Below are 54989 nucleotides of genomic sequence, written 5' to 3' on the forward strand. Positions count from 1 at the left end.
CAGGCGTTCCTCGCTGACCGGCTTGACCAGGTAGTCCACTGCGGCGCGCTCGAACGCATCGAGCGCAAATTCGTCATAGGCCGTGACGAACACCAGCCGTGTATCGGTTTCCACGCCCTGCGCTACTTCCAGCCCCGACAGTCCGGGCATCTTGATATCGAGGAAGGCAACGCTCGGCGACAAGCGTGCGATGGCGTCGGCGGCTTCGATGCCGTTGGTCACCTCGGCAACGATCTGCAGCTCCGGCCACAGGCGCTGCAGCTTGCCTCGCAGGTACGCACGCAGGTGCTCTTCATCGTCGGCAATCAGGGCGGTGGGCGTCATCAGCGTCTCCGGTTCAGGATGCAGGCGGCAGCGGAAGATCGATCAGTACGGCGGTGCCGGGCGAGCGCTCTTCTATCCTGACGTGGGCGTCGCCGTCATACAGCACGGCCAGTCGTTCGCGCAGGTTCGAAAGCCCGACACCGGCGCCGGCCGAGGGCCGAAACCCCATGCCATCGTCCTCGACCGTCGCCAGCATGCGCGCGCCGCGCCGCTCCAGCCGCACCAGCAAGCGCCCGCCTTCGATCTTCGGCTCCAGGCCATGCTTGATCGCATTCTCGACCACCGGCTGCAGCAGCATCGGCGCCAGCGGCATCGCTTCCAGTTCCGGGTCGACATCGACCGAGTAATGCAGCCGCTCACCCATGCGGATGCGGATCAGCGCCAGATAATCGCGCAGCAGCTTCGCCTCCTGCGCCACCGTGCCTTGCGTAGCGCGGCTGGCCGCAAGCGACGCACGCAGATAGGCGATGAAATGCTCCAGCATCATCGTGGCTTTCTGCGGCGCCGGCTCGATCAGGCTGACCACGTTGGCCAGCGTGTTGAACAGGAAGTGTGGTTCGATCTGGGCCTGCAGCAGCTTCATGCGGGCCTCGACCAGCTGCTTCTCAGTCGACAGCGTGCGCACCTGTTCCTGCGCCATGTACTCGGCAATCTTGCGCTCTTCCCAGCGCCGCCCGAGCAGGCCAACGCGGCTCCACGTCATGATGCCGTGCACCGCAAGGCCGATGCCCCAGCCCATCAGCGGGCCACCCGCCCAGGGGCGATGCGATGACCCCGTCAGGTGGAAGCCGATCAGCATGGCGTTCACCACTACGTACACCAAGGCGTGCAAATAGAAGAAACGCAACGCGCGCACGCGGTGGCGGGCTTCTTCGTAGGCACGTTGCTCGGGGGCGGAGCGCCAGAGGCGGGAGTTGGGGAAAGGCACGGGTGGGCGGGGAGCCAGGATGCAGCGAGATTACCACCGCGTACCCAGGCGCAGATATGGCCTTGGCGGGAACCGCCGGAACGACGGCGCGAATTGCCGAAATCGGCCGCGAACCACGCCACGCTGAGCGGCCGCTACCAAAGCAAACGGGCCACGCATCGTTGCGTGGCCCGTTCTTTATATGGTGCCGGCTGCAGGACTCGAACCCGCCACCTGATGATTACAAATCAACTGCTCTACCTGATGAGCTAAGCCGGCATGTCTGGTGCAGACCGCGATTCTACTGCATTGCGGTCGGCTTTGGGATGGCTTACTTCACCACTTTCAGTGCAGGCTTCTTGCTGCCGATGCGGGGCACCGGGGGCGGCGTGTCGTCGTCGCCGGGGCCGGTGTCGCTGGTGGTCGCCGGGGTTTCGGCTTCCACCGGGGCGAGTTTGGGCGGCGGGTTGTTTTCGCGCTCGGTGGCGGCCTGCGTTTCCGGCAGGCTGCGTTCGACCGGGAAGGCCATGCCCTGCCCGTTCTCGCGGGCGTAGATGGCCAGCACGTTCTCGACCGGCACATCGATCTTGCGCGAGACACCGCCGAAGCGTGCGCTGAAGGTGATCCACTCGTTGCCCATGTCAAGGCCGCTGGTGGCGTCGAAGCTGACGTTGAGCACGATCTCGTTGTTCTTGACGAACTCGCGCGGCACGTTGGTGTTGGCGTCGACGAAGACGGCGATGTACGGCGTGAAGCCGTTGTCCGTGCACCATTCGTAGATGGCGCGGATCAGGTAGGGCTTGGTGGAGGTTTCAGGCATTGTGCTTCCAATGGCGCCGCGGATGGCCCGAGGGCGGATGCCGTCGGGCCGGTGCCGCTTAGCGGCGCATCACCTTTTCGGACGGGGTGAGCGCTTCGATGTACGCGGGACGGCTGAAAATGCGTTCAGCATACTTCAGCAGCGGCGCGGCGTTCTTCGACAGCTCGATGCCGTAGTGGTCCAGGCGCCACAGCAGCGGTGCGATGGCGACGTCGAGCATCGAGAACTCTTCGCCCAGCATGTACTTGTTCTTGACGAAGATCGGCGCCAGCTGCGTCAGGCGGTCGCGGATCGCGGCGCGCGCGCGTTCGTGGTTCTTTTCCGCGGCCTTGCCCTTTTCGTTCTCCAGCGTGTAGACGTGGGTGAACAGTTCCTTTTCGAAGTTGAACAGGAACAGGCGGGCGCGTGCGCGCTGCACCGGGTCGGCCGGCATCAGCTGCGGGTGCGGGAAACGCTCATCGATGTATTCGTTGATGATGTTCGACTCATACAGGATGAGGTCGCGCTCGACCAGGATGGGCACCTGGCCGTACGGGTTCATCACCGAAATATCTTCGGGCTTGTTGAACAGGTCGACGTCGCGGATTTCAAAATCCATGCCCTTTTCGAACAGGACAAGGCGGCAACGTTGGGAAAACGGGCAAGTCGTACCCGAATACAACACCATCATGGTTGGATTCCTTGGGCTTAGCCGGAACAGGGTCGGACAGTAAGGTCTGCCATTCTGCCAAAGTCGGCTATCGAAAAGCAAATAAGTGGCAAATGGAACACTTTTTGATGCGGTCTTCCAAACTGTCACCGCTAAAAAAGCCAGGGGCGGCGCTGCTTTTCGCAGCGACCGCCCCTGGCTTGGCTTGAGCAGGGCCTGAACCAGCCCCCGATACAACTTACTTCACGTCTTTCCAGTACGCCGCGTTCAGGCGCCAGGCGAACACGGTGAACAAGCCCAGGAACATCAGCACCCAAACGCCCAGGCGCTTGCGGTGGTTCTGCGCGGGCTCGCCCATCCAGTCCAGGAAGCTGACGAGGTCGGCAGTCATCTGGTCGTACTCCACCTTGCTCAGCTTGCCGGGGCTCAGTTGCTCAAAGCCGGCGAACTTGTGCACCTTCTCGCCGTGCTCTTCCACTTCCGTGAACTTGGCGGCGCGCTGGCCCTGCAGTTCCCACAGCACGTGCGGCATGCCGACGCTTGGGAACACCAGGTTGTTCCAGCCGGTGGCGCGGCTGTCGTCACGATAGAACGTACGCAGGTAGGTGTAGAGCCAGTCATCGCCGCGGGCGCGGGCGATCACCGACAGGTCCGGCGGCTGCGCGCCGAAGAAGGCCTTGGCTTCCTTCGGCTGCATGGCGATGGTCATGGTCTCGCCCACCTTGTCCGCGGAGAACAGCAGGTTCTCGCGGATCTGGTCATCAGTCAGGCCGATGTCCTTGAGCCGGTTGTAGCGCATCATCGATGCGCCGTGGCAGTTCAGGCAGTAATTGACGAACACCTTGGCGCCGCGCTGCAGCGACGACAGGTCGGCGGTGTTCACCGGTGCCGGCTCGAGGGGGAAGCCCCCCTCTGATGCCATGGCGGGCGCGCCGGCAATGCAGGCGCCGGCCAGCGCGAGGATCGAAAGCAGCTTTTTCATCTTGTGTCCTTGTGCTCTTGTCGGGGTTCGCTTCGCTCAGTGCGGGTGGAACGTGACACGCTCCGGGACCGGCTTGAACTCGCCGACACGGCTCCACAGCGGCATGGTCAGGAAGAAAGCGAAGTACAGCAGCGTACCGAGCTGCGACACCTTCTCACCCACCGGCGACGGCGGTTGCACGCCGAGATAGCCGAGCACCAGGAACACCACCACGAAGACGATCAGGATGGTCTTGTGGAAAGCGGGACGATAGCGGATGGACTTGACCGGCGAGCAGTCGAGCCACGGCAGGAAGAACAGGATCACCACCGAGCCGCCCATCACCAGCACGCCCCAGAACTTGGCGTCGATGAAGTAGAAGCCCACGGCCAGGATCACCGCGATAGCGACGGCGCCGATCTTCACGCGCACATCCTTGCTGCGCAGGAACACCATGCCAAGCAGCAGCGCGAAGAACACCCACAGGATCGGCAGGAAGTTCGACGTGGTGGCGCGCAGCATCGAGTAGAACGGCGTGAAGTACCAGACCGGCGCAATGTGCGGCGGCGTCTTCAGCGGATCCGCCGGGAAGTAGTTGTTGGCTTCGAGGAAATAGCCGCCCACTTCCGGGAAGAAGAAGATCACGGCCGAGAAGATGATCAGGAAGCCGCCAACGCCCAGCAGGTCGTGCACCGAGTAGTACGGGTGGAACGGGATGCCATCCAGCGGGATGCCATTCTCGTCCTTCTTGGCCTTGATCTCGACGCCGTCCGGGTTGTTCGAGCCCACTTCGTGCAGCGCGATGATGTGCGCGACCACCAGGCCCAGCAGCACCAGCGGCACGGCAATGACGTGGAACGAGAAGAAGCGGTTCAGCGTCGCGTCGCTCACCACGTAGTCACCGCGGATGAACAGCGACAGGTCCTGGCCGATCACCGGAATGGCCGAGAACAGGTTCACGATGACCTGCGCGCCCCAGTACGACATCTGGCCCCATGGCAGCAGGTAGCCCATGAAGGCTTCGGCCATCAGGCACAGGAAGATCAGGCAGCCGAAGATCCAGACCAGCTCGCGCGGCTTGCGGTACGAACCGTACAGCAGACCGCGGAACATATGCAGGTAGACCACGACAAAGAAGGCCGAGGCGCCGGTCGAGTGCATGTAGCGCACCAGCCAGCCCCACGGGACTTCGCGCATGATGTATTCCACGCTGGCAAAGGCCACGGGAATGCCGGCGGCGTTCAGCGTGCCGTCCGGCTTGTAGTTCATCACCAGGAAGATGCCGGTGACAATCTGGATCACCAGCACCAGCAGCGCCAGCGAACCGAAGAAATACCAGAAGTTGAAGTTCTTCGGCGCGTAGTAGCGGGACAGGTGGTCTTCCCACAGCTGCGTGGCGGGAAAGCGGGCGTCGATCCAGCCCAGCAGGCCGGTCGTCTTGACTTGTTTTTCGGCCGCCATGATCAGGCTTCTCCTTTCTCGTCCTTGCCGATCACGATCTTGCTGTCGGACAGGAACTGGTAGGGGGGAACATCGAGATTCTGCGGAGCCGGCTTGTTCTTGAATACGCGCCCGGCAAGGTCGAAGGTCGATCCGTGGCAGGGGCAAAGGAAACCGGGATCAGTGCCGAGCTGCGGATTGGCACCGGGGCCGAAGGGGCCCGACGGGGAACAGCCGAGGTGGGAGCAAATGCCCACCACGACCAGCACATCCTTGTGTTCCGGACGCGAACGGGTTTCGTTCTTGCAGTACTCCGGCGTCTTCATCGTGAACGGAACTTCGGAATTCGGATCGGCCACTTCGCCGTCCGTCTTCTTCAGCGACGCCAGTTGCTCCTCCGTGCGCCGCATGATCCAGACCGGCTTGCCGCGCCACTCGACGGTCATCATCTCGCCCGGTTTCAGGGCGCCGATATCCGCCTCGACTGGGGCACCGGCGGCCTTGGCCTTCTCCGATGGTGCAAAGGTACTGACGAAAGGAACCGCTACCGCTACGCCTCCGACGCCGCCAGCGACGGATGTCGCGATCAACCAATTGCGGCGACCTTTATCCACGCTCTTCACGTCTTGCTGGTCACTCATTCCAAACCCCAGGGGAAGTCAATTTAGATTTTGCGTCAACCATAAAGTGTACCTTAGACACCTGCGCACTAGATAGGCAGAAAATGCCACGGCCTCGCGCGATTATCGGTCATGCATCCCGGAAATCCGCCTCCACGCTTGATTTCCGGTGAGTGATGCGGCAGGCTTTCAGCTTGAAGCCGTTCGTCCATAGCCACAAGAAGGAGAACCCCCCATGGGCATGATCTCGGAATTCAGGACCTTCGCCGTACGCGGCAACGTCATCGACCTCGCTGTCGGTGTGATCATTGGCGCGGCCTTCGGCAAGATTGTGGATTCGGTGGTCAACGATCTGATCATGCCGTTGGTGGGCCGTGTTGTCGGCAAGCTGGATTTCTCCAGCATGTTTATCGCTCTGGCGGATCCCCCTCCCGGTACGCCGCTGACGCTCGATGCCTTGAAGAAGGCCGGCGTGCCGGTGTTTGCCTATGGCAATTTCCTGACCATCGTCGTCAACTTCATCATCCTGGCCTTCATCATCTTTCTGATGGTGCGTGCCTTCAACCGGATGCGCGCCGAAGAACCGGCGCCGCCGCCCGCCGCTCCGCCCGAGGAAGTGGTGCTGCTGCGTGAAATCCGCGACAGCCTGAAGACCCGCTGATCCGAATGCCGAACGATAAAACGGCCCCGCTGGGGCCGATTTGTTTTTTGTCAGATCAGACCGGATTCGGAATATCAATAAAGGTATGGCGCAGGCCGAAGCGTTCGGCCACATGCTCGCCCAGCGAGCGAATGCCATAGCGCTCGGTCGCATGATGGCCGGCTGCCAGGTACGCCACGCCGCTCTCGCGCGCAAGATGCGTGGTCTGCTCCGAGACTTCGCCGCTCAGATAAGCATCGACACCCGCGGCAACCGCGGCGTCGAAATACCCTTGCGCACCGCCCGTGCACCAGCCGACGGTGCGGATCATCTGATTCGGCGCGCCGATCGCCAGCGGTTCGCGCCCGAGTACGCCGCCGACATGCGCCGCTAGCGCGGCAAGTGGCATCGGCGCCGGCAGCGTACCGGTCCAGCCCAGCTGGTCGTCGCTGAAGCGGCCGGTGGGCGTAAAGCCGAGCTGCAAGCCAAGCTGGGCGTTGTTGCCGAACTCGGGGTGATTGTCCAGCGGCAGATGGTAGGCGAACAGATTGACGTCCGCCCCGAGCAGGCGCTTCAGGCGCGCATGTTTTTGTCCCACCACGCGCGCATCTTCGTTTTTCCAGAAATAGCCGTGATGCACGAGGATGGCGTCGGCGCCGGCCTCGACCGCGGCATCGACCAGCGCCAGGCTCGCCGTCACGCCGGTCACCACGTGAGTGATCTCCGAGCGACCTTGCACTTGCAGCCCATTGGGACAATAGTCCTTGTAGCGGGAAACTTCCAGCAGGTCGTTCAAGTACAATTCAAGCTCTTTTGTTTTCATTTTCTGCTCAAAACTCCAATATGTTGCGGCGCTTTTGGCTGTTCTTTGCCCAGGCTGTCACCGTCGTGCTGGCGGTCTGGTTCGTCGTGGCAACGCTCAAGCCTGAATGGCTGCAGAGGGGGCGCGTCGCGGTCCAATCCGGTTCGCCCATCGTGGCGCTCAAGGAGGTCGTGCCCAATGTGTCCGGCCCTGCGGCCGAAGGGTCATACAGTGAAGCCGCCCAGCTTGCCATGCCGGCGGTGGTCAACATCTTTACCAGCAAGAACGGCAACAAGCGCTCACCCAACCCGCAGGCCGAGGATCCGTGGTTCCGCTTCTTCTTCGGGGACCGCCTGCCCGAGCGGCAGGAGCCGGTCTCCAGCCTGGGGTCGGGCGTCATTGTCAGTGCCGAGGGTTACATTCTAACCAACCACCACGTGGTCGACGGCGCCGACGAGATCGAGATCGCGCTGACCGACGGCCGCAAGGCCAATGCCAAGGTGGTCGGGTCCGACCCGGAAACCGATCTGGCCGTGCTCAAGGTGACGCTCAAGGACCTGCCCGCGATCACGCTGGGCCGGCTCGAGAATGTGAAGGTGGGTGATGTGGTGCTGGCCATCGGCAACCCGTTCGGCGTGGGCCAGACCGTGACCATGGGCATTGTGTCGGCGCTGGGGCGCAGTCACCTGGGTATCAACACGTTCGAGAACTTTATCCAGACCGATGCCGCGATCAACCCCGGCAACTCGGGCGGCGCCCTGGTGGATGCGCAGGGCAACCTGCTCGGCATCAATACGGCGATCTATTCGCGCTCGGGCGGCTCGCTGGGAATCGGCTTTGCCATTCCGGTATCGACGGCCAAGCAGGTGATGGAGTCGATCATCTCGACCGGCAGCGTGACGCGCGGCTGGATCGGCGTCGAGCCGCAAGATATGACGCCCGAGATTGCCGAATCCTTCGGGCTTGATGCGAAGGAAGGCGCACTGATCGCCGCCGTAGTCCAGGGCGGCCCGGCCGACAAGGCGGGCGTGCGGCCCGGCGATGTGCTGACCAAGGTGAATGGCTTGTCGATCACGGACACTACGGCCCTTCTCAATGCCATTGCGCAGCTCAAGCCCGGCGTGGACATCAAGATGACGGTGATCCGACGCGGCAAACCGACCGACCTGACGGTCACCATCGGCAAACGGCCACCGCCGCCGCGCCGGTCGCTGCCGTTCGAAGAGGAAGAGTAAGGCCGGCAAGCCAGTACCCGGACCAGCAAACCCGCCAGCGATGGCGGGTTTTTTTGTGTCGCAATGCCTCTGTGACAGCGCCTACCCGCAGCCCTGGCGCAGGCGGACGTCGCTTCGCCAGCCATGGGGTGCGACGCCGTCCGGCGCCAGCGGGCGCGAGCCCATGCCAGCTTCACGATGGCGCGACCGGGCGCGAAACCTTTCAGCGGGCGCCATCCTGTGGCATGCCGGCGCCTTGGCGAAATCTGGATGGTATGGCGATGGAGGCGAAAACGGTGGCGTGGTCGCCTCATGCAGGCGTACCCGTCCTTTCCCGCCCACTTCCACTGCCTTGAAGCACAAAAGAAAACGCCGGCATCCTTGCGGATGCCGGCGTTTTTCAAGCCAATCTAAAGCGGGCTTGCACCCGCGCTAGATTAGAACTTGTGGCGCAGGCCGATCACAGCACCGAACTGGTCCTTGCCCGGCTGAACGCTGCCCGCAACTTGCGAGTTGAAGCCGTTCACGCCCAGGGTCGAGCCGTTGTCGTTCAGAGCGTACGACAGCGAGGTGTACACGTCGGTACGCTTCGACAGCGCGTAGTCGGCCGTGATCACGAATTGCCACGGATCGGCGTCCGTCTTGCGGAAGTCTTGGTAGTAAGCAGCGCCCGACAGCGAGAACGCCGGGGTCAGCTGGTAACCCAGACCCAGCCAGTACAGGTTGGAGGTGCTGTTGGCCACCAGCGGGCTCACGCCCGGCAGGACGGCGCCGTCAGCGGCCTTGGCCCAACGGTAACCAGCGTACACCTTGGCCGGGCCGAAGGCGTAGTTGGCGCCAACGGTAGCGCGGCGGATGCGTTGGCCGCTTGCGTCAACAGCAGGCGTGCCAACGGTGGTGCCGTGCGTTTCGTCGTAGGCAGCGCCGATCGACAGCGGGCCGGCTGCGTAGCTCAGCAGGGCGCCGTACTCTTGGCCGCGGCGGAATGCGCCGGCAGCTTCCTGGCCGTTGTTGTTGAAGCTGTAGAACGCCGAAGCGGTCAGGCCACCGAAGGTGCCGATGTACTTGACGGTGTTGTCAGCGCGCGAAGCAAACGCAGCGTCCTGAGCCAGGATGCCGTAGCGCGACGAGATGGCCATCGGGTCATAGAGCAGGCCAAAGTCGTAGAACGACGTTTGCTGACGGCCCAGCAGCAGCGAGCCGAACTGGCTTTGCAGACCGACATAGGCTTGACGACCGAACAGACGACCACCTTGGGCCGACGTACCGTTGTCGAGATCAAAACCGCTTTCCAGGACGAAAACGCCCTTCAGGCCGCCGCCCAGATCTTCGACGCCACGCAGGCCCCAGCGCGAACCGGATTGGTTGCCCGACGACATGCGGAACAGGTTGTCACCATTGACGCCCGAGTTGCTGTTGTACTCGAGGCCGACGTCAGCAACACCGTACAGGGTTACGCTCGATTGGGCATAAGCGCCGCCAGCGGCCAGAGCGGCGACGGCAGCAGCAAACAGTTTCATCTTCATATCGACACTTTCCTTGTCAACTGATTGGGAAATCTTGGTTGCCCAAGTGCTTGGGCGACGCATTTACATTCACGTCTGCTGCGTATTATGTGCCAGCCCCCCCGGCCGTCAGAAGGCTTTTTCGGCGTAAACCATGCTTACCGGCGGTTTTTGTTGTCGGGGAGCAACAGGAATGCGGGCAAAAATCCCAGTTTTGGTGCAAAGCGGTGCAACACGGAGGAAATAACCCTGCTTCAGCGCGATTCGTCTGGCTGTGTTTCTGCTGAAGTGGCGTCTTCGGCTACCGGGCGGCCGATAAAACGGGCCAGCACCAGGCCAAGTTCATAGAGAACGATGAGAGGTACCGCCAGCAGCAACTGCGACAGCACGTCAGGCGGTGTAACGATAGCCGCAATGATGAAGGCCCCGACGATGACATAGGGGCGGATCTGCTTGAGCTTTTCCAGCTCCACCACGCCGAAGCGCACCAGCACGATCACCACCACCGGCACTTCGAAGGTAATGCCGAAGGCCAGGAACGTCGTCATGGCGAAGCTGAGGTATTTATCGATGTCGGTGGACATCTCGGCCCCCAGCGGCGCGTTGTAGTGGGCCATGAAATGGAACACCGTGGGGAACACCAGAAAATACGCGAACGCCACGCCGCACAGAAACAGGAAATAACTGCTCGACACCAGCGGCAGGATCAGGCGCTTCTCATGCTGGTACAGGCCAGGCGCGACGAACTGCCAGACCTGGTACAGCACCCACGGCAGCGCGATCAGGAACGCCACCAGCAAGGTCACCTTCATCGGCACGAAGAACGAGCCGGTCACATCCGTGACGATCATCTTGCCGCCCTTGGGCAGCGATTCCATCAGCGGCGCGGAAAAGAGATTGAAGATGACCGGCGCCCAGTAGACCAGCGAGACGAAGACCAGCATGATGCCGGCCACCGCCTTGACCAGGCGCTGGCGCAGCTCGATCAGGTGGGAGATGAAGGTTTCCTGCTGCGACTCGTCTTGCGGGTCTTGGGGATCGGAGGACCGGGTGTCGCTCATGGCGTGAACCGCTCAGCCGCAAGGGCTGGCAAGTGGATCGATTTAACCGCAATGTGGCGGCGCGGGAAGGCGGACACAACGACAGCGGCCACGGCGGCCGGCATGAGTTCGCAGCGCGCCATGCTCACTCGAAGAAGGAACGGGATTGCCGGGTCGCCGGCCGGTGCCGCTTGACGCGCGCCGCGCCCGACTGCACCCAGACGCGGACATTGTGCTGGCGCTTGAACCATAGCGGACGCGCGCCCTGCTTGACGCGCCAGCTCTTGCGCCCGTTGCGCGCCTTGTGCGCCGCGTCCCAGCTGGGCACGAAGCCGCCGCTGGCGTCGCTGCTGGCGCCGGCGCCGGTGGCTGCGCTGGCTTCGGCGCCGCCGAGCGCTTCGTTGAGCGCCTGGCTCTGCTCGCTGACTTCCTTGTGGATGGTGCGCTCGACATCGCGCGCGGCGTCCTCGAATTCCGTGCGCATCTTGCGCAGTTCTTCCAGTTCGACCTCGCGGCTGACTTCAGCCTTGACGTCGTTGATATAGCGCTGCGCACGGCCGACCAGCGCGCCCACCGTGCGCGCAACCTTGGGCAGCCGTTCGGGACCGATCACGATCAGTGCCACGGCGCCGATCAGCGCCAGCTTGGAAATGCCGAGATCAATCATGCGGACACATCATGCGGACAACATGCGGAAAAGCGCGGCGCGCAACGACACACGGCTGCGAGGTTTGCGTGGAAGGGAAGGCACATCACCGCCTTATTGCTGGCGGGACTTTTCCTTGGCTTCGACATCGATGGTGGTGGAATCGCGCAGCTCCTTGGACGCGGCTGGCTGGGCGTTCTTGTCCTCGCCTTCCTTCATGCCGTCCTTGAAGCCCTTGACCGCGCCGCCCAGGTCCTGGCCGATATTGCGCAGCTTCTTGGTGCCGAACACCAGCATGACGATCACCAGCACGATCAGCCAGTGCCAAATGCTAAACGAACCCATTTTTTGCTCCTGATGCAGCCGCGGGCACAGTCATTGATGCCCGGACCCGTTGTTCCGTCCCGTGATGGCCGCGCCGGGCGACGGTTGCCGGCGCAGCTTCTGACCGCGGGCGTTGCCGCCGCGGCCCCTCCCATACAAGGCTGCCGGTCAGGGCAGCGGTCCCTTCCAGGTGTGGCGCGGCCCACCGAGCACATGCAGATGCAGGTGGTAGACCTCCTGTCCGCCGTCCGGGCCGGTGTTGATCACCGTCCGAAAGCCGTTGGAACAGCCGGCCGCGCGCGCCAGTTCAGGCACCTTCAGCATCATTCTAGCAAGCACCTCTCCTTCGCCGGCGCCGCAATCGGCCAGCGAGTCGACATGCGATTTGGGAATGACCAGCAAGTGTACCGGGGCCTTGGGATGGATATCGTGGAAAGCCAGCATGTCGTCGTCTTCATAGACTTTGTTCGACGGCAGCTCGCCGGCCACGATCTTGCAGAAGATGCAATTATCCTGAGCGTTCATGAAAATTTCATTGCGACGGCCGCGGCCGCGGCGAGACCCTGATGCAGCCGAGCCTCAGAACTGCTGGTCCGGGTACATGGGCTTGCTGTCATTCAGATACAGCCAGCCCTTGACGATACGATACAGCATCCACAGCGACAGCACGCCCCAGACCGCGAAGGCCAGCGGCATCAGCACAACTGTCGCGAACAGCACCCCGCCCAGCACGCCCCAGGCCACCGACCACCAGAACGAGCGAATCTGCCAGGCGAAGTGCGAGGCATACAGCGAACCGCGAGCGTCATCGCGCTTGACATAGTCAACCACGATGGCGATCAGCGCGGTAATGCCGCCGGTGAGCCAGAAGATCGCATACAGCGCATAAAGGATATGCAGCAGCTTGCGCAGGCTGCCCAGCTGTTCGCCGCTGGGGGTGGTGACTTGCCCGGTGTAGTCGTTCGCCATGATCGCCCTTGGTTGGAAGCCTGCCTTGCGGCAGGCGGGAGACCGGCCGGCACGCGTGCCGGCTAGTCCTTGCGCCGGGCCTTTTCTTCCAGGCCGGACAGCCCTTCGCGCCGTGCCAGCTCGTTGACCACGTCGGCCGGCGTCAGCCCGAAGTTTGCCAGCAAGACCATGCTGTGGAACCAGAGGTCGGCCACTTCATAGACCACCTTGCCGGCCGCGGCGCCGCTCTGGCCGGCGGCGCGGGCGTCCTTGGCCGCCATCACGGTCTCGGTGGCTTCCTCGCCAATCTTCTTCAGGATGGCGTCGTCGCCCTTGCTGAACAGGCGCGCCACATAAGACTTGTCGGGATCGCCGCCGTTGGCGGGCTTGCGCGATTCCAGCACTTCGGCCAGGCGCGCCAGGACATCGTTGCTGCTGAATGCGTTGTCGCTCATGGCTTGGAGTAGATCTGGGCAGGGTCCTTCAGCACCGGCTCGACGGTCTGCCAGTCGCCGGCGTCCGCGTCGCCCTCGAACTTCTGGAAGAAGCAGGAATGACGTCCGGTATGGCAGGCAATGCTGTCGACCTGCGTCACCTTCAGCAGCACCACGTCTTCATCGCAGTCCAGACGGATCTCGTGCACCTTCTGCACATGGCCCGACTCTTCGCCCTTGTGCCACAGGCGCTTGCGCGAGCGCGACCAGAACACGGCCTCGCCCAGTTCCACGGTGCGCAGCAGCGCTTCGCGGTTCATGAACGCGAACATCAGCACGTCGTTCGAGCCGACTTCCTGCACGATCACCGGCACCAGGCCGTTGTCGTCCCATTTCACCTTGTTGAGCCACTTCTTCGGCATAGTCAGATCCGCACAGGAATGCCCTCGCGGGCCATGAATGCCTTGGCTTCGCCCACGGTGTGTTGGCCGTAGTGGAAGATGCTGGCGGCCAGCACCGCGTCGGCGCGGCCCTGGGTGATGCCGTCGGCCAGGTCCTGCAGGCCGCCGACGCCGCCCGAGGCGATCACCGGCACCGGCACCGCATCGCTGACCGCGCGGGTCAGCTCCAGGTCGAAGCCGCTCCGGGTGCCGTCGCGGTCCATGCTGGTCAGCAGGATCTCGCCGGCGCCCCGCGTGGCCATCTCGCGCGCCCATTGCACCGCGTCTAGCCCGGTCGCCTTGCGCCCGCCGTGGGTGAAGACTTCCCAGCGCGGCGCTTCGCCCGGGGCGGAGCTGCGCTTGGCGTCGATCGCCACGACGATGCATTGCGAGCCATAGCGCGCGGTGGCATCCGACACCAGCTGCGGATTGGCAATCGCCGACGAGTTGACGCTGATCTTGTCAGCGCCGGCATTGAGCAGGCGCCGCACGTCTTCGACGGTGCGCACACCGCCGCCCACCGTCAGCGGGATAAAGACCTGCGAGGCCACGTCCTCGATGATATGCAGCATCAGGTCACGCCCGTCGCTGGTCGCGGTGATGTCGAGAAATGTGATTTCGTCGGCGCCCTGCTCGTCATAGCGGCGCGCGATTTCCACGGGATCGCCCGCATCGCGCAGCTCGACAAAGTTGACGCCCTTGACCACCCGCCCGTTGGTCACGTCCAGGCAGGGGATGATACGTTTGGCTAGCATGAGATTCCTTGTCCGCCACCGCTGCCATGCGGGCAGCGGCGAGGCGGCGGCGCCCCGCGGCGCCGTTGCCTTATTGCCCGTCGCGCAGCTTGTCCGCCAGCGCCTGTGCGGCGGCAAAGTTGAGGTCGCCCGAGTAGATCGCGCGGCCGCAAATCACGCCTTCCACGCCCTCGCCTTCCACCGCGCAGAGGTTGTCGATATCGGCCAGGTTGGACAGGCCGCCGCTGGCAATCACCGGAATCGACATCGATTGCGCCAGCTTGACGGTGGCGTCGATATTGATCCCCTGCAGCATGCCGTCGCGGCCGATGTCGGTGTAGATGATGGCCTCGACGCCGTAGTCTTCATACTTGCGCGCCAGGTCCGCCACCTCGTGGCCGGTCAGCTTGCTCCAGCCGTCGGTGGCCACCTTGCCATCCTTGGCATCGAGGCCGACGATGATATGACCGCCGAAAGCCGAACAGGCGTCCTTCAGGAACCCGGGATTCTTCACCGCCGCGGTGCCGATGATGACGTACGAAAGCCCGTCGTCCAGCCAGCGCTCGATGGTGTTCAGGTCGCGGATGCCGCCGCCCAGCTGCACCGGGATCTCGTCGCCGACCTCGGCGATGATGGCCTTGATGGCCTCCTCGTTGCGGGGCTTGCCCACGAACGCGCCATTCAGGTCCACCAGGTGCAGGCGGCGGGCGCCCTGCTCCACCCAGTGGCGTGCCATGGCGGCGGGATCTTCGGAAAAGACGGTGGCCTGGTCCATGTCGCCTTGTTTGAGGCGTACACACTGACCGTCCTTCAGGTCGATGGCCGGAATGAGCAACATATGCGTGACGAGCGTGGTTGAGTGAGTGAGATTGAGCGAGACCGGCGCATGCCGGTCAGGTCGGGTCGATAGTCGATTGGAAACGGGTCAGGTGCCGGGTCGGTCAGCGGTCGGACATCGGTAAAAAAAGCGAATCGCGAATCGGCAAGCCTGTGCTTCAGGGATTCCAGTGGACGAAGTTCCGGTACAGCTGCAGGCCCAGGGCCGCGCTTTTCTCGGGGTGGAACTGCGTGGCGAAAATATTATCGCGCGCTACCGCGCTGGTAAACACGACTCCGTATTCCGTTTCGCCGGCGACATGGGCCGGATCCTGCGCCTGCACATAGTAGCTGTGGACGAAATAGAACCAGCTGTCGTCCGGGATACCGTCCCACAGCGGGTGCGGCCTGGCCTGGCGCACCCGGTTCCAGCCCATCTGCGGCACTTTGTAGCGCGAGCCATCCGGCTGCGTCATGCCGTCCAGCGCAAAGCGCACTACTTGGCCGGGCATCAGCGCCAGCGCCGGGGTGCGGTCCGCGCCGGCGCGGCTTTCGGTGCTGAATTCGAACAGCATCTGCTCGCCCACGCACACGCCCAGCATCGGCTTGCTGGCGGCGGCCTCGACTACCGCCTGCTGCAGGCCGGACGCGCCCAGCGCCGACATGCAGTCGGGCATGGCGCCCTGTCCCGGCAGCACCACGCGGTCCGCCGAGCGGATGCCTTCGGGCGCATCCACGACCCGCACATCGGCTTCCGGCGCCGCGGCGCGCAGCGCCTGCGCCACCGAGCGCAGGTTGCCCATGCCGTAATCCACAATTGCTATGGTAGTCATGATTTCAAAACAGGCAACAATGTCTTCAGCCCGTCCACGATGAATTCCACGGCCAGCGCCGACAGGATCAAGCCCATCAGGCGCGTGCCGATATTGATGCCGGTGCGCCCGATCACCCGGGCGATCGGGTCCGCCGCGCGGAATACCAGGTACACCACCGAGCCCAGCAACGCGCCGATGCCGACCAGGATCAGCAACTGGTACCAGTGCTGGGTCTTGCCCGCATAGACGATCACCGTGCTGATCGAGCCCGGCCCGGTCAGCAGCGGCAGCGCCAGCGGCACCACCGCGATGCTCGAGCGCGCCTCGGCCTCGTCCTCTTCTTCCGGCGTGGCCTTGGTGCGGCTGGTCTGCGCATTCAGCATGTTCATGGCCATCATGATCATGATGAGCCCGCCGCCCACCTGCAGCGATGCCACGGAGATATTGAAGAACTCGATGATCTGCTGCCCCAGCAACGCCGACACCGCCACCACGATTGCCACCGAGACCGACGCGATCTTGATGGTATGCCGCTTTTCCGCTTCGGTCTGCTGCGTGGTCAGGCTGATGAAGAACGGGATCGCCCCGATCGGGTTGATCAGCGCCAGCAGCGAAATAAACGACTTGAGCGTATCCATTGGTTGCGGTTCGCCAGCGTCGCTGGCCGGGTTCGTGCCGGGAAGGTCAGCGGGCGCCGCAATCAGCCGGCACGCCTACGGTTTCAGGAAGCTCAGAGGGTACCCTTGGTCGACGGGATCGTGTTGGCCGCGCGCGGGTCCAGTTCCACCGCCATGCGCAAGGCCCGGCCAAAGGCCTTGAACACCGTTTCGCACTGGTGATGGGCATTGATGCCGCGCAGGTTGTCGATATGCAGGGTCACGCCCGCATGATTGGCGAAGCCGCGGAAGAACTCGATGGTCAGGTCCACGTCGAAGCTGCCAACGCGCGCGCGCGTGAACGGCACGTGGAACTCCAGGCCGGGGCGGCCGGAGAAATCGATCACCACGCGCGACAGGCATTCGTCCAGCGGCACGTAGCTGTGGCCGTAGCGGGTGATGCCCTTTTTGTCGCCGATGGCCCTGGCAACCGCCTGGCCGAGCGTGATGCCGACGTCTTCCACCGTATGGTGGTCGTCGATATGCGTGTCGCCGGTGGCTTCGACTTCCAGGTCGAACATGCCATGCCGGGCGATCTGATCCAGCATGTGGTCAAGGAACGGTACGCCGGACGCCAGCTTCTGGCGGCCGCTGCCGTCGAGATTCAGGGAAACGCGAATCTGCGTTTCCGAAGTATTGCGGGTGACCTCTGCAACACGCATGGTGTTAATCCTGCAGCGACGCTGCGAATGCCTCAAGGAACTGCGCGTTTTCTTCGGGCGTGCTGACCGTGACGCGCAGACAATTGGCCAGCAACGGGTGCATTTTACTCACGTTCTTGATCAATACCTTGCGGGCCAGCAGGCGGTCGAAGGTCTGTGCGGCATCCGGCACGCGCGCCAGCACGAAGTTGGCGGCGCTTGGGAACACGGTAACGCCGGGCTGCGCGGCCATGCCGTCGGCCACGCGGGCGCGCTCGGCGCGCAGTTGCGCGGCCTGTTCGTCCAGTACGGACACGTGTTCGAGCGCGAACAGCGCGGCCGCTTCGGTCAGCACGTTGACGTTGTAGGGCGGGCGCACCTTGTCCAGCTGCGCCAGCCATTCGGGGGCGCCGGCCAGGTAGCCCAGGCGGATGCCGGCCAGGCCCAGCTTCGATACGGTGCGCATCACCAGCAGGTTGCCGAACTCCACCAGGCGCGGCATCCAGCTGTGCTGGGCGAACGGCTGGTAGGCCTCGTCGACCACCACCAGGCTGTTGCAGGCTTCGCCCTGGGCGGCGCGGACGATGGCCTCCATGTCGTCGGCATCGAACAGGTTGCCGGTGGGGTTGTTCGGGTACGCCAAGTAGATGATGGCAGGCTGGTGCTCGGCCATCGCCGCCAGCATGGCGGCGCGGTCAAGCGTAAAGTCCGCGCGCAGCGGCACGCCGACGAATTGCAGGCCGGCAAACTGCGCCGACATCGCATACATGACAAAGCCCGGCACCGGTGCCATCACCTTCGCACCCGGCTTGGCCGCGGCCAGCGCCAGCATGCTGATGATTTCGTCCGAGCCGTTGCCGAGCAGCACGTCCATGCCGGCCGGCACCTGCATCACCGTCTTCAGCTTCGCGCGCAGCGCTTCGCTGCTGGGCACCGGATAGCGGTTCAGTGCGACCTCACCGAGCCGCGCGGCCAGTTGCTCGCGCAGTTCGGCCGGCAGGCGGTAGGGATTCTCCATCGCGTCGAGCTTGACCAGACCGTGCGAATCCGGCACGTGGTAAGCGCCCATGGCGCGCACGTCGTCACGGATGATGCGTTCGATCAGGGAGGGCTCTACGACTGACATGGAAGCTCCAGAGTGGGTTGGGTCAGGGTTAGCTACGCTTGAAACGGTATTCCGCGCTGCGGGCGTGGGCCTGCAGCCCTTCGCCATAGGCCAGTTCGGCGGCGATCTGCCCGAGCATCTGCGCCCCGCCCTCGCTCACCTCGATCAGGCTCGAGCGCTTCTGGAAGTCATAGACGCCCAGCGGCGACGAGAAGCGCGCGGTGCGGGAGGTCGGCAGCACGTGGTTCGGGCCGGCGCAGTAGTCGCCCAGCGACTCGCTGGTATAGCGGCCCAGGAAGATGGCGCCGGCGTGGCGAATCTTCTCGCTCCACTGGCGCGGGTTTTCGGCGGAGATCTCGAGGTGCTCCGGCGCGATCGCGTTGGCGATCTCGCAGGCCTCTTCCATGTCGCGCACCTTGATCAGCGCGCCACGGCCGGAGATCGACGCGGCGATCACGTCGCGACGCGGCATGGTGCCAAGCTGGCGCTGGATGCTGGATTCGACGCGGGCGATATAGTCTGAATCCGGGCACAGCAGGATCGACTGCGCCAGTTCGTCGTGCTCGGCCTGCGAGAACAGGTCCATCGCCACCCAGTCGGGGTCGGTGGTGCCGTCGCAGATCACCAGGATCTCGGACGGGCCGGCAATCATGTCGATGCCGACGGTGCCGAACACGCGCCGCTTGGCCGCGGCGACGTAGGCATTGCCGGGGCCGACAATCTTGTCGACCTGCGGCAGCGTCGCGGTGCCATAGGCCAGCGCACCAACCGCCTGGGCGCCGCCGATGGTAAACACGCGATCGACGCCGGCGATTTGCGCCGCGGCCAGCACCAGTTCATTGCGCACGCCGCCCGGCGTGGGCACGACCATGATGATTTCCTTCACGCCCGCCACGCGCGCCGGAATCGCATTCATCAGCACCGACGACGGATACGCGGCCTTGCCGCCCGGCACGTAGATGCCGACTCGGTCCAGCGGTGTCACCTTCTGGCCCAGCATGGTGCCGTCGGCCTCGGTGTATTCCCAGCTGTGGCTGCCGCATTCGATCTTCTGCTTCTCGTGGTAGGCACGCACGCGCGCGGCGGCGGCCTCAAGCGCCGCGCGGCGCTTGGGCTCGAGGTCTTCGAGCGCGGCTTCCAGCTGCTGCTGCGCGACCTCCAGTGCGCCCATCGACGCCGCTTCGACACGGTCGAAGCGACGGGTGTATTCGAGCACCGCGGCGTCCCCGCGTGCCTTCACGTCGGCCAGGATCTGCGCGGCGGCGCGATCGATGGCCTCGTCCTCGCCAGCCTCGAAGGCCAGCACCTGGCGCAGCGCCTCGGCAAAGCCCGGCGCGCTGGAATCGAGCCGGCGGACCGGCAGGTTTTCCATTTCGGTTGGGTTCATGACTTCTTTCCTTCTCGGGCGGCCACGGCCTCAGGCCAGTGCCGCCGAAGCGCGTTCAAAGGCGTCGAGGATCGGTGCCAGCCGCTCGCGCTTGAGTTTGAGCGCGGCCTGGTTCACCACCAGCCGCGACGAGATCTGCACGATTTCTTCCACTTCGACCAGGTTGTTGGCGCGCAGCGTGCTGCCGGTGCTGACCAGGTCGACGATGGCGTCGGACAGGCCCACCAGCGGGCCCAGCTCCATCGAACCGTACAGCTTGATCAGGTCGACGTGAACGCCTTTTTTCGCAAAATGCTCGCGCGCGGTCTGCACGTACTTGGTGGCCACGGCCAGGCGCGCGCCCTGGCGCACCGCGTTGGCGTAGTCAAAGCCGGCCGGCACCGCCACCGACATGCGGCAGCGCGCGATGTTCAGGTCGATCGGCGCGTACAGGCCGGCCATGCCGTTTTCCATCAGCACGTCCTTGCCGGCCACGCCGAAGTCGGCCGCGCCGTACTGCACATAGGTCGGCACGTCCGAGGCACGCACGATCACCACGCGCACCGCCGGATCGGAAGTCGGCAGAATCAGCTTGCGCGAGGTCTCGGGATCCTCGGTGACGCGGATCCCGGCGGCTTCCAGCAGCGGCAGCGTCTCGGTGAAGATGCGGCCCTTGGACAGCGCCAGCGTCAACTGGTCGGGCGATGCGTTGAAAGTGGGGCTCATCGGACTTCCTCAGGCAATGCGGCGGATCTTCGCGCCCACTGCCGACAGCTTGTCTTCCATGCGGTCGTAGCCGCGGTCCAGGTGGTAGATGCGGTCGATCACGGTCTCGCCATCGGCCACCAGGCCGGCGATCACCAGGCTGGCCGAGGCGCGCAGGTCGGTCGCCATCACGTTGGCGCCCGACAGGCGCGGCACGCCGTTGACCACCGCGGTATTGCCTTCGACGGTGATGTCGGCGCCCAGGCGGTTCAGTTCCTGGACGTGCATGAAGCGGTTTTCGAAGATGGTCTCGGTCACGCGCGCGGTGCCCTCGGCGACGGCGTTGAGGGCCATGAACTGGGCCTGCATGTCGGTCGGGAAGGCCGGATATTCCGAGGTGCGGAAGCTTACCGCGCGGGCGCGGTGCGGCATCGCCAGGCGGATCCAGTCGGCGCCGGTCTCGATGCTGGCGCCGGCTTCGCGCAGCTTGTCGAGCACGGTGTCGAGGATCTCGGGCTGCACGTTGCGCAGCACCAGGTCGCCCAGGGTCGCGGCCGCCGCGCACAGGAAGGTGCCGGCCTCGATGCGGTCGGCAATGACGCTGTGGCTGGCGCCGTGCAGGCGCTCGACGCCGTGCACCACCAGGCGGTCGGTGCCGATGCCGTCGATCTTCGCGCCCATCTTGACCAGCAGCTGCGCCAGGTCGGTTACCTCGGGCTCGCGCGCGGCATTTTCTAGCACGGTTTCGCCTTCGGCCAGCGTGGCGGCCATCAGCAGGTTCTCGGTGCCGGTCACGGTGATCATGTCGGTGACCACGCGCGCGCCCTTCAGGCGCTTGGCGCGGGCATGGATAAAGCCATGTTCGATGGTGATTTCGGCGCCCATCGCCTGCAGGCCCTTGATGTGCTGGTCGACCGGGCGCGCGCCGATGCCGCAGCCGCCGGGCAGCGACACGCGGGCCTCGCCAAAGCGCGCCACCAGCGGACCGAGCACCAGGATCGAGGCGCGCATGGTCTTGACCAGTTCGTACGGGGCCTCAAGCAGATTGACGTCGGCGCCGTTAAGCGTCACGCGGGCGCCATCCAGCTCGGCCTGCATGCCCATCTGGCGCAGCAGCTTGAGCGTGGTGCGCACGTCCTGCAGGTTCGGCACGTTGTCCAGCGCGACGGTATCGGCCGTCAGCAGGCCCGCGCACAGGATTGGCAGGGCGGCGTTCTTGGCGCCCGATACGCGGATTTCACCCTTGAGCGGGCCGTTGCCGTGGATCTGGAATTTGTCCATGTTCTGTCGTCTGTGCCGGGCACACGCCCGGCGTCATTGTTCTGGAGCCGCGCAAGGCGCGGCGCATTATTCCGGGCAGCTTACTTGCCTTCGCCAGCCTGCCACTCGGCAGGGGTCAGCGTCTTCATCGACAGCGCATGGATCTCGGCGCGCATGCGGTCGCCCAGCGCCGCGTAGACACGCTGGTGGCGCTGGATCAGCCGCTTGCCTTCAAATTCGTTGCTGACGATGGTGGCAAAGAAGTGCTGGCCATCGCCCTCGACTTGCAGATGTTCGCAGGGCAGTCCTTGGGCAATGTAGTCCCTGACTTGTTCCGGTGTAGGCAGCATGGGGTTCTCTTCAGGCTTTCACTTCATGTTTGGGGTGCTGCGGCTCAGTGGCGCAGCTTGTATCCGGACTTCAGCAGGCGCAGCGCCAGCGCGGCCAGCACCACGAACGCCGATCCGACCACCGCCAGGCTGAACAGCGGCGACACGTCGGAGACGCCAAAGAAGCCATAGCGGAAGCCGTCGATCATGTAGAAGAACGGATTGGCATGGGACACCGCCTGCCAGAAGGCCGGCAGCGAATGGATCGAATAGAACACGCCGGACAGGAAGGTCGCGGGCATGATCAGGAAGTTCTGGAACGCGGCCAGCTGGTCGAATTTCTCGGCCCAGATGCCGGCGATCAGCCCCAGCGTGCCGAGGATGCCCGCACCCAGTAGCGCAAACACCAGGATCCAGCCGAGGTTGGCGAAGTGCAGGTTGGCGAACCAAGCCGTCACCAGCAGCACGCCCAGGCCGACGGTCAGCCCGCGGATCACCGAGGCCACCACGTAGGCGCCGAACATCTCCCAGTGCGACAGCGGCGGCAGCAGCACGAACACCAGGTTGCCGGTGATCTTGGACTGGATCAGCGACGACGAGCTGTTGGCGAACGCATTCTGCAGCACGCTCATCATCACCAGGCCGGGCACCAGGAAGGCGGTGTAGCTGATCTGGTCATAGACCTTGACCCGGTCTTCCAGCACATGGCCGAAGATCAGCAGGTACAGCACCGCGGTCAGCACCGGCGCGGCGACGGTCTGGAAGCTCACCTTCCAGAAGCGCAGCACTTCCTTGTAAAGCAGGGTGCGGAAGCCGACCAGGCTGCCGACGGCCATCGGGCCGAGGCGGGCGTCTTCCAGGATTTCGATCTCGCCAGGCTGCTTCATGCCACAGCCTCCATCGCCGGATCGGGCAGCGCGCCGGGCATATGGCCTTCGCGGCGCATGATCTGCACGAATACGTCTTCGAGGTCGGCCTTGTTGATTTCCATGTCTTCGATGTCACAGCCCGCTTCGCGGCAGGCGGCCAGGATCGGCTCCACTGCCTGGTAGCCCGACAGCCGCAGCCGCACCGCGCGTTCGCCGGGGTTGGCCGGCATGCGCAGCGGCTCCAGCGCTGGCGGCAGGTTGCCGCGCGCGAAAGTCAGCACCAGCTGCAGGCCGGCAAACTGGGTCAGCAGGTTGCTGGTGCGGTCCAGCGCCACCACTTCGCCGAACTTGAGCATGGCGATGCGGTCGCACAGGGCCTCGGCCTCTTCCAGGTAATGCGTGGTCAGGATGATGGTGTGCCCTTCGCGGTTCAGGCGCGAGATGAACTTCCACAGCGTTTGCCGCAACTCCACGTCGACGCCGGCGGTGGGCTCGTCGAGCACGATCACCGGGGGACGGTGCACCAGGGCCTGCGCCACCAGCACGCGCCGCTTCATGCCGCCCGAAAGCTGGCGCATATTGGCGTCGGCTTTCCCGGTCAGGTCCAGGTTGGCCATGATTTCGTCGATCCAGTCGTCGTTGCGAGTCAGGCCGAAATAGCCGGACTGCAGCCGCAGCGTCTCGCGCACCGTGAAGAACGGATCGAACACCAGCTCCTGCGGCACCACGCCCAGCATACGCCGCGCCATCCGGTAATCGGCGACGACATCGTGCCCCAGCACACTGACGCGGCCGGAATCGGCCCGGTTCAGGCCGGCGAGGATCGAGATCAGCGTGGTCTTGCCGGCGCCGTTGGGCCCGAGCAGGCCGAAGAATTCGCCGCGTTCGACGGTGAAGCTGACGCCCTTGAGCGCCTGCAGGTTGCGGTAGCGCTTGCGAACGTCGTGGATTTCAATGGCTTTCATGGCCGATTGTTTGTGGCGGGTCCGGCTCTTTCGGGGCTGGCCGCCAGGAAATGGGGAGCAACTGCGTGCCCGGATAACCTGGTCCGGCATGGATTGGGCCGGCAACAGGCAGGGGGATGGGCGAACAACCCGGAATTATAGGGGATGCGGGGTTGGTCCCGCTTGATCCCCGCCGGATCCGTCCCGGGGGCTCGACGGCCGCGCGAGGCGGTCGTCGCGGCATCGCGTGCGGCCGCCAGGCTGGCGACCGGCGATGCCGGATCAATGTCGGTGATGGTGTCGCGGTGGGATGGCGGCTGGGGCGATTGCGCTCGCCAGGCCGAGCAGGCCGTCTACGCCGTACAGGCTGGCCAGTTGCGCCAGGGGCGCCGGCACGCCGCGCAGCACCAGCGCCTGGCCGCGCGCCACGGCGGCCCGATGCCACGCCAGCAGTACGGCGACGGCAGATGAGTCCGCCTGCGCCAGGCCGGTGCAGTCCACCTCGACGTCGCCCTGGGCCACGCGCGCCAGCCCGTCGCGCAGCACGGCGGCGGCATTCTGGTTGGTCAGCGAGTTACCCGGCGAAAGCATGGCGTCAGTGGCCTGGATGCGGAAATGAAAATAAGGGACTAAAAACGAAGGCGCCCGCGCGGGGGCGGGAGCCTGTGTCGCGAACGGCCATTGTAGTGCACATCGACGCGCCGTGCTGCATTGCAGCGGCGCGCCGCCGGCGCAGGTCAGCTCTTGGCGTTGGCAAGCTGGCGGTTGCGGTCCTGCAGCGTCTTGATCACGCCTTCGACGCCCTGCTGGCCGACGATGGTGTTGAAGCTGCCCTTGTAGGCCTCGGTCAGCCACGCGCCCAGCACGTTGATGTCATAGACCTTCCAGCCCTGCGCGGTCTTTTCCAGGCGGTAGTCCATCTGGATCGGCTCGCCCTTGTTGAGCACCTGGGTGCGGATGGTGGCATCGGTGTCGTCGGCGGTGCCGCGGTACGGCCGGTACTGCACGGTCTGGTCGCGGATCTGCGCGATGGCGCCGGCGTAGGTGCGGATCAGCAGGGTCTTGAATTCCTCGGTGATCTGCTTCTGCTGCTCGGGCGTCGCCTTGGACCAGTTGCGACCCATGGCGATCTGCGTGGTCTTCTGGAAGTTGGCGTTAGGAATGATCTTCTGTTCGACCAGCGCGGTGATCTTGCCGATATTGCCGGCCTGCATGTCCTTGTCGGCCTTCACGGTCGACATTACGTCGTTGACCACGGCCTTGACCAGCGCGTCCGGGGAGGCCGCGTCCTGAGCCGATACCTGGGCCTGCGCGGTCCCCGCGAAGGCAACCGCCGTCAGGAGGGGGAGCAACAGTCGCTTGAGCATGTGAGATTTCCTTCTTATCAAAGAGGTCCGGACCCGCACACCGGCCCCTCGATACATATCGGGAGGGCACGGGTCCGTACAGATTGGAACATAGCGGCGTCGCGCACGCTGCCGTGAAAAGCGCAGCTTGCGCCACCTACAAACAATTTGTTTCAGCGGTCACAGCGCATTCACAGCGCCAGTGACGTGTTCATCGCCTCAGCGGAAGCGTACCCCCGGCAAGCCACCCGGCAGCACCGGCGGCATCGGCATGCTCTGGCCCTCTGGCTGGGTCTCGCCCGCGGCGCCAGGCTTGGGCGGCTCGGCGGCAGGGGCCGACGCACCATCCGCCGCCGGAGCCGGAGCCGGAGCCGTTGCGGGTGCCGGCGCGGCACTGGCGTCGGTCGCGGCCGGCGCAGAGCCTTCGGTCTCGTCCTCGTCTTCGGCACCCGGCGGATTGCCGTCGTAGATCAGGTACTGGCGCCGCTGCAGGTAGGAGTCACGCAGGAACGAGTACTTGTCCAGCGCCGCCTGCTCCAGCAGGTTGCTGGCGCCCAGCAGTTGGGCCCGGCCGGCGACGATGCGCACGCCAACCAGCGAATTGCGCAGCGAAACCGGATAGAAGTACGCCGACGGGTCCGCCTGCCGGTCTACCAGCATGCCGGCGGTGTCGCGGAACGTGCTCGGCCCGAACAGCGGCAGCACCAGGTACGGGCCGGCCGGCACGCCCCACACGCCGAGCGTCTGGCCGAAGTCTTCCTTGTACTTGGGCAGGCCCGCCGGGGTGGCGATGTCGATCAGGCCGCCGATGCCCAGCACGGTGTTCATGGCCACGCGCATGGTGTCTTCCGCCGCGCGTGTCGGCTTGCCCTGCAGCAGGTTGTTCACCGCCGAATAGACATCGCTGACATTGGAGAAGAAGTTCTCCACCGCGCGCTGCACCGGCGTGGGCATGTAGTCGGCGTAGACCTGGGCTACCGGGCGCAGGATGCCCTTGTCGAAGTCCTCATTGATCTTCGAGACCTCGCGGTTGAACGGCTCCAGCGGGTCCTTCGGGTTGGCGGTGGGGCCGGTGGCGCAACCGGCAAGCGCCGCCGCGGCGGCCGCCGTGGCCAGGATGCTCCGGAGGTGGCGGGCGGCGTTCACTTGAGATCTCCAGCCGGGGCCGGCGCACTGGCGCCGGTGGACGCGCCGCCGCCGGCATCGGCGGCCTTGTTGTACAGGAACTGCCCGATCAGGTTTTCAAGTACCACGGCGGACTGCGTCATGGTGATGCGCGCGCCGTCGGCCAGCATGGCGGTGTCGCCGCCGGCTTCCAGGCCGATGTACTGCTCGCCCAGCAGGCCCGAGGTCAGGATCTTGGCCGAAGTGTCCTTGGGAAACTGGTAGCGCTTTTCCAGGCTCATCTCGACGGTGGCCTGGTAGGTCTTGTCGTCGAAGCGGATCGCCGCGACCCGGCCGACCACCACGCCCGCGCTCTTGACCGGCGCGCGCGGCTTGAGCCCGCCGATATTGTCGAAGCGGGCCTGCACGCTATAGGTGTCCTGGAAGCTGAAGGCGCTCATGTTTCCCGCCTTGAGAGCCAGGAAGAGCAAGGCGACGAACCCTGCCGCCACAAACAGCCCCACCCAGAAATCGAGTGTGTTCTTTTTCATTGGAATCTCTTTCTTCAACCCCGTAGTGTCTGTCGCTGCCTTGTTGTCGTGCTTCCCGCATTGTGGCCCGCTGGCGCCCCGCTCAGTTGCTGAACATCAGCGCCGTCAGCAGGAAATCCAGCCCCAGCACCGCCAGCGACGCGATCACCACGGTGCGGGTGGTCGCGCGCGAGACGCCTTCCGGCGTGGGCTTGGCCTCGAATCCCTGGTACAGCGCAATGAACGTCACCGCGATGCCAAAAATGAAGCTCTTGATCACGCCGTTGAGCACGTCGGCGCGCACGTCGACGCCGCCCTGCATCTGCGACCAGAATGCGCCGGCGTCGACGCCGATCAGCTGCACGCCGACCACGTAGCCGCCCAGGATGCCCACCGCGCTGAAGATCGCAGCCAGCACCGGCATGGCGATCACGCCCGCCCAGAAGCGCGGCGCGACCACGCGCTGCAGCGGATTGACCGCCATCATTTCCATGGCCGTGAGTTGCTCGCCCGCCTTCATCAGACCGATCTCGGCGGTCAGCGAAGTGCCGGCACGGCCCGCGAACAGCAGCGCGGTCACCACCGGGCCCAGTTCACGCACCAGCGACAGCGCCACCAGCAGCCCCAGCGCCTGCTCGGAGCCGTAGCGGTTGAGCGTGTAGTAGCCCTGCAGCCCGAGGACGAAGCCGACAAACAGGCCGGATACCGCGATGATCACCAGCGACAGGTTGCCGACAAAGAAGACCTGGTCGGTCACCAGCCGGAAGCGGCGCAGCAGCGCGGGCGACAGGCCCAGCACCGTCAGGAACATGCGCGTGGCGTGGCCGAGACCGGAAACGCTGCGGCGCACCGCGGCGCCGATGGCTGTAAAGAAGCCGATCACCGCGCCCCCCCGACGAAATCCTCGGCCAGCGACGGTCCGGCATAGTGGAACGGCACCGGGCCGTCGGCCTCGGCATGGACAAATTGATGCACGAACGGATCGGTGGAGGCGCGCAGGGCCTCGGGGGTGCCTTCGGCGGCGATGCGCCCGTCGGCAATGAAATAGACGTAGTCGGCGATCTGGAAGGTCTCGTGCACGTCGTGCGAGACGATGATGGTGGTGGCGCCGAGCGCGTCGTTGAGGCTGCGGATCAGGCGCGCGGTCAGGCCCAGCGAGATCGGATCCAGGCCGGCAAAGGGCTCGTCATACATCAGCAGCGCCGGATCCAGCGCGATCGCGCGGGCCAGCGCCACGCGCCGCGCCATGCCGCCGGAGATCTGCGACGGCATCAGGTCGCGCGCGCCGCGCAGTCCGACCGCGTTGAGCTTCATCAGCACCAGGTCGCGGATCATCGACTCGGGCAGGTCGGTGTGCTCGCGCAGCGGGAATGCGACATTGTCGAACACCGACAGGTCGGTAAACAGCGCGCCGAACTGGAACAGCATGCCCATCTGGCGGCGCACGGCGTAAAGGCCGGCGGTGTCCAGCTGGTGGATATCCGTGCCGGCAAAGCGCACCGCGCCCGACTGCGGCCGCACCTGGCCGCCGACCAGCCGCAGCACCGTGGTCTTGCCGCAGCCCGAACCGCCCATCACCGCGATCACCTTGCCGCGCGGGAATTGCATGGTCAGGCCGGACAGGATCGGCTTGCCGCGGTCCGCATAGGCGAAATCCACCGCAGTCAGTTCGACAAGGTTTTGAGCAGAATCGGTCACGTTGGCACCGGTCGGGACAGGGGCGCATTATAAGGTGTACTACCTAGCCCTGCTGGTACCCGTGTGCCGCGCGCCACATGAATCGTGCCCGCGGTGCCTCAGAATTCTCCTGGCTGCAACGCCATCAGGCCGATTCCCCAGGGAAACCGGCCTGATCGCCGCCATGACGCCGTACGGCTCAAGGCTCCTGGGCGGTCGGCAAATCCCTCAGGATGACTTGCCACTGGATCGATTCCGAGCGAATCGCGGTGGCAAATGCCTCCGGCGAGTCGCGCAGCGGCGTCAGGCCGGCGGCCTGCAGGCGCGAACGCACCTCCCGCTCGGACATCACGCCTTCAAGCTCCCCCGCCAGCCGCGCCACGATCGCGCGCGGCGTCTTGGCCGGCGCCATCACGCCAAACCAGGCCGCTGCGGCGTAGCCATCCTGCCCCGATTCCTGTAGCGTCGGCACCAGCGGTGCCAGTGGCGAACGCGCCACACCGGTCACGCCGACCAGCCGCAGCCCGCCGCTCCTGACCTGGCTCTGGACCGCCGCGAACGAACAAAAACAGGCGCTGATACGGCCGGCCAGCATTTCCTGCACCACCGCGGCCTCGCCCTTGCTGGTGACCAGCGGCACACCACCGCGCAGGCCGCGCACCGCGTATTCGGCGTACAGGTGCGAAGGGCTGCCGGGCTGGCCATAGCCATAGCTGTAGGAACCGGGACTCGACTTGACCGCGGTCATCCATTGTTCCGGGGTGCGCATCGGCAGCCGCGCGTCGATCACCAGGAACAGCGGCGTGGTGGCCACGCGCGCCACCGGCGTGAAGTCGCGCACGACGTCGTACGGCACTGGCTCCAGCCCCGGCTGGATCAGCATATTGGCCTGGTGGAACAGCAGCGTATGGCCATCGGAGCTGGCCTTGGCGACGACATCGCCGGCGATGGTGCCGGCGCTGCCGGGACGGTTGTCTACCTCGACCGGCACACCCAGCCTGGCCGACAGGTGCTCGGCCAGCATCCGCGCCACGGCGTCGGCGACGCCGCCGGCCGGGAACGGCACGATCAGGCGCATAGGGCGGTCAGGGAACGTCATGCTGCGCGCCAGCGGCTGGGTGCCGGCATGCGCGGGCCTGGCCGGCACGGCGAAAGCCAGGGTGGCACATCCCAGGGCGTACAGGCATAGCACGGGCGGGAGCCAGCGCCGGGCGGCGGCCGCGGGCAGGCGCGGCGCGAACTTCGCTTTACCTCGCCAAAGCCGCGACAAATTGCGCACTTCGGACATCGTTTTCCTCCGGCCCGTCTCCTGAGGAGGCGGCAAACTGGTTCTGGGGAAAAAGGATTGGCGAGGCAGTTTCCGTTGTTTGTTTTAGAAAATTGTAAGGACAATGCCGGGGCCGCCACAGGCACGTAAACCATAGCCGGGAGAACCCTGAAAGCCTTGCCACGCCTTGCCAAATGCGCCCCGGCGGGGGGCGGCGCAGGGCATGGCTATAATCCGCCGATGACGAAATTCACCGTGCGGCCCATGGTCTGGTCCGACCTGCCGGCCGTGCTCGCGGTGCAGGCCAGCTGCTATGCCGAGGGTCTGCTGGAAGGCCAGGCGGCGCTGGCCAGCCGGCTGGCGCTGTCGCCGGCCACCTGCTCGGTCGCGCACGGCCCCGCGCAGCGCGGCACCCTCGCCGCCTACCTGTTCACCCACGCCTGGCCCGAACACAGCCTGCCGCCGCTGGACGGCGTGCTCGACGATGGCTGGCGCCGGAATGCCGCCCCTGACACCCTGACCTGGTTTGTGCACGACATGGCCGTGGCGCCCGCCGGCCGCGGCGCCGGACTGGCGCCGCGCCTGTACGCGGCGGCGCAGGCAGCGGCGCACGCCGCAGGGCTGCGGCGCTCGCGGCTGGTCGCGGTGCAGGCCGCGGCGCCGTGGTGGCGCAGGCTCGGGTACGCCCCGGTGCCGGCGCAGATGTCCGCCCGGCATGCCGGCAAGCTGGCGGCATACGGCGCCGGTGCGGTGCTGATGGAGCGGACACTGGCCGGCTGAACCCCGGCCCCCAACAGAAAAAGCCCGCCGGCTTGCGCCAGGCGGGCTTTTTGTTCGGACGGTAACGCCGGATCAGCGCGGCAGGTCGGTATGCCCCATCAGGAACGCATCGACCGAGCGCGCGGCCTGGCGGCCTTCGCGGATCGCCCACACCACCAGCGACTGGCCGCGGCGCACGTCGCCGGCGGCGAACACCTTGGGTACGTTGGTGTGGTAGGCACGCTCGCCCTCGGTCGAGGCCTTGGCGTTCTTGCGCGCGTCGGTGTCGACGCCGAACGCTTCCAGCATCGAGCCCACCGGGTTGGTGAAGCCCATCGCCAGCAGCACCAGGTCGGCCGGCAGGATGAACTCGCTGCCTTCCACTTCCTGCATGCGACCGTCCTTCCATTCGACGCGGCAGGCCTTCAGTGCCGTCACCTTGCCGTTCTCGCCGATGAATTCCTTGGTGGCGACCGACCAGTCGCGCTCGCAACCTTCGTCGTGCGACGACGAGGTGCGCAGCTTGATCGGCCAGTACGGCCACACCAGCGGCTTGTTCTCTTCTTCCGGCGGCTGCGGCAGCAGTTCGAACTGGGTCACCGAGGTGGCGCCGTGGCGGTTGGACGTGCCCACGCAGTCGGAGCCGGTATCGCCGCCGCCGATCACGATCACGTTCTTGCCTTCGGCACGGATCTCGTTGGCGCCATCGCCCGCGACTTCCTTGTTCTGCGGGATCAGGAACTCCAGCGCGAAATGGATGCCCGCCAGGTCACGGCCCGGCACCGGCAGGTCGCGCGGCACTTCCGAGCCGCCCGCCAGCACCACGGCGTCGAACTGTTCCATCAGGGCCTGGGCCGAGATGGTTTCCCGCGCGTAGTTCTTGATGCCGGCCGGCAGTTCGCCGTCGGTCACCATCACGCCCGCACGGAAGGTCACGCCTTCGGCCTGCATCTGTTCGATGCGTCGGTCGATCAGCGTCTTCTCCATCTTGAAGTCGGGGATGCCGTAGCGCAGCAGGCCGCCGATGCGGTCGTTCTTCTCGAACACGGTCACGTCATGGCCGGCGCGTGCCAGCTGCTGGGCGGCGGCCATGCCGGCGGGGCCGGAGCCGACCACGGCCACGGTCTTGCCGGTCTTGTGGCGCGGCAGTTGCGGCTTGACCCAGCCTTCTTCCCAGGCCTTGTCGATGATGGCGTGCTCGATCGACTTGATGCCCACCGGCAGCTCGTTGATGCCCAGCGTGCAGGCGGCCTCGCACGGTGCCGGGCAGATGCGGCCGGTGAACTCGGGGAAGTTGTTGGTCTGGTGCAGCACCTCGATCGCCGACTTCCAGTCCTGGCGATACACCAGGTCGTTGAAGTCGGGGATGATGTTGTTGACCGGGCAGCCGTTGTTGCAGAACGGGATGCCGCAGTCCATGCAGCGCGCACCCTGGAGCTTCGCTTCGCTGTCGGACAGCGCGAACACGAATTCCTTGTAGTGCTTCACGCGCTTGACTACCGGTTCGTAGCCTTCGTTCTGGCGCGGAAATTCGAGAAAGCCAGTCGCCTTACCCATGTTGCGTCCTTGGTCATGCTGCGCGGGACCGGCGGCGTCGCCGGCCCTGCGGTGGGGTCAGTATCTTGTCAGGGCCACGGCGGCTGCCGCGGCCCATCGCTGCTTGGTTGCTGCGCTCAGGCCGCGATGGCCTCGCGGTCGCTGTCGCGGGCGGCCTGTTCCTTGGCGTACATCTCGCCCAGCGCGCGCTTGTACTCGGTCGGGAACACCTTGACGAACTTGCGGCGTGCCGTGGTCCAGTCAGCCAGCAGCGCCTTGGCGCGCTCGGAGCCGGTGTAGCGGAAGTGCTGCTCGATCAGGTTGCGCAGCATGACTTCGTCCAGCACGCGCTTGCCGTCGACCTTGTGCCACGAAGCCTGGGGCTGGCCCTTCTCCTGGTCGGCCGAGGCCAGCACCGCTTCCAGCGCCACCATCGAGGTGTTGCAGCGCTTGTCGAACAGGCCGTCCTCGTCGTAGACGTAGGCCACGCCACCCGACATGCCGGCGGCGAAGTTGCGCCCGGTGCCGCCCAGCACCACCACCGTGCCGCCGGTCATGTACTCGCAACCGTGGTCGCCAGTGCCTTCCACCACCGCTACGGCGCCCGAATTACGCACCGCGAAGCGCTCGCCGGCCACGCCGTTGAAGAATGCTTCACCGGCGATGGCGCCGTACAGCACGGTATTGCCGACGATGATGTTGCGGGTCGGATCGCCGCGGAACTCGTGCGGGGCACGCACGATCACGCGGCCGCCCGACAGGCCCTTGCCGACGTAGTCGTTGCCGTCGCCGACCAGGTCCAGCGTGATGCCGTGCGCCAGGAACGCGCCGAACGACTGGCCGGCGGTGCCTTGCAGCTGGATGTGGATGGTGTCGTCAGGCAGGCCTTCGTGGCCGTATTGCTTGGCGACCACGCCGGACAGCATCGCGCCGACGGTACGGTTGACGTTCTTGACCGGCTGGATGAACGAGACGCGCTCGCCCTTCTCGATCGCCGGACGGGCCTTGGCGATCAGCACGTGGTCCAGCGCCTTGCCGGCTTCGGCCGACAGGCCGTGGTCCTGCACGTCGGTGTGGTACAGCGGCACGTCCGCGCCCAGCGACACCTGGTGGAAGATGCGGCTGAAGTCCAGGCCGCGTGCCTTCCAGTGTTCGATGCCGGCCTTGGTGTCGAGCAGGTCGGCGCGGCCGATCAGCTCGTCGAAGGTGCGGATGCCCAGCTGGGCCATGATCTCGCGCGCTTCTTCGGCAACGAAGAAGAAGAAGTTGACCACGTGCTCCGGCTTGCCCTGGAACTTCTTGCGCAGTTGCGGATCCTGCGTGGCCACGCCCACCGGGCAGGTGTTCAGGTGGCACTTGCGCATCATGATGCAGCCCTCGGCCACCAGCGGTGCCGTGGCGAAGCCGAACTCGTCGGCGCCCAGCAACGCGCCGATGACGACGTCGCGGCCGGTCTTCATCTGGCCGTCGGCCTGCACGCGGATGCGGTTGCGCAGGCCGTTGAGCAGCAGCGTTTGCTGCGTCTCGGCCAGCCCCAGCTCCCACGGCGTGCCGGCGTGCTTGATCGACGACCACGGCGAGGCGCCGGTGCCGCCATCATGGCCGGCGATCACGACGTGGTCGGCCTTGGCCTTGGACACGCCCGCGGCCACCGTGCCGACGCCCACTTCGGACACCAGCTTGACCGAGATATCCGACGACGGGTTGACGTTCTTCAGGTCGTGGATCAGCTGGGCCAGATCTTCGATCGAGTAGATGTCGTGGTGCGGCGGCGGCGAAATCAGGCCCACGCCCGGCACCGAGTAACGCAGCTTGCCGATGTAGTCCGAGACCTTGTGGCCCGGCAGCTGGCCGCCTTCGCCCGGCTTGGCGCCCTGCGCCATCTTGATCTGGATCTGGTCGGCCGAAGCCAGGTACTCGGCGGTCACGCCGAAACGGCCCGACGCCACCTGCTTGATCTTCGAGCGCAGCGAATCGCCTTCCTGCAGCGGCAGGTCGGCCTCGATCACGTCACCCAGCACGCTCTTCAGGCTGTCGCCCTGCTTGATGGGGATGCCGCGCAGTTCGTTGCGGTAGCGCTTCTCGTCCTCGCCGCCTTCGCCGGTGTTCGACTTGCCGCCGATGCGGTTCATCGCCACGGCCAGCGTGGCATGGGCTTCGGTCGAGATCGAGCCGAGCGACATCGCGCCGGTGGCGAAGCGCTTGACGATTTCCTTGGCCGGCTCGACTTCTTCCAGCGGAATCGCCTTGGCCGGGTCAACCTTGAACTCGAACAGGCCACGCAGCGTCATGTGGCGCTTGCTCTGGTCGTTGATGATGTTGGCGTATTCCTTGTACGTCTGGTACGAACCCTTGGCGTCCTCGGCGCGCACCGAGTGCTGCAGCTTGGCGATCGAATCCGGCGTCCACATGTGCTCTTCGCCGCGGATGCGGAAGGCGTACTCGCCGCCGGCGTCCAGCATGTTTTCCAGCACCGGGTTGTTGCCAAAGGCGTCCTTGTGCAGGCGCAGCGCTTCCTCGGCGACCTCGAAGATGCCGATGCCCTCGACGTTCGACGGCGTGCCGTGGAAGTACTTCTGCACCAGCTCGCGCGACAGGCCGATGGCTTCGAAGATCTGCGCGCCGGTGTACGACATGTAGGTGGAGATGCCCATCTTGGACATCACCTTGAACAGGCCCTTGCCGATCGCCTTGACGAAGTTCTTGACCGCCTTTTCCGGCGACAGGTCGCCTGACAGGCCGCTGGCCATGTCGGCCAGGGTTTCCATCGCCAGGTACGGGTGCACGGCTTCGGCGCCATAGCCAGCCAGCAGCGCGAAGTGGTGCACTTCGCGCGCGGTGCCGGTCTCGACCACCAGGCCGGTCGACGTGCGCAGGCCCTTCTCCACCAGGTGGTGGTGGATCGCGGAGGTGGCCAGCAGCGCCGGGATCGCGACATGGTCGGCATCGACCGGGCGATCGGTCACGATCAGGATGTTGTAGCCCGAACGCACCGCATCCACGGCCTCGGCGCACAGCGAGGCCAGGCGCGCTTCGATGCCTTCCTTGCCCCACGCGGTCGGGTAGCAGATGTTCAGTTCGTACGCACGGAACTTGCCGCCGGTGTAGTGCTCGATGTTGCGGATCTTGGCAATGTCCTTGAAGTCCAGCACCGGCTGGGACACTTCGAGGCGCATCGGCGGGTTGATGTTGTTCAGTTCCAGCAGGTTCGGCTTGGGGCCGATGAACGACACCAGCGACATCACCATGTTCTCGCGGATCGGGTCGATCGGCGGGTTGGTGACCTGCGCGAACAGCTGCTTGAAGTAGTGGTACAGCGTCTTGTTCTTGGACGACAGGATCGCCAGCGGCGAGTCGTTGCCCATCGAGCCGGTGGCTTCCTCGCCGGCCAGCGCCATCGGCGCCATCAGGAACTTGACGTCTTCCTGGGTGTAGCCGAACGCCTGCTGGCGATCCAGCAGCTTGGCCACGGGCTTCTTCTCGGCGGCGACGTCTTCCGGCTTGGCATCGATCTCGTCGAGCTTGATGCGCACGGCGTCGATCCAGCTCTTGTACGGCTTGGCGTTGGCCAGGTTGTCCTTGAGTTCCTTGTCGTCGATGATGCGGCCCTGCTCCATGTCGATCAGGAACATCTTGCCCGGCTGCAGGCGCCACTTCTGCACGATGCGCGACTCGGGGAACGGCAGCACGCCGGCTTCCGAAGCCAGCACGACGATGTCGTCCTCGGTCACGTAGAAGCGGGCCGGACGCAGGCCGTTGCGGTCCAGCGTGGCGCCGATCTGGCGGCCGTCGGTGAAGCAGATCGCGGCCGGGCCGTCCCACGGCTCCATCATGGCGGCGTGGTACTCGTAGAACGCGCGGCGGTTGTCGTCCATCAGCGTGTGCTGTTCCCAGGCTTCCGGGATCATCATCATCATCGCGTGGACGAGCGGGTAGCCGGCCATCGTCAGCAGTTCGAGGCAGTTGTCAAACGATGCCGTATCGGACTGGCCCGGGTAGATCAGCGGCCACAGCTTGGGCAGGTCGTCGCCGAGCACCGGCGAGGAGATCGCACCGGTACGGGCGTTGATCCAGTTGACGTTGCCCTTGACCGTGTTGATTTCGCCGTTGTGGGCGACCATGCGGTACGGGTGGGCCAGTTCCCAGGCCGGGAAGGTGTTGGTCGAGAAGCGCTGGTGCACCAGGGCCAGGGCCGAGACCGCGCGCTGGTCCAGCAGGTCCAGGTAGTACTCGCCGACCTGGTTGGCCAGCAGCAGGCCCTTGTACACCACGGTACGGGCCGACATCGACGGCACGAAATACTCCTTGCCGTGCTTGAGCTTGAGCGCCTGGATGGCGTGGCTGGCGGTCTTGCGGATCACGTAGAGCTTACGTTCCAGCGCGTCCGTGGTCATGATGTCGCGGCCGCGCCCGATGAAGATCTGGCGGATCACCGGCTCGGTCTTGCGCACCGTAGGGGACATCGGCATGGCGGCGTCGACCGGCACGTCGCGCCAGCCCAGCACGACCTGGCCTTCCAGGCGGACCGTGCGCTCCAGTTCCTGCTCGCAGGCCAGGCGCGAGGCGTGTTCCTTGGGCAGGAAGATCATGCCGACGCCGTATTCGCCGGCCGGCGGCAGGCTCACGCCCTGCGCCGCCATCTCTTCACGGTAGAACTGGTCGGGGATCTGGATCAGGATGCCGGCGCCATCGCCCATCAGCGGATCGGCGCCGACCGCACCGCGGTGGTCCAGGTTCTCCAGGATCTTCAGGCCCTGGGAAATGATCTCGTGCGACTTCTTGCCCTTGATATGCGCGACCATGCCGACGCCGCAGGCGTCATGCTCGTTGGTCGGGTCGTACATGCCTTGTGCCTGCGGACGCAGGTCGAGGGCGGAGGAAGACGCGCTGAGGTGCTCGCTGGTCTGCGCTTGGGCCGAAGGGTTCTTCATTTGGTCCACGGGCTGAATTCCGGTGAAGGCTGCGCGAATGGCTGGACTACCGGAACGGGACCGCGTGCTTTCTTTAGATCCACCCAAACCGGTGGACCGGCGGGACGGGAAATGGGGACGAAGCTGTCAGCGGGCCGCAGCGGCGTACACGAGCGTGACGCGCCGCACAATGACTGTGGGTGGAGCAACTATATGGGAATCGCCACCGCCCCGCAAAAAAATTAAATGGGGTCGGAACACATTAAAGGTCGCACCGTTTCGGTGAACTCATTAAATAGGGACAGATATAGATTATGGCGTTTTAGCCTCATTTTCAGCTTGGCTTTGCACCTTTTTAGGGCGTCCCTTCGGCAACGGCTGGACGCGTCGCGTGGCTTGTCTTTCCAGTTGCGCCAGGAACGCGTCGTCGCCCAATGGCCAGCCGCTATGCGCATGGGTACGCAACGTGTCCAGGGTCCGGCCGGAAAGGCCTTCGGCGCTAAGCATGCGGTAGTTCGACTGCCGCTCGAACGGGGTATTGCCCAATTCCCAATAGGCGGCGTGGTCGCTGACAAAGGGGCTTGCCTCGATGCCAGCGTGATGGCGGTAGCTGCTCCAGCGGTCGCCTTCGGGCGTGCTGACCTCCCCCGCGCGCACCGCGTTGCCCTCGACATAAAGCATGGCCGGGAGCATCCATTGGGCCGGATCGAACACGGCGGAGCGGAAGCGCCCATCCCACAACGTGCCTGTGCGCCCCGCCACGCGGTTGAAGTAGCGCGCGTAGCGGCGCCCGACGGCCTGCATGGTCAGGCTAAGCGCGTCCTCACTTTTGGGCGTTGCCACCAGATGCACGTGGTTGGGCCGCAGCGCATAGGCATGGACGGCCAAGTCATGCTCGCGCGCGGCCATGCGCAGGCAATCGAGGTAGTGCAGGTAGTCGACAGTGCCCAGGAAGACGGGCTGGCGATTGTTGCCACGCTGCAACACCAGCGCGGGCAGTCCGGTGGGGGAAAAACGGGGAAGGCGAGCCATGACAGGTCGTGCGGGCTGGGATGCCCGCATCATAGCCTGATCCGTCCCTATTTTTCAGGGGGCAGTCCCCTCGCTGACCGCGAAGATGCGGCGGTGCTCGCGGATGGCGTAGCGGTCGGTCATGCCGGCAATGTAATGCGAGATCAGCCGCGACTGGTCGCCGCCATGGCCGGCCTGGTACTGGGGCGGCAGCAGGCGCGGATCGGACATGAAGGCCTGGAACAGGTCGCCGACGATGCGCTGGGCCTTGGCCGACATGCGCATCACCAGGTAATGCCGGTACAGGTGCCGGAACAGGAAGCGCTTGAGCGCGGCGGCTTCCTCGTGGATCCGCGGGCTGAAGCCGACCAGCGGGCCGGCGGCACGCACGGCGTCGATATTGCGCGGGTTGGCATCGGCGATATTGCGGCTGGTGGTTTCGATCAGGTCGACGATCAGCGTGTTGATCATGCGCCGGACCGTCTCGTTGATGGCGCGCCGGCCATTGATGCCAGGGAAGGCCTCGGCCACCTCGGCCCGGTGGCGCGCCCACATCGGCACCTCGTCGAGCTGCTCCAGCGTGAGCAGGCCGGAACGCAGCCCGTCGTCGATATCGTGATTGTTGTAGGCGATCTCGTCGGCAAGGTTGGCGAGCTGGGCCTCCAGCGACGGTTGCGTGCCTTCCAGGAAGCGCCGCCCCAGTTCGCCCAGCGCCGAGGCATTGACGCGCGAGCAATGCTTGAGAATGCCCTCGCGCGTCTCGAAAGTCAGGTTCAGGCCATTGAAGCCGCCGTAGCGCTCTTCCAGCTCGTCCACCACCAGCAGGCTCTGCAAGTTGTGCTCGAAGCCGCCGTGGTTCTTCATGCACTGGTTCAGCGCGTCCTGACCGGCGTGGCCGAACGGGGTGTGGCCCAGGTCGTGCGCCAGCGAGATGGCCTCGACCAGGTCCTCGTTCAGGCGCAGGTTGCGCGCGATCGAGCGCGCGATCTGCGCCACCTCCAGGCTATGGGTCAGCCGCGTGCGGAACAGGTCGCCCTCATGGTTGACGAAGACCTGGGTCTTGTACTCGAGCCGCCGGAACGCCGTGCTGTGGATCACGCGGTCGCGGTCGCGCTGGAATTCGCTGCGCGACAGTGATGCGGGTTCGGCGTGCACCCGCCCGCGCGTCTGCGCGGAGCGGGCGGCGTAAGGGGCGAGATGGCTTTCAAAGTCGGTCATGCGGCGCGTCCGGTGGCTGGGTCGGGGTGGCGAGGCATAACCGATCGGTCAGGCGACCGGTGCCTCGGTGGGAGGTTTGAGGATGGCGTGCGCCAGCGTGGCGCGCAGATCCGCGTCCGGCACCGTGGTGATGAACGCCTCGCCGAGCTTCTTCAGCAGGATGAACTTGATGTTGCCGGCCTCGGCCTTCTTGTCGACCTTCATCAGTTCGATATAGCGGTCGGCGCCCAGTTCCGGCGCCACCACCGGCAGCATCGCCGCCTGCGTCAGGGTGCGGATGCGGGCCAGCGTCTCGATATCGATGAAGCCGAGCCGGTGCGACAGGTCCGCGGCCATCACCATGCCGCAGCCGACGGCTTCGCCGTGCAGCCAGGCGCCATAGCCCATGCCGGCCTCAATCGCATGGCCAAAGGTATGGCCGAAATTGAGGATGGCGCGCAGCCCGCCCTCGCGCTCGTCCTTTGCCACCACGCCCGCCTTGATCTCGCACGAGCGCTGCACGGCAACGGCCATCAGCTCCGGGTCGCAAGCGTTCAGCGCCTGGATATTGCGCTCGATCCAGCCAAAGTAGTCGGCGTCGGCAATGGCGCCGTGCTTGATGACCTCGGCCATGCCGGCGGCCAGTTCGCGCGGCGGCAGCGTGCGCAGCGTGTCGATGTCGGCGATCACCGCGTTGGGCTGGTGGAACGCGCCGATCATGTTCTTGCCGAGCGGATGGTTGATGCCGGTCTTGCCGCCCACCGACGAATCCACCTGCGCCAGCAGCGTGGTGGGCATCTGGATAAACGGCACGCCGCGCATGTAGCAGGCGGCGGCAAACCCGGTCATGTCGCCGACCACGCCGCCGCCCAGTGCCACCAGCGTGGTCTTGCGGTCGGCGCCGGCCTGCAGCAGCGCGTCGAAGATCCGGTTCAGCGTTTCCCAGTGCTTGAAGGACTCGCCGTCGGGCAGCGTGACGGTGCGCACGGTCTTGCCGAGCGCCGCCAGCGCGGCCTCGACCCGCGCCGCATAGAGCGGGCCGACGGTTTCGTTGGTAACGATGACGGCGTGCTGGCCGCGCACATGCGGGCGCAGCAGGTCGGCATTGTCAAGCAGGCCGGTACCGATATGGATGGGGTAGCTGCGCTCGCCCAGGTCGACTTCAAGGGTAATCATGGATTGGGGTCCTGCGCCGGCGGCTCGGTATCGTCCGCGGGCGCGGACGCCGGCTGCGGGGGATCGATCCGAAAACCGGCCATTTCAAGTTGCATCAACACCATATTAGCAAGCTGGGCCACCGAGGGCTTGCCGGTTTCGATGATGAAGTCGGCGACTTCGCGGTACAGCGGGTCGCGCTCTGCATACAGCGCCTCGAGCTTGCCCTTGGGGTCGTCGGTTTGCAGCAGCGGCCGGTTGCGGTCATGCCGGGTGCGCAGCCACAGGTCGTGCGGGCTGGCGCGCAGGTACACGACGGTGCCGCGGGCTTTCAGCACCTCGCGGTTCTCGGCCCGCAGCACCGCCCCGCCGCCGGTGGCCAGCACGATACCCTGGCGCTGCGCCAGTTCGCGGATCATCGCGGTTTCGCGGTCGCGGAAGCCGGCCTCGCCCTCGAGTTCGAAGATCACCGGGATGCGCACGCCGCAGTGCGCCTCCAGCTCATGGTCGGAATCGAAAAACGGATAGTGCAGGCGCCGCGCCACCGTGCGGCCCACGGTGGTCTTGCCGGCGCCCATCAGGCCGACGAAAAAAAGGTTGGGTCGATCGGATTCCGGGCGGTCGGCATCGGATCGTTCGGCTTCGCGCCGATCCGGCGCCTGGCGCTGCGCCGCCGGCCCTGTCGCTGAGGCTGTCACGGGACTGTGGTTCGGGAGCGCGGCATGCGGGCCGTCCTCCCCGGTTGGGAACTGCATCATCTTCTTATGTTGTGGCGCGGCCGGCAAGTGCCGAATGCGGCATAGCCCGCATTTCTCGACGTTGCGCGAGCATTCCGGAACCGGCCGGTGCGGCGCGCGGCGCAAAAAAAAGGCCGCATCGGATCGATGCGGCCTGCCAGTCTACTGTATCCGGCGCCCCGGCCCTACTTGAGCGACACGCTTTCGTTAAGGATGCGCGGCGTCAGGAACACCAGCAACTCGGTCCGGTTGCGCACCTTGGCGTTGTTCTTGAACAGGTAGCCGAGCACCGGGATATCGCCCAGCAGCGGCACCTTGTCGACATCGGTGGACTCGGTCTGGGTGTAGATGCCGCCGATCACCACAGTGCCGCCGTTCTCGACCAGCACCTGGGTCTGCACGTGCTTGGTGTCGATGGCAAAGCCCGACGTGGTCTGGATGCCGACGCTGTCCTTGTTCACGTCCACGTCCAGCAGCACATTGCCCTCGGGGGTGATCTGCGGCGTCACCTCGAGCTTCAGGTTGGCCTTGCGGAACTGCACCGAAGTGGCGCCGCTGGAAGTGGCGGCCTGGTAAGGCAGTTCGGTGCCCTGCTCGATCAGCGCCTTGATGTTGTTGGCCGTGACCACGCGCGGGCTGGAGATGATCTTGCCCTTGCCGTCCGCCTCCAGCGCCGACAGCTCCAGCGCCAGGAAGCGCGTGGCGGCGCTGTTGAACAGGCTCACCGCGATATTGGCCGGGTTGGTGCCGTTGATGGAACCGGCCGGCAGGCTCAGGAACGGGCCGTTGTCCGAGGTCGCGCCCGGCAGCACGTTGTTATAGGTATTGCCGACGCGGGCATTGTTGTACTGCCCGGCAAAGCCCAGCTTCACGCCCAGGTTGCGGCTGAAGGTATCGGTGGCCTCGACGATGCGCGCCTCGATGATGACCTGGCGCACCGGGATGTCGATCTTGCCGATAAAGCTCTGCACCTCTTCCAGCTTGGAGGCGATATCCGACACGAAGAGCTGGTTGGTACGCGCATCGGCCGTCAGCGAACCGCGCTTGGACAGCATGCGCGTGCTGGCGCCCGCAGCGCCCGCGGCACCGATGGGGGCGACCGCGCCACCGCCGGCGCCCATGCCCAGCAGCATCCGGCGCACGTCCTCGGCACGCTGGTAATTGAGCTGGAACACCTGGCTGCGGATCGGCTCGAGATCATTGATCTGCTGCTGCGACTCGAGCTCCAGCTTCTCCTTGGTCTGCAGTTCCGCCTTGGGCGCCACCCACAGCACGTTGCCATTGCGGCGCGAGGCCAGCCCCTTCGCATCCATCACGATCTGCAGCGCCTGGTCCCACGGCACGTCCTTCAAGCGCAGCGTGATGTTGCCCTGCACGCTTTCGCTGGTGATGATGTTCAGGTTGGTGAAGTCGGCAAACACTTGCAGCAGCGAGCGGATGTCGATGTTCTGGAAGTTCAGCGACAGGCGCTCGCCGCGATAGCCAGGGCCGCTGATCAGCTTGGTCGGGTCTTCCTTGACCGGGCGGACCTCGACCACGAATTGGGTGTCGGTCTGGTAGGAACTGTATTCCCAGTTGCCGCGCGGTTCGATGGTCAGGCGCGCGTTGCCGTTGGCGTCGGAGGCACGCATGCCTTGCACCGGCGAGCCATAGTCGCTGACATCGAAGTGCCGCCGCAGGTTCTCCGGCAGCGTGGTGCCGAGGAAATCGACCACCACGTTCTTGCCCTGTTGCGCAATATTGATGCCCGACTCGCGCGAGGACAGGTCTACCACCACGCGCCCCGCGCCGTCGGCCCCGCGGCGGAAATCGATATTGCGCACCGATGGCCGCCCCGCGGCCGCGCCAGGCGCCGCGGCGGCCGGGGCGAACGTCGGCGCAGCGCTCTTGGCCGCCGGCGCCACGTTATCCAGCGACACTACGAAGACATTGCCGCGCTGGTCGGTCCGATAGGTGGCGTTGCGCGTCAGGTCAAGAATCACGCGCGTACGGTCGCCGATCTGCATCACATTGGCGGCCTTGACCAGCTTGCCGCCGTATTCATACTGCGCGCGCCGCTCGGCAAAGCCGGTATCGAAAAAATCGATCGCGAGCCGTGCCGGGTTCTGCGTGGTAAAGTCCGCCGGCTTCTGCGCCAGCGGCCGTTCGAGTTCAACCACGAGCACGGTCTGCTCCCCGGTCGTGCTGACGTCCACCGACTTGATCCGGTTGCCCTGAGCCAGCGCCGCCGGTGCGCCAAGCGCAAGCCATAGTGCCAACGCCGTGGCCATGGACCTCATCACGGCGCCCGCGCGCGCACGGTACCAGCGCGCGGGGGTCATGCCGCCGCGTCCAGCTTCAGGCTGGTCATTTTCTCTTTCCACTCGGATACCCCCTCCCGGACCAATTCGCGCAACACGATCTCCTGATCGGTGATGCGGACCACCCGGCCATAGCTCTGGCCGAGATACTGACCCACCTTCACATGGTGGATCTTGTTATCAACACGGACGATGCCGAAGGTTTCCCCATGCTTCTGCATCATCCCGAGCATCTTGAAGTTTTCGAGCGGGTAGTCCTCCAGCGGCTCGCGGCGCCGGCCGGCTTCGGGCGAATCCGCCAGCGTCTTGTTCAGCTCGCCGATCTTGGCCTGCGCGAACGGCTCGGGCGCATTGGCCGCGGCGTACTCGCGCGGCACGTAGGGCCGGGCGTCGGGCACGGGGTCGGGCGGCTTGGCGCGGGCGCCGCGGGTGGCGTCCATCCATTGGCGCAGCGCGTCTTCATCGCTGGCGCCGCAGGCGCTCAGCAAGCCGAGCGCCAGCGCCGCCGCCAGCGTGCGCCGCGACGCGGCCCTTGCCAGGGCACGGGTGCGAACGGTGCGGCTCATTTCGCACCTCCGGCCTTGGCGGCGGCGGCGGCCGCGTCGGCCTTGCGCTGTGCCGCCTGTTCGTCAGGATCGAGCGCGCGGTAGGCCATCGCCACCGCCTCCATCGCCAGCCCCCCATCCTTGGTATTGGCCAGCTGCAAGTTGTGCATCGATACGATCCGCGACAGCGCCGCCACGTCGGCATTGAACTGGGCCACCTCGTGGTAGCGCCCGGTCACGCGCAGGTTCACCGGGATCTCGGCAAAGTAAGGCTTGATCACCGCGGCCTGCGGCTTGAACAGCTCGAACTGCAGCCCGCGCGCCACGCCGGCATGGTTGACGTCGGCCAGCAGCGCATCCATTTCCGTCTTGTTGGGCAGTTGACGCTCCAGCAGCGCCACGCGCTGCTCGACCTGTTTTTTCTGCGCGCGCAGCGCTTCGAGGTTGGCCACCTGCGCCACCTTGGACTGGTACGCTTGCTTCAGGCTTTCCTGCTCCTGGCGCTGGCGCTCGAGTTCGTCGAACTTGGCGCTCCAGTAGAACTGCCAGCCCAGCAGCAGCACTACCGCCGCGGCCAGGATCGCGAACAGCACGCGCGGCGCGGCCGGCCAGGTCTCCGGCTCGTTCAGGTTGAGCCCGCGGAACTGGCTGGTCAGGTCGGCCAGGTTGATTTCGGTATTGAGCGCCATGGTCAGGCCTTTCCGGCCGCGGGGGCGGCTGCAGGTGCGGGAACGGGTGCGGCGGATGGCGCCGACGCGCCCGCGGCAGCCTTCTTGCCATCGGCCGGGGCCTCGGGCGCGCGGTACGCGAAGCGCATCGAGAAATCGAACAGCCGGCGCTGCTCGCGCAGGTTGTTGGTCATGGTGACCGCCTTGGACTCGATCAGCTCGGCCTTGTCCAGCCAGGCCACCCCGCCCAGGTTGCGCAGCAGCTCGGAAATGCGCTCGTTGGACTGCGCCACGCCGGCAATGGTGAAGGCCTCGCCGGCCTGCTTCAGGCTGGTCAGGTAGACACCTTCGGGCACCTGCCGCACCAGTTCCTCCAGCAGCTGCACCGGGCGGTTGCGCTCGGTCTGCAGGCTTTCGACGGCCTTCTGGCGCTGCAGCAGCGCGTCGATATCCTTCTTCAGGCTGTTGACCTCGCGGATCTGGCCGTCGAGCCTGGCGTTTTCCGCGCCCAGCACCTGGTTGAGCGCCACCACCGACGCGATGCGCCCGTCGATATAGAGGCCGCCCAGCAACACCACGGCGGCGCCGGCGGCGGCCGCTGCGACCAGCATCGTGTAGACCTTCTTGCGCCGCGCCGCCTTGCGGGCTTCATGGTAGGGCAGCAGGTTGACCGAAGGCAGTGTGTTGGTTGACATCTCGCGCCTCCGGGGCGTTATTGCAGGCCGCGCAGGGCCAGGCCGGCACTGACGATATACGCGGGCAGGTCGCGCTGCAGGTAGCGCTCATTGACCTTGGCGTTGGTCGCCATGTTGGCGAACGGATTCGCCAGCGTGGTGGTGATCTTGGTCTGGTGCTGGATCGCCGCCTGCACGCCGAACAGCGAGGCATGCCCGCCGGACAGCAGGATCTCGTCGACCCGGCCCAGGCTGGAACTGGCGATGAAGTTGCCGATCGCGGACTGCACCTCGATCGCGAGGGCATCCAGCGACGGCTTGAGCAACTGGGCGCGCCAGGCCTCGGGCAGCGTGTTCTTGCGCTTCTTGATCTCGGCCTTGAGCGCGTCGAGGGTGAACATGCGCGCCGCGCTTTGCGTGAGCTGGTCGCCGTAGCTGTTCAGCGGCTGCTCATAGAGCTCTTTCCAGCCCTGGTAGAAGATGGCCTTGGAGCGGCTGCCGCCCAGATGCACCACCGCCACCACCGGCAGCGCGCGCGCGTCGGCCTCGGACATCTCCTGCGGCACGCCCAGCATCTGCACGATCGAGCGCTGCACCGCGTATTCCTCGACGTCCATCACCTGGGGCTTGAGGCCGGCCATTTCGGCCGCGGTGACGCGCTCCTGCACGCGATCGCTGTTGGCCGCGGTGACGCGCACGCCGATGCCGCCCTCGGTCTCGCTGGGACCGATCACGGCGAAGTCGAAGTTGACCGCCTGCGACGGCGGATAGAGCCGGTGCGCCTCGGATTCGACCTGGGAATAGAGTTCGTCTTCGGACAGGTTGTCCGGCAGGCTGACCGTCTGCGATTCGGTCAGCATGGAAGGCACGCCCAGCACCACGTCCCTGGAACGGATGCCGGCTTTGCCGAGCGCACGCCTGAGCGCGATCCCGACTGCCTCGATGTTGATGACGTTGCCATCGGCAACGGCATTGCGGTCCAGCAGTTCGCTGGCGCATTTTTCCAGCCGGTAGTCTTGCCTGCTGCCCCCCACGGACAACTCGACTACCTTGATACTGGACGATCCGATGTCCACGCCGACCGTAGTCCGGCGCAGCAGCCCCGACAAAATGCCCCGACGCAAGGTGACCCCCTGGCTTTTGAACTCGCCCCTGGCTTGAACGCTCTAATCGGGCGAGCCTAGTTTCTTGAATGAAACGTGTGCTTTTTATGTTGGCCGATTCTCACAAAATCCAGCATCGGTGGCAACGTGCCGAACCGGGCCGAACTTGTTTTTAGGAAGGCCCTCATCAATCCGTTGCCAAAACCCCACGGTCGTCGGGTTCCCTTCCATGCCTGCCTGTGCCGCGCGCCCCGTCGCAGTCACGCCCAACGTCGCCGTGCACGCCGGCATCCGCGGCCTTACATCTTGTAACAGCGCGATAGCGGCGCCCCCGCCACTGTGCACCCGGGCGGGCCGATGGCGGAAGATATAATCGCGGGCACCCCTGACTAGGTATTTCCCTTATGGCCACAGCACAACAGAAGCCGTCCCACCCTGCCGCACGTTCGATCTGGACGCGGCTCATGTTCTGGGCGGTCGGACTGGTTGTCGCCGGTGCCGTCATGATTGCGCTGCTGCTGGGCTACGCGCTGCTGGTGGCGGCGCCCAACCTGCCTTCGCTGGACACCATCACGGACTACCGGCCCAAGATTCCGCTGCGGATCTACACCGCGGACAATGTGCTGATCGGCGAATTCGGCGAGGAGCGGCGCAACTTCGTGCCCATCGCCGAAATTCCGGACGTGATGAAAAAGGCAGTGCTGGCGATCGAGGACGACCGCTTCTACGAGCACGGCGGCGTCGATTTCGTCGGGGTGATGCGTGCCGGACTGGCCAACCTGCGCGGCGGGCTGTCGCAGGGCGCCTCCACCATCACCATGCAGGTGGCGCGCAATTTCTTCCTGTCCAGCGAGAAAACCTATACCCGCAAGATCTACGAGATGCTGCTGGCGTACAAGATCGAGGCCAACCTGAGCAAGGACCAGATCCTGGAGCTGTACATGAACCAGATCTACCTGGGCCAGCGCGCCTACGGCTTCGACAGCGCCGCGCGCGTGTACTTCGGCAAGTCGGTGCGCGATGTGACGCCGGCCGAGGCGGCCATGCTGGCCGGGTTGCCGAAGGCGCCGTCGGCATACAACCCGGTGGTCAACCCGCGCCGCGCCAAGGTGCGCCAGGAGTACATCCTGCAGCGCATGCGCGACCTGCGCTACCTCACCCCCGAGCAGTACGACCAGGCGGTGCAGGCCGAGCTGAAGGTGCGCACCGAGGGCAATGAGTTTTCCACGCATGCCGAGTACGTGGCCGAGATCGTGCGCCAGCTGATGTATGCGCAATACCGGGAGGAAACCTACACGCGCGGCCTGACGGTCTACACCACGCTGATCAAGACCGACCAGGACGCCGCCTATGAAGCCGTGCGCAGCGGCATCATGAACTACGAGCGCAAGCACGGCTACCGCGGTCCCGAGGCTTTCATCGACCTGCCGTCCGACCCGGCCGAGCGCGAGCAGGCCATCGACGATGCACTGGTCGAGCATCCGGGCAGCGGCGACCTGCGCTCGGCGGTGGTCACCAGCGTGTCCTCCAAACAGGTCAAGGCGACGCTGTTGTCCGGCGAAGTGGCGACCATTGAAGGCTCGGCACTGCGCTTTATCGCGCCGTCGCTGTCGGCCAACGCACAGCCCAAGATGAAGATGCGCCCCGGTGCGGTGATCCGCGTGACGCAGGATGAGAAGGGCAACTGGTCGGTGACGCAGTTGCCGGAAGTGGCCGCGGCGTTCGTGTCGATCAACCCGCAGGATGGCGAGATCCGCTCGATGGTGGGCGGCTTCGACTTCAACCGCAACAAGTTCAACCACGTGACCCAGGCCTGGCGCCAGCCGGGTTCCAGCTTCAAGCCGTTCATCTACTCGGCGGCGCTGGAAAAAGGCTTTTCGCCGGCCACGGTGATCAACGACGCGCCGCTGACGATCGGTCCCGATACCGGCGGCCAGGTGTGGGAACCGAAGAACTACGACGGCCGCTTCGAGGGCCCGATGACCATGCGGCGCGCGCTGGCCAAGTCCAAGAACCTGGTCTCGGTGCGGATCCTGCGCGCGATCGGCACGCAGTACGCGCAGGACTACATCACCCGCTTCGGCTTCGAGGCCGACAAGCACCCCGCCTACCTGCCGATGGCGCTGGGCTCCGGCGCGGTGACGCCGCTGCAGATGGCCGGCGCGTACTCGGTGTTCGCCAACGGCGGCTATCGCGTCAACCCGTACCTGATCCAGAAGGTTGTCGACGCGCGCGGCAACGTGATCTCTGAAACCCATCCGCAACGCGCCGGCAGCGACGCCGTGCGCGTGCTTGACGCGCGCACCGCCTTTATCGCCGACACCATGCTGCGCGACGTGGTGCGCATGGGCACCGCCAACAGCGCCAAGCAGCGCCTGGGCCGCAACGACCTGGCCGGCAAGACCGGCACCACCAACGACGCGGTCGACGCCTGGTTCGCCGGCTACACCCCCAACCTGGTGGCGATCGCCTGGATGGGCTACGACCAGCCCAAGAGCCTGGGCGTGCGCGAGACCGGCGGGGGCCTGGCCCTGCCGATCTGGGTCGGCTACATGAGCAAGGCGCTCAAGGGCGTGCCGGAGTCTCCTGAACGGCCCGCGCCCGAGGGCGTGCTGATGGTGGGCGGCGACTGGACCTTCGAAGAGAACGCTGGTGGCGCGGGCGTGGCGTCGGTGGGCCTGGGCGATCCGTGGCCGGGCAAGCCGGACGAATCGACCAACCCGCCGGCCGATACCGAGCAGGAGAAACGGAAGATCCTGGAGATGTTCGGCGGCGCCTGAGCGCAGTCAGCAGACAGCAGAAAGCCGGCCACAAGGCCGGCTTTTCTTTTTTGCGCCGCCGGGCACGCCCGGGCGCGTGGCGTCAGTCCAGCTTGAGGCTTGCGCCCGCCTGCTCGCTGACATACTGCGACAGCGCCACATACAGCTCGCCGCCGTTGCGGGTATCGATCCAGCGCTCGCCGTCGCGGCGGAAGTGGAAGCCGCCGGCGCGCGCGGCCACCCACAACTCCTGCATCGGCGCCTGGCTGTTGATGATGATCTTGGAACCGTTCTCGAACTCCAGCTCCATCACGTTGCCGGTACGGCTGATTTCAATGTCGGCGTCGGCCGCGTCGGCGGCCGCCTCGACCGCGGCTTCGATGCGGTCCAGCTCCTGCGTGGCCAGGGCCAGGAACTCGCTTTCGCTCAAGGGGGGCATGCTAAACTCCGAGACCGCCGTTGCCGCCGCTGCCCGGACCGGGCGTACGTGGCGCGAACGGCTTTTTTGTTGAGAATCTTTCGGATGCCCGGCCGTCGCGCGCTGGCCATCCAACGCCTTGCCAACAGCCATAAGGACGACCCGATGCTGCGTCGTGTTGCGATTGTATCGGCGTTTGCCGCCGCCCTTGCGATGCCCCTGCTGGCCGGATGCGGTATCCGCGGGCCGCTGACCCTGCCCAGGGTTCCGCCCGAGCCGGCCCCGCCGACCGTACCGGACCCGGGCCTTGGCCGTGCCGATGCGATGCCGGCCGCCCCGGCCACGCCGGCACCGCCGGCACCGCCGGCACCGGCATCCTCCCCCGCCGCCCCCACCACCCGATAACCATGACCGCATTTTTCCATCGCCTGGACGGCGCGCTTGCCGTCGAGCAGGTGCCGCTGGCGCGTATCGCCGCCGAATTCGGCACGCCTACCTATGTGTACTCGCGTGCGGCGCTGACCGCCGCGTACCAGGCTTATGCCGCCGCCTGCCAGGGCCGCAAGGCACAGGTCCAGTACGCGATGAAGGCCAATTCCAACCTGGCGGTGCTGCAGGTGTTCGCCAGGCTGGGCGCGGGTTTCGACATCGTCTCGGGCGGCGAGCTCAAGCGCGTGCTGGCCGCCGGCGGCGACCCGCGCAAGGTGGTGTTCTCGGGCGTGGGCAAGAGCGCGGCCGAGATGGAACTGGCGCTGGCGCAGGACGTGCGCTGCTTCAACGTCGAATCGATCCCCGAGCTGGACCGCCTGAACGAAGTGGCCGGCCGCGTCGGCAAGCGCGCGCGCGTGTCGCTGCGCATCAATCCCGACGTCGACGCTAAAACCCACCCCTATATCTCCACCGGCCTGAAGGGCAACAAGTTCGGCATCGCGTTCGAAGACGTGCTGCCCACCTACCGCGCCGCCGCCGCGCTGCCGCACCTCGAAGTGACCGGCATCGACTGCCATATCGGTTCGCAGATCACCGAGGTCGAGCCCTACCTGGAAGCGCTGGACAAGGTGCTGGACGTGGTCGAGGCACTCGAGCGCGAAGGCATCAGCCTGGAACACATCGACGTGGGCGGCGGTCTGGGCATCACCTACACCGACGAGACGCCGCCGGACATCACCGGCTTCGCCACCACGCTGCTGGAGCGCGTGGCCGCGCGCGGCCATGGCCATCGCGAGGTGCTGTTCGAGCCCGGGCGCTCGCTGGTGGGCAACGCCGGCGTGCTGCTGACGCAGGTGGAATTCCTCAAGCCCGGTGCGGCCAAGAACTTCTGCATCGTCGACGCCGCCATGAACGACCTGGCGCGCCCGGCCATGTACGAGGCCTACCACCGCATCGAGCCGGTGGCGCTGCGCGACGGCCCGGCCGTGACCTACGACATCGTCGGCCCAGTCTGCGAATCCGGCGACTGGCTCGGCCGCGACCGCGCGCTGGCGGTGCAGCCCGGCGACCTGCTGGCGGTGATGTCGGCCGGCGCCTACGGTTTTACCATGAGCTCCAACTACAACACCCGCCCGCGCGCCGCCGAAGTCATGGTCGATGGCGCCGCCGTGCACCTGGTGCGCGAGCGCGAGCTGGTCGAAGACCTGTTCCGCGATGAGCGCCTGCTGCAGGACTGACTCCGCAAGGCCCGGCCCGCCGTCCTAAGCGGCGGGCTGGCGCGTCCCCGCGGCCGGCTTGCGCAGCCGCCACCACAGCCGCATCCCCAGCAGCACGAACACCACCGCGGCATAGATCGACACTTCGCCGAAGTCGTTCTTGCCCGCCTTGTGCCACCAGTAATGCAGGATCGCCAGCACGGCGATGGCGTAGACCAGCTTGTGCAGCGCCTGCCAGCGCTTGCCGCCAAGGCGGCGCACCATGCCGTTGGTCGAGGTCAGCGCCAGCGGCACCATCAGCATGAAGGCGGTGAAACCGACCGTGATGAAGGGCCGCTTGTACACGTCCTTGATCATGTAGGCGAAGTCAAAGCCGCGGTCCACGCCGATCCACAGCAGGAAATGCTGCAGGCCGTAGAAGAACGCGAACAGGCCCAGCATGCGGCGCAGCTTGATCAGCCAGTTCCAGCCGGTCAGGCGCCGCAGCGGCGTGATGGTCAGCGTCAGGCACAGCATCACCAGCGTCCAGGTGCCGGTCGAGCGCGTGACGAACTCCAGCGGATTGGCGCCGAACTGCTCGGTGGCGCCGAGGTACAGCAGCCGCATGAACGGCAGCAGCGCCAGCAGCCAGAGCGCAAGCTTGAGCGCCCGTACGCGCTGCGGCGCCAGCGTGGCCAGGCTCGCGGGCTTGCGCGCCGCGGGGCTGGCGGTGGGAGTAGAGGTAGCCATGCGCTCGCCTTGCATCAGAAGAACTTCTTCAGGTCCATGCCCTGGTACAGCGCTGCCACCTGCTGGCCATAGCCATTGAACGGCAGGGTCTTGCGCTTGGGCGCGAACAGCGCGCCAAAGCCGCTGCCGCGCTCCTCGCCGATGCGGCGCTCGGTGGCCTGGCTCCAGCGCGGATGATCGACGTCCGGATTCACGTTGGAGTAGAAGCCGTATTCCTGCGGCGCCGCCAGGTTCCAGCTGGTGGGCGGCTGCTTGTCGACAAAGCGGATCCTGACGATCGACTTGGCACTCTTGAAGCCGTATTTCCACGGCAGCACCATGCGCACCGGCGCGCCGTTCTGGTTGGGCAGCACCTCGCCGTACAGGCCGAAGGTCAGCAACGCCAGCGGATGCATGGCCTCGTCCATGCGCAGGCCCTCGCTGTAGGGCCAGTCGAGGACGCCGCTGCTGACGCCGGGCATCTGCTTCTTGTCGGCCAGCGTGATGAACTGCACGTACTTCGCGCCGGGCAGCGGCTCGACGCGGCGGATCAGCTCGGCCAGCGGATAGCCGATCCACGGGATCACCATCGACCAGCCCTCGACGCAGCGCAGCCGGTAGACGCGCTCTTCCATCGGCGCCAGCTTCATCAGCTCGTCCAGGTCATAGACCTTCGGCTTCTTCACCAGCCCCTCGACCGCCACCTGCCACGGACGCGGGCGCAGCGTGCCGGCGTGGCGCGCCGGGTCGGACTTGTCGGTGCCGAATTCGTAGAAGTTGTTGTAGGTGGTGACCTCTTCGTAGGGCGTGCGCTTCTCGGTGATGACGTAGCCGTTGTTGAGCGTCGCAGCCAGCTTGGCGCCATGCTGCCCTTGGGCGAAGGCCTGGCGCGCGAACCACGGCGCCAGCGTGCCCCCGGCGGCACCGGCGGCAGCCAGCGCCAGCATGCGGCGGCGGGCTTCGAAGACATGGCGCGGGGTGATCTCGCTGGCGGCAATGTCGCCGCCGCGCAGCCATTTGGGGGAAGGAATCAGCATGGTTTTCCTCGATTGCCTGGGGTGCCGGCGCCGGCGGCGCCAGCGTGCTTGCAGGATTGGACTCCGGGCTTGGTCGCGGAGTGCGGGCCAGTCCTGACAGATTTTTTTTGGTTGCGTCGAAATGACCCGGCACCTGCGCGCCGTGTGCCGCAAGCGCGGCACCGCTATCCGCCCTGGTATTGCTGGTACACCACCTGCGCCAGCGTCAGCAGCCGGGCGCGCTCCAGCGGCCCCGCCAACGCGAAGCCCAGGTCGCGGTCGATCCAGTAAAACGCCATCATCGGGTCGCGGCCCGGCGCCCGCCGCCGCGCACCCTCGCCCGTCACGCGCTCGACGCGGAAGCCGGTATCGGGCGTGCCCTCCGCCATGCGCCGCAGCTGCAGCGACAGGCGCGTGCCGTCGTCCGCTTCATACATCAGGATGGCCGACGGCCCTCCTTCGGCCACGCCCAGCCGGCCGCCGATCAGGTGGAAGCCTTGCGCGCGCAGGTCCGGCACCTGCAGCGCGGTGCCCAGGCGCCGGGACAGCCAGGCGACCAGGTGGGCCTCTTCCGTGGCCGCCACTTCCACCGGGTGGCGCATCTCCGGCGCGTAGACCGCGTGGGTGGCAAGGGCTTCGCGCGCAAAACGCTCGCCGGGCGCCAGCACCAGCGTGGCGCCGCCGAGGCGGTCGTGCGCCAGCCAGCCCAGCGTACCGCCCAAGGCCAGCAACGCCACCGAAGCGCAAGTGGCCGCCAGTGCCATGGTCCAGCGCGGCCTGGGACGGGCCCCGTCGCGCCGGCCTGCGCGGCTGCGATTGCGCCCCTGCCCACCGTGCAAACCCGGCGGCAAGGCCGACAGGGGCACCGGCTCATTGAGTACGGGGTCGAGCGCGCCGTGCAGCGCCTCGGCCTGCCGGCGCCAGGCGGCGACCTGAGCCGCCGCGTCAGTGTGCTGCGCCAGGTAGGCCTCGACGGCGGCGCGGCGCGCGCCGGCCAACTGGCCATCGGCGTAGGCGTGGAGATCGGCTTCCTGGATGCCCGGCATCATTTCACCCGTTGCAGCGGATTGGCGGCCGTGGGGGTCCGGGTCGGCGCCGCGCCGTCAAGCAGCCGCCGCATCTGTTCGCGGGCCCGCGCCAGCCGTGACATCACCGTACCTTGCGGGATGTCGAGCACGCGCGCGGCCTCGGCGTAGGTCAATTGTTCCAGGCTGACCAGCAGCAGCACGGCGCGCTGCGGCTCGGGCAACTGCGCCAGCGCCTGCGACAGGTCGCGGCGCAGTCCGGGGTCTTCGGCGGGGCCGCTGACCTCGGGCAGGGTGTCGGTGGCCACCACCAGCTCCTTCCTGCGCAAGGCGTTCAGGCGCAGGCGGTGCATCAATGTCAGCAGCCACGGCAGCAGGCCGTCGGCGCCGTCGCCCCACCAGGCACCGGGGCGCAGGCGGAAGCGCCAGCGGTAGCGCAGCGCGCGCTCGAGCGTGTCCTGCACCAGGTCGTCGGCCAGCGCCGCATCGCCGGTGAGGCCGCGCGCATGGCGCCGCAGCCGCGGCGCCAGCGCGACGAGCTGGCCGTCAAACCCTTCCATGCCGTGGTGGCTGTCGCGACGGTGGTGGCGGCTGCCGCGGCGTCAGGGCTTGGCCACGTGCCAGACGTTGTTGACGTTGTCGCCGGTGCGGTCGCCCGGCTTGGCGTCCTTGGCGAAGCGGTACAGCGGCTGCCCGCGGTAGGCCCACTGCTTGCCGCCGTCATCGCGGGTGATGATGGTGTACTGGCCCGAGCCGCTGGTGCCCGGGGCGGCCATCAGCGGCGGCCAGTTGGTGGCGCAGGGGCCGTTGCAGGCGCTCTTGCCGCTGCCGGCGGTGTCGCGGTCAAAGGTGTACAGCGTCAGGCCCTGCGGGTCGGTCAGCACACCATTGGTCACCTTCACCGTGGGCGGCAGATTGCCGGCGCTACCGCCGCCCATGCCCAT

At 66.0% G+C, this 54989-nt stretch carries 57 protein-coding genes and 1 tRNA gene (2 of these 58 cut by a window edge); 5 read left to right on the plus strand and 53 right to left on the minus strand.

All coding sequences use genetic code 11. The features are described 5' to 3' along the window. The 8 genes from ACOCMH_RS31545 to petA form a co-directional block, all read right to left on the minus strand. Positions 1-324, minus strand: the 5' portion of a protein-coding gene (locus ACOCMH_RS31545) for a LytR/AlgR family response regulator transcription factor (RefSeq protein ID WP_427311581.1). Its footprint begins 438 nt before the window's first position; the window shows 324 of its 762 coding nt (coding positions 1-324); the start codon lies at positions 322-324; its stop codon lies off the left edge, out of view. Positions 325-337: 13 nt separating this feature from the next. After that, positions 338-1180: a sensor histidine kinase gene (locus ACOCMH_RS31550; RefSeq protein WP_427313404.1), complete on the minus strand. Its 843-nt coding sequence runs from the start codon at positions 1178-1180 to the stop codon at positions 338-340. A gap of 254 nt (positions 1181-1434) precedes the next feature. Beyond that, positions 1435-1510, minus strand: a tRNA-Thr gene (locus tag ACOCMH_RS31555). A 52-nt stretch (positions 1511-1562) separates the two neighbouring features. Beyond that, positions 1563-2051, minus strand: coding sequence for a ClpXP protease specificity-enhancing factor (locus ACOCMH_RS31560; protein WP_427311583.1), 489 nt, complete (start codon positions 2049-2051; stop codon positions 1563-1565). Between the two features lie 58 nt (positions 2052-2109). Continuing rightward, complete coding sequence (locus ACOCMH_RS31565) at positions 2110-2721, minus strand: glutathione S-transferase N-terminal domain-containing protein (RefSeq protein WP_010812311.1); 612 nt, start codon at positions 2719-2721, stop codon at positions 2110-2112. 217 nt (positions 2722-2938) lie between these two features. Beyond that, positions 2939-3682 carry a cytochrome c1 gene (locus tag ACOCMH_RS31570; protein ID WP_427311585.1) on the minus strand — a complete coding sequence of 248 codons (744 nt, stop codon included), beginning with the start codon at positions 3680-3682 and terminating at the stop codon, positions 2939-2941. 36 nt (positions 3683-3718) lie between these two features. Further along, positions 3719-5122 carry a cytochrome b gene (locus tag ACOCMH_RS31575; RefSeq protein WP_171516746.1) on the minus strand — a complete coding sequence of 468 codons (1404 nt, stop codon included), beginning with the start codon at positions 5120-5122 and terminating at the stop codon, positions 3719-3721. 2 nt (positions 5123-5124) lie between these two features. Next, positions 5125-5742: a ubiquinol-cytochrome c reductase iron-sulfur subunit gene (gene petA, locus ACOCMH_RS31580; RefSeq protein WP_171516747.1), complete on the minus strand. Its 618-nt coding sequence runs from the start codon at positions 5740-5742 to the stop codon at positions 5125-5127. Between the two features lie 214 nt (positions 5743-5956). On the opposite strand from petA, the gene mscL reads away from it, so the two are divergent. Next, entirely contained in the window at positions 5957-6382 is a 426-nt protein-coding gene (mscL, locus tag ACOCMH_RS31585) for a large conductance mechanosensitive channel protein MscL (RefSeq protein ID WP_427311587.1), read from the plus strand. 55 nt (positions 6383-6437) lie between these two features. On the opposite strand, the gene ACOCMH_RS31590 is transcribed toward mscL, so the two are convergent. Next, positions 6438-7184 carry a Nif3-like dinuclear metal center hexameric protein gene (locus tag ACOCMH_RS31590; RefSeq protein ID WP_427311589.1) on the minus strand — a complete coding sequence of 249 codons (747 nt, stop codon included), beginning with the start codon at positions 7182-7184 and terminating at the stop codon, positions 6438-6440. Between the two features lie 20 nt (positions 7185-7204). Here ACOCMH_RS31590 and ACOCMH_RS31595 point away from each other — a divergent pair, with 20 nt between their 5' ends. Beyond that, the gene (locus tag ACOCMH_RS31595; RefSeq protein WP_171516749.1) at positions 7205-8398 is read left to right on the plus strand and encodes a Do family serine endopeptidase; all 1194 of its coding nucleotides are present in this window, start codon (positions 7205-7207) and stop codon (positions 8396-8398) included. Positions 8399-8814: 416 nt separating this feature from the next. Here the strand turns inward: ACOCMH_RS31595 and ACOCMH_RS31600 are convergent, their stop codons facing one another. The 27 genes from ACOCMH_RS31600 to ACOCMH_RS31730 form a co-directional block, all read right to left on the minus strand. Continuing rightward, on the minus strand, positions 8815-9903 hold the full coding sequence (locus ACOCMH_RS31600) for a porin (protein WP_427311591.1): 1089 nt from the start codon (positions 9901-9903) through the stop codon (positions 8815-8817). Positions 9904-10136: 233 nt separating this feature from the next. Further along, entirely contained in the window at positions 10137-10943 is an 807-nt protein-coding gene (gene tatC / locus ACOCMH_RS31605) for a twin-arginine translocase subunit TatC (RefSeq protein ID WP_427311593.1), read from the minus strand. 124 nt (positions 10944-11067) lie between these two features. Beyond that, positions 11068-11589: a Sec-independent protein translocase protein TatB gene (tatB, locus tag ACOCMH_RS31610; RefSeq protein WP_427311595.1), complete on the minus strand. Its 522-nt coding sequence runs from the start codon at positions 11587-11589 to the stop codon at positions 11068-11070. 93 nt (positions 11590-11682) lie between these two features. After that, entirely contained in the window at positions 11683-11913 is a 231-nt protein-coding gene (gene tatA, locus ACOCMH_RS31615) for a Sec-independent protein translocase subunit TatA (RefSeq protein ID WP_171516753.1), read from the minus strand. A gap of 147 nt (positions 11914-12060) precedes the next feature. After that, positions 12061-12417 carry a histidine triad nucleotide-binding protein gene (locus tag ACOCMH_RS31620; protein WP_171516754.1) on the minus strand — a complete coding sequence of 119 codons (357 nt, stop codon included), beginning with the start codon at positions 12415-12417 and terminating at the stop codon, positions 12061-12063. Between the two features lie 54 nt (positions 12418-12471). Continuing rightward, a complete protein-coding gene (locus ACOCMH_RS31625) occupies positions 12472-12861 on the minus strand; it encodes a DUF4870 family protein (protein WP_427311597.1) in 390 nt (129 codons plus the stop codon). A 62-nt stretch (positions 12862-12923) separates the two neighbouring features. After that, a complete protein-coding gene (locus ACOCMH_RS31630; RefSeq protein WP_171516756.1) occupies positions 12924-13295 on the minus strand; it encodes a phosphoribosyl-ATP diphosphatase in 372 nt (123 codons plus the stop codon). Then, positions 13292-13696 (minus strand): phosphoribosyl-AMP cyclohydrolase, encoded by a 405-nt coding sequence (gene hisI, locus ACOCMH_RS31635; RefSeq protein ID WP_427311599.1) that lies wholly within the window; start codon positions 13694-13696, stop codon positions 13292-13294. Before hisI ends, ACOCMH_RS31630 begins: the two co-directional genes overlap by 4 nt. Before the next feature lie 2 nt (positions 13697-13698). After that, positions 13699-14469, minus strand: coding sequence for an imidazole glycerol phosphate synthase subunit HisF (hisF, locus tag ACOCMH_RS31640; RefSeq protein ID WP_171516757.1), 771 nt, complete (start codon positions 14467-14469; stop codon positions 13699-13701). Positions 14470-14539: 70 nt separating this feature from the next. Then, positions 14540-15286 carry a 1-(5-phosphoribosyl)-5-[(5-phosphoribosylamino)methylideneamino]imidazole-4-carboxamide isomerase gene (gene hisA / locus ACOCMH_RS31645; RefSeq protein ID WP_427311601.1) on the minus strand — a complete coding sequence of 249 codons (747 nt, stop codon included), beginning with the start codon at positions 15284-15286 and terminating at the stop codon, positions 14540-14542. A 157-nt stretch (positions 15287-15443) separates the two neighbouring features. Beyond that, positions 15444-16097, minus strand: a complete 654-nt coding sequence (gene hisH / locus ACOCMH_RS31650) for an imidazole glycerol phosphate synthase subunit HisH (RefSeq protein WP_427311603.1) — start codon at positions 16095-16097, stop codon at positions 15444-15446. Continuing rightward, positions 16094-16717, minus strand: a complete 624-nt coding sequence (locus tag ACOCMH_RS31655) for a YchE family NAAT transporter (protein ID WP_427311605.1) — start codon at positions 16715-16717, stop codon at positions 16094-16096. Before ACOCMH_RS31655 ends, hisH begins: the two co-directional genes overlap by 4 nt. Positions 16718-16809: 92 nt before the next feature. After that, complete coding sequence (gene hisB, locus ACOCMH_RS31660) at positions 16810-17397, minus strand: imidazoleglycerol-phosphate dehydratase HisB (RefSeq protein ID WP_427311607.1); 588 nt, start codon at positions 17395-17397, stop codon at positions 16810-16812. A gap of 4 nt (positions 17398-17401) precedes the next feature. Further along, complete coding sequence (gene hisC / locus ACOCMH_RS31665) at positions 17402-18502, minus strand: histidinol-phosphate transaminase (RefSeq protein ID WP_427311609.1); 1101 nt, start codon at positions 18500-18502, stop codon at positions 17402-17404. Between the two features lie 28 nt (positions 18503-18530). Next, on the minus strand, positions 18531-19868 hold the full coding sequence (hisD, locus tag ACOCMH_RS31670; RefSeq protein WP_427311610.1) for a histidinol dehydrogenase: 1338 nt from the start codon (positions 19866-19868) through the stop codon (positions 18531-18533). A 30-nt stretch (positions 19869-19898) separates the two neighbouring features. Then, positions 19899-20573 carry an ATP phosphoribosyltransferase gene (gene hisG / locus ACOCMH_RS31675; RefSeq protein WP_427311612.1) on the minus strand — a complete coding sequence of 225 codons (675 nt, stop codon included), beginning with the start codon at positions 20571-20573 and terminating at the stop codon, positions 19899-19901. Between the two features lie 9 nt (positions 20574-20582). Beyond that, positions 20583-21833 carry a UDP-N-acetylglucosamine 1-carboxyvinyltransferase gene (gene murA / locus ACOCMH_RS31680; RefSeq protein WP_427311614.1) on the minus strand — a complete coding sequence of 417 codons (1251 nt, stop codon included), beginning with the start codon at positions 21831-21833 and terminating at the stop codon, positions 20583-20585. A gap of 80 nt (positions 21834-21913) precedes the next feature. After that, positions 21914-22162: a BolA family protein gene (locus tag ACOCMH_RS31685; protein WP_062801931.1), complete on the minus strand. Its 249-nt coding sequence runs from the start codon at positions 22160-22162 to the stop codon at positions 21914-21916. A gap of 44 nt (positions 22163-22206) precedes the next feature. After that, positions 22207-23028 (minus strand): ABC transporter permease, encoded by an 822-nt coding sequence (locus ACOCMH_RS31690; protein WP_427311616.1) that lies wholly within the window; start codon positions 23026-23028, stop codon positions 22207-22209. After that, positions 23025-23975: an ABC transporter ATP-binding protein gene (locus tag ACOCMH_RS31695; RefSeq protein ID WP_427311617.1), complete on the minus strand. Its 951-nt coding sequence runs from the start codon at positions 23973-23975 to the stop codon at positions 23025-23027. Before ACOCMH_RS31695 ends, ACOCMH_RS31690 begins: the two co-directional genes overlap by 4 nt. Before the next feature lie 261 nt (positions 23976-24236). After that, positions 24237-24545 carry an STAS domain-containing protein gene (locus ACOCMH_RS31700; protein WP_427311619.1) on the minus strand — a complete coding sequence of 103 codons (309 nt, stop codon included), beginning with the start codon at positions 24543-24545 and terminating at the stop codon, positions 24237-24239. A gap of 146 nt (positions 24546-24691) precedes the next feature. Next, positions 24692-25321 carry an MlaC/ttg2D family ABC transporter substrate-binding protein gene (locus ACOCMH_RS31705; RefSeq protein ID WP_427311621.1) on the minus strand — a complete coding sequence of 210 codons (630 nt, stop codon included), beginning with the start codon at positions 25319-25321 and terminating at the stop codon, positions 24692-24694. Positions 25322-25519: 198 nt separating this feature from the next. After that, positions 25520-26446 carry an MlaA family lipoprotein gene (locus ACOCMH_RS31710; protein ID WP_427311623.1) on the minus strand — a complete coding sequence of 309 codons (927 nt, stop codon included), beginning with the start codon at positions 26444-26446 and terminating at the stop codon, positions 25520-25522. Continuing rightward, on the minus strand, positions 26443-26955 hold the full coding sequence (gene mlaD / locus ACOCMH_RS31715; protein ID WP_427311625.1) for an outer membrane lipid asymmetry maintenance protein MlaD: 513 nt from the start codon (positions 26953-26955) through the stop codon (positions 26443-26445). Before mlaD ends, ACOCMH_RS31710 begins: the two co-directional genes overlap by 4 nt. Before the next feature lie 82 nt (positions 26956-27037). Continuing rightward, complete coding sequence (gene mlaE / locus ACOCMH_RS31720) at positions 27038-27817, minus strand: lipid asymmetry maintenance ABC transporter permease subunit MlaE (protein ID WP_427311627.1); 780 nt, start codon at positions 27815-27817, stop codon at positions 27038-27040. After that, on the minus strand, positions 27814-28632 hold the full coding sequence (locus tag ACOCMH_RS31725) for an ABC transporter ATP-binding protein (RefSeq protein WP_427311629.1): 819 nt from the start codon (positions 28630-28632) through the stop codon (positions 27814-27816). Before ACOCMH_RS31725 ends, mlaE begins: the two co-directional genes overlap by 4 nt. A 178-nt stretch (positions 28633-28810) precedes the next feature. Then, complete coding sequence (locus ACOCMH_RS31730) at positions 28811-29899, minus strand: tripartite tricarboxylate transporter substrate binding protein (RefSeq protein ID WP_427311630.1); 1089 nt, start codon at positions 29897-29899, stop codon at positions 28811-28813. Positions 29900-30118: 219 nt separating this feature from the next. Between ACOCMH_RS31730 and ACOCMH_RS31735 the strand changes: the two genes are divergently transcribed. Next, complete coding sequence (locus ACOCMH_RS31735) at positions 30119-30658, plus strand: GNAT family N-acetyltransferase (RefSeq protein WP_427311632.1); 540 nt, start codon at positions 30119-30121, stop codon at positions 30656-30658. Between the two features lie 72 nt (positions 30659-30730). On the opposite strand, the gene ACOCMH_RS31740 is transcribed toward ACOCMH_RS31735, so the two are convergent. The 11 genes from ACOCMH_RS31740 to pilM all read right to left on the minus strand — a co-directional run bounded on the left by ACOCMH_RS31740 (position 30731) and on the right by pilM (position 46479). Then, a complete protein-coding gene (locus ACOCMH_RS31740; RefSeq protein ID WP_427311634.1) occupies positions 30731-32194 on the minus strand; it encodes a glutamate synthase subunit beta in 1464 nt (487 codons plus the stop codon). 116 nt (positions 32195-32310) lie between these two features. Next, complete coding sequence (locus tag ACOCMH_RS31745) at positions 32311-37017, minus strand: glutamate synthase-related protein (protein ID WP_427313405.1); 4707 nt, start codon at positions 37015-37017, stop codon at positions 32311-32313. 378 nt (positions 37018-37395) lie between these two features. Next, a complete protein-coding gene (locus tag ACOCMH_RS31750) occupies positions 37396-38115 on the minus strand; it encodes a transposase (RefSeq protein WP_427311635.1) in 720 nt (239 codons plus the stop codon). A gap of 54 nt (positions 38116-38169) precedes the next feature. Then, positions 38170-39312, minus strand: a complete 1143-nt coding sequence (locus ACOCMH_RS31755) for a deoxyguanosinetriphosphate triphosphohydrolase (RefSeq protein WP_427311636.1) — start codon at positions 39310-39312, stop codon at positions 38170-38172. Positions 39313-39360: 48 nt separating this feature from the next. Further along, entirely contained in the window at positions 39361-40467 is a 1107-nt protein-coding gene (gene aroB, locus ACOCMH_RS31760; protein ID WP_427311637.1) for a 3-dehydroquinate synthase, read from the minus strand. Continuing rightward, on the minus strand, positions 40464-41024 hold the full coding sequence (locus ACOCMH_RS31765; protein WP_427313406.1) for a shikimate kinase: 561 nt from the start codon (positions 41022-41024) through the stop codon (positions 40464-40466). The genes aroB and ACOCMH_RS31765 overlap by 4 nt, the downstream gene beginning before the upstream one ends. A 344-nt stretch (positions 41025-41368) precedes the next feature. Then, positions 41369-43504 carry a type IV pilus secretin PilQ gene (gene pilQ, locus ACOCMH_RS31770; RefSeq protein ID WP_427311639.1) on the minus strand — a complete coding sequence of 712 codons (2136 nt, stop codon included), beginning with the start codon at positions 43502-43504 and terminating at the stop codon, positions 41369-41371. Beyond that, entirely contained in the window at positions 43501-44049 is a 549-nt protein-coding gene (locus ACOCMH_RS31775; protein WP_427311640.1) for a pilus assembly protein PilP, read from the minus strand. The genes pilQ and ACOCMH_RS31775 overlap by 4 nt, the downstream gene beginning before the upstream one ends. Next, positions 44046-44717, minus strand: coding sequence for a type 4a pilus biogenesis protein PilO (locus ACOCMH_RS31780; RefSeq protein WP_427311642.1), 672 nt, complete (start codon positions 44715-44717; stop codon positions 44046-44048). The genes ACOCMH_RS31775 and ACOCMH_RS31780 overlap by 4 nt, the downstream gene beginning before the upstream one ends. 2 nt (positions 44718-44719) lie before the next feature. Beyond that, entirely contained in the window at positions 44720-45391 is a 672-nt protein-coding gene (locus ACOCMH_RS31785; protein ID WP_427311644.1) for a PilN domain-containing protein, read from the minus strand. A gap of 17 nt (positions 45392-45408) precedes the next feature. Next, positions 45409-46479 (minus strand): type IV pilus assembly protein PilM, encoded by a 1071-nt coding sequence (gene pilM, locus ACOCMH_RS31790; RefSeq protein ID WP_427313407.1) that lies wholly within the window; start codon positions 46477-46479, stop codon positions 45409-45411. Between the two features lie 398 nt (positions 46480-46877). Between pilM and ACOCMH_RS31795 the strand changes: the two genes are divergently transcribed. Further along, positions 46878-49253, plus strand: a complete 2376-nt coding sequence (locus tag ACOCMH_RS31795) for a penicillin-binding protein 1A (RefSeq protein WP_427311646.1) — start codon at positions 46878-46880, stop codon at positions 49251-49253. 82 nt (positions 49254-49335) lie between these two features. Here ACOCMH_RS31795 and cyaY read toward each other — a convergent pair whose 3' ends face one another. Continuing rightward, positions 49336-49671, minus strand: a complete 336-nt coding sequence (gene cyaY, locus ACOCMH_RS31800; protein ID WP_427311647.1) for an iron donor protein CyaY — start codon at positions 49669-49671, stop codon at positions 49336-49338. A 386-nt stretch (positions 49672-50057) separates the two neighbouring features. Here cyaY and lysA point away from each other — a divergent pair, with 386 nt between their 5' ends. After that, positions 50058-51317: a diaminopimelate decarboxylase gene (gene lysA / locus ACOCMH_RS31805; RefSeq protein WP_427311649.1), complete on the plus strand. Its 1260-nt coding sequence runs from the start codon at positions 50058-50060 to the stop codon at positions 51315-51317. Between the two features lie 24 nt (positions 51318-51341). Here lysA and msrQ read toward each other — a convergent pair whose 3' ends face one another. From msrQ to ACOCMH_RS31830, 5 genes are all read right to left on the minus strand, one after another. Beyond that, positions 51342-52040, minus strand: coding sequence for a protein-methionine-sulfoxide reductase heme-binding subunit MsrQ (gene msrQ, locus ACOCMH_RS31810; protein WP_427311651.1), 699 nt, complete (start codon positions 52038-52040; stop codon positions 51342-51344). Then, on the minus strand, positions 52040-53041 hold the full coding sequence (gene msrP / locus ACOCMH_RS31815) for a protein-methionine-sulfoxide reductase catalytic subunit MsrP (RefSeq protein WP_427311653.1): 1002 nt from the start codon (positions 53039-53041) through the stop codon (positions 52040-52042). Before msrP ends, msrQ begins: the two co-directional genes overlap by 1 nt. A gap of 164 nt (positions 53042-53205) precedes the next feature. Beyond that, entirely contained in the window at positions 53206-54069 is an 864-nt protein-coding gene (locus ACOCMH_RS31820; RefSeq protein ID WP_427311655.1) for an anti-sigma factor family protein, read from the minus strand. Further along, complete coding sequence (locus ACOCMH_RS31825) at positions 54066-54605, minus strand: RNA polymerase sigma factor (RefSeq protein WP_427311657.1); 540 nt, start codon at positions 54603-54605, stop codon at positions 54066-54068. Before ACOCMH_RS31825 ends, ACOCMH_RS31820 begins: the two co-directional genes overlap by 4 nt. 42 nt (positions 54606-54647) lie before the next feature. Further along, positions 54648-54989, minus strand: the 3' portion of a protein-coding gene (locus tag ACOCMH_RS31830; protein ID WP_171516790.1) for a COG4315 family predicted lipoprotein. The gene runs 96 nt beyond the window's last position; the window shows 342 of its 438 coding nt (coding positions 97-438); the start codon falls outside the window, past its right edge — the gene reads right to left on this strand; it ends in the stop codon at positions 54648-54650.

This window comes from Cupriavidus sp. H39 (assembly GCF_050271075.1).
Classification (GTDB): domain Bacteria; phylum Pseudomonadota; class Gammaproteobacteria; order Burkholderiales; family Burkholderiaceae; genus Cupriavidus; species Cupriavidus necator_B.

What these genes read in the sequence shown, in the direction of transcription:
- hisC (WP_427311609.1), bottom strand. Translation starts at nt 18,502, where the DNA reads ATGTCAGTCGTAGAGCCCTCCCTGATCGAACGCATCATCCGTGACGAC.
- hisA (WP_427311601.1), bottom strand. Translation starts at nt 15,286, where the DNA reads ATGTTGCTCATTCCGGCCATCGACCTGAAGGACGGTCAGTGTGTACGC.
- ACOCMH_RS31595 (WP_171516749.1), top strand. Translation starts at nt 7,205, where the DNA reads ATGTTGCGGCGCTTTTGGCTGTTCTTTGCCCAGGCTGTCACCGTCGTG.
- ACOCMH_RS31825 (WP_427311657.1), bottom strand. Translation starts at nt 54,605, where the DNA reads ATGGAAGGGTTTGACGGCCAGCTCGTCGCGCTGGCGCCGCGGCTGCGG.
- ACOCMH_RS31735 (WP_427311632.1), top strand. Translation starts at nt 30,119, where the DNA reads ATGACGAAATTCACCGTGCGGCCCATGGTCTGGTCCGACCTGCCGGCC.
- aroB (WP_427311637.1), bottom strand. Translation starts at nt 40,467, where the DNA reads ATGATTACCCTTGAAGTCGACCTGGGCGAGCGCAGCTACCCCATCCAT.
- hisG (WP_427311612.1), bottom strand. Translation starts at nt 20,573, where the DNA reads ATGAGCCCCACTTTCAACGCATCGCCCGACCAGTTGACGCTGGCGCTG.
- ACOCMH_RS31685 (WP_062801931.1), bottom strand. Translation starts at nt 22,162, where the DNA reads ATGCTGCCTACACCGGAACAAGTCAGGGACTACATTGCCCAAGGACTG.
- ACOCMH_RS31620 (WP_171516754.1), bottom strand. Translation starts at nt 12,417, where the DNA reads ATGAACGCTCAGGATAATTGCATCTTCTGCAAGATCGTGGCCGGCGAG.
- cyaY (WP_427311647.1), bottom strand. Translation starts at nt 49,671, where the DNA reads ATGCCCCCCTTGAGCGAAAGCGAGTTCCTGGCCCTGGCCACGCAGGAG.
- ACOCMH_RS31740 (WP_427311634.1), bottom strand. Translation starts at nt 32,194, where the DNA reads ATGGGTAAGGCGACTGGCTTTCTCGAATTTCCGCGCCAGAACGAAGGC.
- tatC (WP_427311593.1), bottom strand. Translation starts at nt 10,943, where the DNA reads ATGAGCGACACCCGGTCCTCCGATCCCCAAGACCCGCAAGACGAGTCG.
- ACOCMH_RS31780 (WP_427311642.1), bottom strand. Translation starts at nt 44,717, where the DNA reads ATGGCGCTCAATACCGAAATCAACCTGGCCGACCTGACCAGCCAGTTC.
- ACOCMH_RS31775 (WP_427311640.1), bottom strand. Translation starts at nt 44,049, where the DNA reads ATGAGCCGCACCGTTCGCACCCGTGCCCTGGCAAGGGCCGCGTCGCGG.
- hisI (WP_427311599.1), bottom strand. Translation starts at nt 13,696, where the DNA reads ATGCCGAAGAAGTGGCTCAACAAGGTGAAATGGGACGACAACGGCCTG.
- ACOCMH_RS31560 (WP_427311583.1), bottom strand. Translation starts at nt 2,051, where the DNA reads ATGCCTGAAACCTCCACCAAGCCCTACCTGATCCGCGCCATCTACGAA.
- ACOCMH_RS31590 (WP_427311589.1), bottom strand. Translation starts at nt 7,184, where the DNA reads ATGAAAACAAAAGAGCTTGAATTGTACTTGAACGACCTGCTGGAAGTT.
- ACOCMH_RS31745 (WP_427313405.1), bottom strand. Translation starts at nt 37,017, where the DNA reads ATGTACGACCCGACCAACGAGCATGACGCCTGCGGCGTCGGCATGGTC.
- ACOCMH_RS31700 (WP_427311619.1), bottom strand. Translation starts at nt 24,545, where the DNA reads ATGCTTTCGCCGGGTAACTCGCTGACCAACCAGAATGCCGCCGCCGTG.
- mscL (WP_427311587.1), top strand. Translation starts at nt 5,957, where the DNA reads ATGGGCATGATCTCGGAATTCAGGACCTTCGCCGTACGCGGCAACGTC.
- msrQ (WP_427311651.1), bottom strand. Translation starts at nt 52,040, where the DNA reads ATGCAAGGCGAGCGCATGGCTACCTCTACTCCCACCGCCAGCCCCGCG.
- hisF (WP_171516757.1), bottom strand. Translation starts at nt 14,469, where the DNA reads ATGCTAGCCAAACGTATCATCCCCTGCCTGGACGTGACCAACGGGCGG.
- hisD (WP_427311610.1), bottom strand. Translation starts at nt 19,868, where the DNA reads ATGAACCCAACCGAAATGGAAAACCTGCCGGTCCGCCGGCTCGATTCC.
- ACOCMH_RS31600 (WP_427311591.1), bottom strand. Translation starts at nt 9,903, where the DNA reads ATGAAGATGAAACTGTTTGCTGCTGCCGTCGCCGCTCTGGCCGCTGGC.
- murA (WP_427311614.1), bottom strand. Translation starts at nt 21,833, where the DNA reads ATGGACAAATTCCAGATCCACGGCAACGGCCCGCTCAAGGGTGAAATC.
- hisH (WP_427311603.1), bottom strand. Translation starts at nt 16,097, where the DNA reads ATGACTACCATAGCAATTGTGGATTACGGCATGGGCAACCTGCGCTCG.
- ACOCMH_RS31570 (WP_427311585.1), bottom strand. Translation starts at nt 3,682, where the DNA reads ATGAAAAAGCTGCTTTCGATCCTCGCGCTGGCCGGCGCCTGCATTGCC.
- ACOCMH_RS31765 (WP_427313406.1), bottom strand. Translation starts at nt 41,024, where the DNA reads ATGGGCGCCGGCAAGACCACCGTGGGCCGCACGGTGGCGCGGCGCCTG.
- ACOCMH_RS31695 (WP_427311617.1), bottom strand. Translation starts at nt 23,975, where the DNA reads ATGAAAGCCATTGAAATCCACGACGTTCGCAAGCGCTACCGCAACCTG.
- ACOCMH_RS31565 (WP_010812311.1), bottom strand. Translation starts at nt 2,721, where the DNA reads ATGATGGTGTTGTATTCGGGTACGACTTGCCCGTTTTCCCAACGTTGC.
- tatA (WP_171516753.1), bottom strand. Translation starts at nt 11,913, where the DNA reads ATGGGTTCGTTTAGCATTTGGCACTGGCTGATCGTGCTGGTGATCGTC.
- hisB (WP_427311607.1), bottom strand. Translation starts at nt 17,397, where the DNA reads ATGCGTGTTGCAGAGGTCACCCGCAATACTTCGGAAACGCAGATTCGC.
- ACOCMH_RS31630 (WP_171516756.1), bottom strand. Translation starts at nt 13,295, where the DNA reads ATGAGCGACAACGCATTCAGCAGCAACGATGTCCTGGCGCGCCTGGCC.
- ACOCMH_RS31655 (WP_427311605.1), bottom strand. Translation starts at nt 16,717, where the DNA reads ATGGATACGCTCAAGTCGTTTATTTCGCTGCTGGCGCTGATCAACCCG.
- mlaD (WP_427311625.1), bottom strand. Translation starts at nt 26,955, where the DNA reads ATGAAAAAGAACACACTCGATTTCTGGGTGGGGCTGTTTGTGGCGGCA.
- ACOCMH_RS31575 (WP_171516746.1), bottom strand. Translation starts at nt 5,122, where the DNA reads ATGGCGGCCGAAAAACAAGTCAAGACGACCGGCCTGCTGGGCTGGATC.
- ACOCMH_RS31785 (WP_427311644.1), bottom strand. Translation starts at nt 45,391, where the DNA reads ATGTCAACCAACACACTGCCTTCGGTCAACCTGCTGCCCTACCATGAA.
- petA (WP_171516747.1), bottom strand. Translation starts at nt 5,742, where the DNA reads ATGAGTGACCAGCAAGACGTGAAGAGCGTGGATAAAGGTCGCCGCAAT.
- ACOCMH_RS31730 (WP_427311630.1), bottom strand. Translation starts at nt 29,899, where the DNA reads ATGTCCGAAGTGCGCAATTTGTCGCGGCTTTGGCGAGGTAAAGCGAAG.
- lysA (WP_427311649.1), top strand. Translation starts at nt 50,058, where the DNA reads ATGACCGCATTTTTCCATCGCCTGGACGGCGCGCTTGCCGTCGAGCAG.
- pilQ (WP_427311639.1), bottom strand. Translation starts at nt 43,504, where the DNA reads ATGACCCCCGCGCGCTGGTACCGTGCGCGCGCGGGCGCCGTGATGAGG.
- ACOCMH_RS31625 (WP_427311597.1), bottom strand. Translation starts at nt 12,861, where the DNA reads ATGGCGAACGACTACACCGGGCAAGTCACCACCCCCAGCGGCGAACAG.
- ACOCMH_RS31755 (WP_427311636.1), bottom strand. Translation starts at nt 39,312, where the DNA reads ATGACCGACTTTGAAAGCCATCTCGCCCCTTACGCCGCCCGCTCCGCG.
- ACOCMH_RS31690 (WP_427311616.1), bottom strand. Translation starts at nt 23,028, where the DNA reads ATGAAGCAGCCTGGCGAGATCGAAATCCTGGAAGACGCCCGCCTCGGC.
- ACOCMH_RS31795 (WP_427311646.1), top strand. Translation starts at nt 46,878, where the DNA reads ATGGCCACAGCACAACAGAAGCCGTCCCACCCTGCCGCACGTTCGATC.
- ACOCMH_RS31820 (WP_427311655.1), bottom strand. Translation starts at nt 54,069, where the DNA reads ATGATGCCGGGCATCCAGGAAGCCGATCTCCACGCCTACGCCGATGGC.
- tatB (WP_427311595.1), bottom strand. Translation starts at nt 11,589, where the DNA reads ATGATTGATCTCGGCATTTCCAAGCTGGCGCTGATCGGCGCCGTGGCA.
- ACOCMH_RS31705 (WP_427311621.1), bottom strand. Translation starts at nt 25,321, where the DNA reads ATGCTCAAGCGACTGTTGCTCCCCCTCCTGACGGCGGTTGCCTTCGCG.
- msrP (WP_427311653.1), bottom strand. Translation starts at nt 53,041, where the DNA reads ATGCTGATTCCTTCCCCCAAATGGCTGCGCGGCGGCGACATTGCCGCC.
- ACOCMH_RS31750 (WP_427311635.1), bottom strand. Translation starts at nt 38,115, where the DNA reads ATGGCTCGCCTTCCCCGTTTTTCCCCCACCGGACTGCCCGCGCTGGTG.